Raw genomic sequence first — 57,671 nt, 5'->3', positions numbered from 1 at the left:
CCTTGCACAGGCCAACGGATTGACCCTCGTGGATTCGCAAGGCCAGGACGCACGGCTCTACCGGATTTCCAGTTGTGGATGACTGGGGCGTTCACCGGTGTGGCGTCAGCCGTGTCCCTTACTTGGAGCGCCGGACCATTAGGCTGGATAGGTGATTCCCGTTTCTCGACGAACTAAAATCAGTGCCGCGCTCCTGCTGTCCGCACTCCTGCCCCTGTCTGCATGCGCAACCATGCCTCCGGGGACCATCGAGGGTGCCCTGACCGGAATCGGAAGCAACGCCGGCCAGGGAGCAGTCAGTGCATGGGGCCTGTCGTGGGGAAGCTCGGTAAAGGGGACCTACGTCAGCTACTCCCCCGACGGATCCGCGGCCGGGCTGAAAGCGTTCCAGGACGGGCAGTCGCAGTTCGCTGTGGGATCCGCCCCGCTCACGGACAGCGAGGCTACCGCGGTCCGGGGCATGTGCACAACCAAAGGGGCCATGTCACTGGCTGCCGGCGTCCTGCCCGTGGGCGTTGCCATCAAGCTCAAGGGCGTAAACGACATGATCCTGGACGCCAAGACCCTTGCGGCGATCCTGCAGGGGGGCATCACCCGCTGGAACGATCCCAGAATCGCGGCCCTGAACCCGGAAAATGTTCTTCCTGACGTTGCCATCACTGTTCTCGTGCAGCAGGGGCCCGCGGACACTGCCCGTCCAGTTAATTCCTACCTCAAGGACGCGGGAACCGACTGGAATCCGGCTGCCCAGGACCGTTGGCCGGGCAGTGTAAAGGGGCAAACACCGTCTCCCCCATTGGATCTCGCGAACAAGTTGGATGACACCAACGGAGGCATCTCCATCCTTGACGGAAGCATCATCGGGAACAGGTTCGTCGCTGCCCAGCTTGTCTTTGACGGCAAGCCCCAGCGGCTGCAGGCATCCTCTGTCGTCGACGCCGTGTCCACGGGAAACGTAACCGCGTCATCGAACGCCGTCACCCAGGCACTCGACGGGCGCTCGGGTTATGGCCTGGGCACCGTTATCTACATATACATGTGCAGGGAGTACACCAATGACCGAATGGGCCGGCTGGCCCGCTCATTCGGTCAGAGCGTACTCAGCGAAGAAGCACAAAAGAACGCGAATGCATTCGCCTTCGTCATGTCGCCAAGCAAGAAGGCGGTGAACGAAGGGCGCGCCCTCGTCAATGCAATTGGAGACGGACAGTGAGTTTATTGCTAAGAAGTGTTCGCGGACGTTCCCTTCCCCGGCCCCTTCCCACCTTCGCGCTCCTGACGGCGATCTTCTTCCTGTTGTTTGGTCTCTGGGCCTTGGCAACACCCTTGATGGGCGTCCCCGACGAACCGGCGCACACGATCAAGGCGGCAGCCGTAGTCCGGGGCCAGGTCCTGGTTGAGGACGGCACCTCATTCGGCCACGGTGTGCACGTCCGCGTTCCCAACTACATCGCCAGTCTTCACGCCCAAAGCTGCTACAAGTTCAACAGGGCACAGGCGGCCGACTGCGCCGCGCCCATCTACGTCGACGACACCTTCACCAACATTGGTGTAACGTCCGCCGGCTCCTACAACCCGATGTACTACTGGATAGTAGGGCTGCCTACCCTGTTTATGTCCGGCGCCCCCGCAATCTACGGCATGCGCCTCGTCAGCGCACTCCTGTGCGCGCTGTTCTTCGCCGCCGGGTTCACAGCCTTGACAGAGCTGCGGCGACCAAAGTACGCCGTCCTCGTCGCAGCCCTTGCCATGACCCCCATGGTTCTGTTCCTCGGCGGGGGCATCAACCCCAACTCGTTGGAGATTGCCGCCACAATGGCTGCCTTCTCAGGTTTCGTCGTCGTCCTGGACAACCGAAGGGGTACCAAACGCGTGCTGCCCGCCCTGGCGACCGTCGCTGCCGCAACAGTGGTGCTCGCAAATGCCCGGCAAATATCGCTGGTGTGGTTGCTCTGTGCCCTCATCATCGGAGTTTGCTCATTCAAGCTGCGCAGGGTCGTGACCGTCTTCAGTGACCGAAGAGTACTGACGGCGGTGGCACTGGCAGTTCCGGGAGCCCTCCTGGGCCTGCTGTGGATGTACATCGCAGCGAACGGACCCGCAAACGTGGGGGTCGCTCCGGAAGGTATTGCCAGCCCACATCCCGACGCCCCCCTTTACAGGGGCTTCATAATCATGCTTGACCAGACTTACGACTTCTTCCCGCAATACATCGGCACGATGGGCTGGCTGGACACGCCGGTCCCCGAACTGGTTGCGCTCGTCTGGGGAGGCCTCATGATTGCAGGCCTTGTGGTCCCCTTCTGCGTCCGTCCTCTGCGCAACTGGACAGGTTACTGGGTGGCGCTGGCCATGCTGTACCTGGTCCCGGCGCTCCTGCAGACCGCATTGTGGCGCGGAATGGGATTCATTTGGCAGGGCCGCTACACGCTTCCCTTGGTGGTCGTTCTGTTCATCAGCGTGGGGCTTGGCCTGCGGAAGCTGCGGTTTCCCGGCGGCGCTCTGGCATTGCGAATTTCCCGGGTCGTCTTCTGGCTCATCGTGGCCTGCCACACGCTGGCCTTTGTCTACGTCCTGCGCCGCTATGTCGTCGGCATCAGCGAAATAGCCAACTGGCAAACCCTGTTTTCGTCACCGCACTGGCAGCCGCCCATGGGCTGGCTGCCCCTGACTGTCCTGTACCTGATAGTGACAGCGGCCGGAGCTTTGCTCCTGTTCCGTTATCTTCACCCCGGAGTTCCCCTGACGAAGGGAACCCTGTCCCGGAGCAACAGAATCCAGCCCAGTGCAGGGCCTGTGGCAGACAAGGCAGAAGAAACCATCGGTCGGGAGCCTGCTCCGTCAGGTGCTCCTTCTGCACCCGGCGCGCAATTGAGTGCCGGCGGAACCCTGCGGCACGAACACTAGGCTGACAGGAGTCATTCCCGCCGGTTCATGGCGCCTTGTCGTGACGCTTTCAAAGGTAATGGGCGCTGCCGTAGCACCAGAGAATCAAGGCGGAAAGCGCCGTGGGCCCCTGTGCCAAGCATGGGCGCGGCCAGGGAAACCAACCACCACTCGGAGTTGTCTCACCGCCGGCGAAGTTGCAAGCCCGCAGAGGGCCACACATGCTGCCTTACGAGCGGGCAGCTTCCGGTGTACGCCGGAAAATCCAGTGCCGGTAGAGGAAGTAATTCCACCCGGTCGTCAGGATGGTGGCAGCTGTCTTGCCAATGACGTACGTCCAGCCGACAGCGTCAAACCCCGTGACTATGAGGTCGCTGATCACGATGTTGACGATCACCAGCAGGATGTACTTCAGCGCGCTGATGCTGCCACTGTTGTTGGCGCGGAAAGTAAACAGGCGCTGCAAGAGGAAGTTGAAGACGAGGCTCACAACAAATGCGATAGGAGTGGCTATCCAGAGGGGGACGTCGAAGATCTCGTGAAGGATGGCAAGCAGCCCAAGATCCAAGGCGAAAGAAACGCCGCCAACAAGCAGGAATCTGACCACCGGATGCCGGTAGAGTCCCATGACGATCCCCGGAACAGCTGGAACAGCTTCAACGGGTGTTTCCGGCGGCGAAGGCATGCCTGGCGGGGGTGTTGGCACGGTTGGGCTATCCTCTCATGGTTGCGGAGTGTTCAGCCTCTGCACAGCCCGCCTCCACGCATCCTTAAAGCTATCACGCCTGGCCCGTTGACCCTTGCCCATGAAGGATGGCGGGCAAGCCCATTCGCGTGGGGACGCAGGGCGTCCAGTCCGTTGTCCAGGTCTTTGCGCCGGATGGCCAATTGACGGCAGTTGATTTGCACGGCCGAATTCTTGTGTACATATGAGGACCCGGCTGTTCCGACGGAACTCCTGGAATCTCCGTGGGATGCAACGACAGGACCGGGCAGCGGAAAATAATGGGATGAGTCCAGGATGGGAAGCTTTGGCCTTTCGCGGTCAGGTCCCGCCCCGCCGTCGTGCGCCAGACTCCGCCATGTGAAGTGGGAATGGGCTCATTCCTGGTAAAGCTCCACGTATGCTTTAAACCACCATGCGAACCTCCTTGCTCCTTCATAAACCAACATCCGCCGTCCGCAAATTCAGCGCCGTCCCGTCACAGCTTCACGTGCTTCTTATCGCGTGGCTTCTTATTGGCGCGGCCAGCACAGTCTGGTGCTTTGCATCCCCATTGATGTCGGCTCCCGACGAGGCAGCGCATACGATCAAGGCAGCAGCTGTTGCCCGTGGTCAGTACGGCGGGACGAGCTCTGGAGTACAAGGAGAGCTATTGACAGTAGAGGTTCCCAAGTACATCGCTGAAGTCCAAAACTTCAACTGTTACGCTACGCATCCTGAAATAACGGCCAACTGCTACCAGCCCACGGACGGTGCCGACCGCACGCCCGTCAAAGCAACGACTTCGGCCGGGAATTACAATCCCGTCTACTACGCAATTGTGGGGCTTGGTAGTCGGGGTATTGCAGGCGAACCTGCTCTTTACGCAATGCGTATTATCAGTGCGTGGGTCACCTCATTTTTCCTTGCTGCCTTCTTTTACGCGGCGAGCTGTATGCGTAAAAGCCGATATATGCTAATTGCCTCAGCGGTTTCCGTGACTCCCGCCGCCCTCTTCCTTTCCGGCGCAGTGAACCCCAACGGGTTGGAGATCGCAACGACGGGCGCTTTTTATATGGGCCTTTGCGTAATGCTTGAGAACGCGGGGAAGTCCAGGCCCAGCTGGTTGACAACCGCCATCGTTGTAATTTCGGGAATTCTTTTGGCCAACACCCGGCCGCTTTCACTGCTGTGGCTGGCACTTGCAGTTATGGCGGCCGTTATTGGTCATTCCCGGTTTGCGCTGCTTGCCTTACTGAAAGCTAAGAGGTTTCAACTCTCCGTCGTCTTAGTCAGCGTCTCATGCCTATTCGCCGTCTGGTGGACCCTAACTGCCCATAGCCTGGACAGCCTCTTCGCTGTGACACCTCCGCTGCCCGCCGACGAGGCCGCCATCCTTATGCTGGATCGGACAGTGGGTTACATGCGCGAATATGTAGGCGTCCTGGGTTCCCTTGACACCGCTCCCCCGGCAGCAGTCGTCTACACGTGGGTCCTTGGGTTTGGTTGGCTGCTCATGCTGGCCTTTACGGCCCGGCCAGTGAAACTCCGCTGGCCGGTGGCCCTGACAACTATTGCTGTTCTCGCTGTACCTCCCGTGCTTCAAGCGGGTTCCAGCGAGACAGTGGGGTGGATTTGGCAGGGCAGATATGCACTGGCTCTTGTAATTCTGCTGATTCTCGTTTCGGGGAGGGCCGTCCGGTTCCGGCCATTCAACCCATCGCCTTGGTCCGCCTCGCTAATCCGTTGGAGTCTCGTGCTGGGAGTCCTGGCCCACGCATACCTCCTTTTGCAGGGGTTGCGCCGATACACCGTTGGGTTACATGGGGACCACATCAACTGGACTGAAATGTTCGAACCCCAGTGGCAGCCTCCCATGTCATGGCAAGGGTTGGCCGTTGCCTACGTGATCGTCTTGTCCATTGCCGGGCTCTGTCTTTACCGACTCTTGATGACGCCGCAGCTTGCACCGCAAACACCGGGAAATATGTCCAAGGTGGCGAAATGAATAGTCGCCCCCAACAGATTTGGGGGCGACTTCCATTACGGCTGCTTCATCCCTTAATGGTGAAGATTGGTTTCCTGCTCCATGTCAAAGCTGACACGCCACGCCTCCATAGAGACCAGATCAGTAAGGGCTGAACGATAGTCCGCCGCCAAGCTGTCCCAGTTCCTGTAGAGCGCTGCGTGCTGGAGGGCAGACTCCTTAAGCATCTCTTTCAGTTTCCTGGGATCGCGCTTATACCAAGAGGCGGCGGTCCCCTCGGCGTTGGACACTACGACCGAATCGAACTGCGCCGTACGGAACCACCTGTTGTCCACATGGGCAAGGTAACCCTGGGGTCGTTCGAGCGAGTCCGCGGAGGGCTGCTTGAGCAACTGCCGGGCCACTGTCTTCAGGCCCCACTTGACCATGTCCTTCTTGGCGGGCATCTGGCTGTCGGCCTGCCCCGACGGTCCCGCTCCCAGGGGAGGTGCGGGGAAATCCTCTACATCTTCACGCAGCTGCGCATCAGGAAAGGAATCCCGCAGCTTGTTGATGCTTTCGAGCTTGGTGGCGAGGGACGGATGGAGGTGGGACGGACCAGTCATCAGGTCCGACCTCGCCGTCAGCCGGTTGCGGACAGTGAAGTACTGAAGCGAAACAAGGTGCTTCACGTCTTCCTGGAAAGATTCCCGCAACACGGAACCGCCCTTCGGCTGGGGGCTGTGGAGGAGGGCAGTTATCAGGCGGTTCCGGTTATGGAAATATGCCTGCCAGCCAACCAGGTCGTCCTTATCAATCCACGAGATGTGCCAGAGCGCCGCGCCGGGGAAAGAAACAGTCCGGTAGCCGGCAGCCCGGGCGCGGAGCCCATATTCCGAGTCGTCCCACTTAATGAACAAGGGCAGCGGAAGGCCGATGTCGCGTATAACCGAAGTGGGTACCAGGCACATCCACCAGCCGTTGTAGTCGACGTCGACCCGCCTGTGCAGCCACGGCGTCTGGCGGAGGTTGGACACGCTGAAATCGTGCCGCATCTGCATGTCCTGGTGAGGCTGGCTTGGTGAGAACCGCCGGGAGTCGATCGTCTCGCCCATTGAATACAGCGTGCTGCGGCTGTACAGATCGAACATGTGGCCGCCCACGATAGTGGGCTTCCGGCACCGGCCGGAGAAGGCCATCATGCGCAGGATACTTTCCGGCTCCATCACGACGTCGTCATCAAGGAGCAGAACGTAGTCGCTGCCGTTTTCCACGGCTTCATACATGCCGCGGGCGAACCCTCCGGAACCACCCAGGTTCGCCTGGTTGATGACCCTAAGCTTGGGACCGATGAGGCCTGCCACTTCGGCAAAGCCTGGTTGGTCGGCAACCTTATCCGTGCCCTGATCAACAATCAGCACTTCCTGTGCCAACTCGAGCGCTTCCGGGTGTTCTGCCAGGGCACGGACGTTGGCGAGGCAGAAGTCCGGCTTGTTCATGGTGGTGATCTGAATGGTCACCGTTTCGGCTGCTCGTTCTGCTGGCGTCCCCTCCCAGCGGGCCTCGCCCAAGATAAGGTCGCCGCGGCTTGAGGCCACGTCGAACCAATACCATCCGCCGTCACCAAAGGGTTTGATGGAAAGATTGAATTCGGTTCTTGCGTCACCGTCGACCCGCTTTCCATCGACACGTTGGATGTTTCCGCGGGCGTTTGATTTATATACGGTGATGGACCCGTGGCCGGAGGTTTCAACCACCAGACGAACTTCGCGCAGGTGGGTCCATCTGCGCCAGTAGCTGGCAGGAAAGGCATTGAAATACGTCCCCAGCGAGATTTGCTCTCCTGAACGCACGCGGAGGGAATAACGGGACAGAAGGTCGTCGAAATGCACCTCCCGTTGGCTGGAGCCAACAAGTTGCAGTTTTTCCTCTGCCCGTTTGGGATTCCGCGCCGACTCGTCACTTTCCCGGAAGCGTATTCCTGCTGCCGGGCCGGGGTCCGCATAGAGCGACATCGTGTCCACTCCGGACTCGGGCGGGAATATCACCCGCTGGAGTGTCGCCCAGTCCGGCGAACCGATCATGCGTCGACTCCCCCGCTTTCAAGCTGCACGCCGCTTTCGAAGTGCGGCCGGATCTTGTTATCGAACATGCTGAGCGCCGAACCGATGGCCATGTGCATGTCCAGGTATTTGTATGTGCCCAGACGGCCACCAAACAGGACGTCCTTTTCCGCCGCGGCCAGGTCGCGGTATTTGAGCAACCGCTCCCTGTCCGCAGAGGTGTTGACCGGGTAGTAGGGCTCGTCGCCCTTCTCAGCAAAACGCGAGAATTCGCGCATGATGATCGTCTTCTCGGTCTGGTAGTCACGCTCGGGGTGGAAGTGGCGCGGTTCGATAACGCGCGTGTAGGGGACGTCGTCATCGTTGTAGTTCACAACGGACGTGCCCTGGAAGTCACCCATGTCCAGGACTTCTTCCTCGAAGTCGATGGTGCGCCAGGAGAGGTCGCCCTCGGCGTAGTCGAAGTACCGGTCCACCGGACCCGTATAGACCACCGGGATGTTGCCCACGACTTTGTTCTTGCTGTACTCGTGCGACTCATCGAAGAAGTCGGTGTTGAGCCGGACCTCGATGTTGGGGTGCTCCGCCATCTTTTCGATCCAGGCGGTGTAGCCGTTGGTCGGCAGGCCCTCATACTTGTCGTTGAAGTAGCGGTTGTCGTAGTTGTAGCGAACGGGCAACCGGGAAATGATGCCTGCCGGCAGATCCTTGGGGTCGGTCTGCCACTGCTTGCCGGTGTAGTGCTTAATGAAGGCCTCATACAGCGGGCGGCCGATCAGTTGGATGCCCTTGTCATTCAGGTTTTGCGGATCGGTGCCTGCCAGTTCCCCGGCCTGTTCCTGGATCAGCTCACGGGCCTGTCCCGGGGTCAGGTTGGCGCGGAAAAACTGGTTGATCGTGGCCAGGTTGATCGGCAGGGAGTAGACCTCGCCCTTGTGTACGCCGTAGACCTTGTGGACGTAGTTGGTAAACGTCGTGAACCGGTTGACATACTCCCACACGCGCTCATTGGAGGTGTGGAAGAGGTGCGCCCCATAGCGGTGCACCTCGATTCCGGTCTGCTCTTCCTTTTCGCTGTAAGCGTTTCCGCCTATGTGGTGGCGCCGGTCGAGGACAACGACCTTCAGGCCCAGTTCGGTGGCGGCCTGCTCTGCGATTGTCAGGCCAAAAAAGCCGGACCCTACGATGACAAGGTCAGCGGTCACAAAATCTCCTGGTTCGAATGCGGGCAGCGCAATGGTGCGCATTGTCTGCTGCTCTAGCCTACCCGAGGGACTGTGCGGCCCGTCGAATCAGGCCTCGTGTGATGCTGCACACGAGCTTGCGGCTTTATCCACATACGGCGCGATGCGGCTGGGACGTGCTTCACCCCTTGGTTAGCGTGTGGGTACAAGTACGAAGGACCCCAACGCATGACGCTTAATTGCACCCTGGTCGCTGGCCCGGGATCCGGCCTGCAGCCATCACTGGAACTGTCCATCGATGTTCCCGGGGGCACACCCGGCCACGCGATACATGAACAGTTGGTGGGCAAGTTCGGCGCGGGCGCCGTCACAGTCGATGGCGAGGACCTGCGTTCCCTCGTCGTCGGCGTTCCTCCCCTTGTTGAGGCGGCGGTGCTCGTCGACAGCGGGTCCGCGCCTGCCAGCACACGGAGCCGGCGCCGGGTTGATGAAGTTGCCGCGACACTGGCCCTTACCGTGGACAGCGGAGCTGCAGCGGGAACGGTCATGCCGCTTCGCCGTGGCAGCTACAGCATTGGCCGCAGCGGTACGCGGATCGTCATTCCGGACCCTGAGCTCTCCCGTGAACATGCACGCGTCGTCGTCACGGACACGGACATCATCCTGATAGACCTGGACAGCGCCAACGGCACCTTTGTCGACGGCGAAAGGATCCGCAATGCCGTCATCACCACCGACTCCAGCATCAGGTGCGGGCAGTCCTGCTTGTCACTGGTGTTTGCCGACCTGCCGGGAAGGGTTCTTGAAGACGCGGGCAAGTCGGTCGCGCAACCTATCGTGGTCCGAGGCCGGGTCGACCCGGGCAACCGCCTGGTCCTGCTTCTGACGGCCTTGCTCCCGCTGGCCATTGGAATACTGCTGGCCGTGTTCACAGGTATGTGGATGTTCCTGGCATTCTCTGCTGCTTCGGTATTTTCCGTCCTGATACCGGCTGCCAGCGGACGCCGCCAGCGGCGGGAATTGTCGCTGGCGGTACGGGACGCTGTCCGGAAAGACAGGGACCGACGACGGCGGTCCGCACCTTCCCTTCCCCTGGTGGCACTTGCGGCCGCGGAAGCTGCAGGGACGGGCAGTTCCGACCCCGGCGACGGCGTCTGGTTGCGGCTTGGACTGGCAGAACAGGCGGCGAACGTGCGAATTGAAGCAGCAGGCGGCGATAAGCCCGTTCCCTCGGCCGGCATGGTGCCTGTCCTCCTCGACCCCGCACGTCCGTTAACCACTGTGGTCGGCCTGCGCGTTGCCGTTAATGGCAGCATCAGGTCACTGCTCATGCAGCTGGCGGGGTACCCGGCCGGGTGCAGGACGCATGTCCTGGTCCATGGGCTCCCGGAAGACCTGCCACTCGCCGCCCGGTTTCTTTCCGGGGTGACTCTGACCTCAGGAACTCTCGCGGGTGTGGACGCAGTTAAGGGCAAACTTCCCCAAGGCCGCGAGCGCGGAGTCCTTTTGCTGTTGGGAGAAGGCTCTACGGCGGCCGGGAACCCGGTCCGTGAAGCGGCCATTCAGCAGGGGTGGCGCGTTCTTCACTTCCTGCCTTCGGAGGGTGAGTGGCCTGAAGCCGACGTCCTGTTGTCGAACCGGAATTCGGTCCTGCGGCTGGATGGCCACCAAACCGGCTTCGTCGCTGACCTTGCGCCGGAGGATGTGTTCACCAATTTCTGCCGGTCGCTGGCAGGTAGCAGGCGCTGGAATGCGGAACAATCGAATTGTTTTCCCTCGTCCTGCAGCCTGGACGACATCCTGCCCCTGACGGCCGGCGCCACGGTCGAACGGTGGAACATCAGTGGGCGGGACGACAGACTGGCGGTACCTGTGGGCGTCAGCGCGGCCGGAACCAGAACGGTGGATCTCCAGTCCGATGGGCCGCACCTCCTGGTTGCGGGCACCACCGGTGCTGGAAAGTCCGAGCTCCTCCGGAGCTTCACGCTTGCACTGGCAGTGAGCTACCCGCCCGAGCGGGTCAACTTCTTCTTCATCGATTTCAAAGGAGGTTCGGGACTTGGCCCCCTCAGCGGGCTTGTCCACTGCGTTGGGCTGCAGACGGACCTTTCTGTTCCGGAACTGGAGCGGACACTGACGTCACTTCGAGCCGAAGTCCAACTGCGGGAGAGACGCCTTGCTGCGGCGGACGTTCCCGACATCTCCACGTACCGAAACACGCCGTGGGCACACGAACTTGTCCTGCCGCACTTGGTCATCGTTATTGATGAGTTCAGGATGCTCGTTGATGAAGCTCCGAAGGCCCTCCGTGAACTGATGCGCGTAGCATCCATTGGACGGTCGCTGGGCATCCACCTGGTCATGGCAACCCAGCGGCCACAAGGAGCCTTGACAGCCGACATCCGTGCGAACGTCACCTCCAGCATCGCCCTTCGGGTGCAGTCCGACATGGAATCGGTCGACATCATCAACTCCAGGGCGGCGGCCGCCATCAGTGTCGACACCCCCGGTCGGGCTTTCCTGGCCCGCGGGACGGAGCCGCCTGAGGAGTTCCAGGCGGCGTCCCTCGCTTCCGCGGGCGCGGGATCCCAACTGCCGGGAGTCGCCGTCCACCTGACAACGGAATACCTCACCCGGGGGCCGAACCACCCCGCCATTGCTGCACCCACTCCAGTGACTCCGGCACAGGCCGTGGAACCGCTGTCAGCAATGGTGAGGAGTCTTTGTGCTGCCCGGGACACGCCGGCTCCGAGGAGGCCTGTCGCTCCTCCCCTGCCGACGGAACTGGACGAAAGTGCTCCGGACGATCCGGCCGGTTCTGCAGTCCCTGGATGGCGGTGTCCCCCGCCCGTGGACTCGTGTGGCCAGGTAACGCTTGGCTTGATGGATTTACCTGCCGAACAACTGGTAAAACACTTGGGTTGGCAGCCTGGTGTCCATAGCCACGCGGCCTTCATTGGCAGCCCTGCTTCCGGCGCCGGAGGATCCTTGGAAATGACCATTGGACGGCTGATGGCGAGTCCCCGGGAAGCGCATTTCTACTTCCTCGACGGCACTGGAAGCTTCTCGGAGCTCGCCCGCGAAAGCCGGACAGGTGCGCATGCGGTAATCCACGATCTTCGGCGAGGGGTACGCGTGCTGGAGCGACTTGTCGAGGAACTGGGCCGGCGCCTGGCCCAGCCAGCGACTGTGCGCGTACCTCTCACCGTCGCCATTTCCGGTTGGGGCTCCTGGGTTGCCGCTTTCCGGTCCGGGCCGTTGGCCTGGGCGGAAGACCTGGTCCAGGACCTCGTCCGCGACGGCGCCATGGCTGGAATTACCCTGTTGCTGTCGGGAGAGCGGGAGCTGGTTACCGCCAGATTCTTCGCCGCCATTCCAAACCGCTTCTACTTCCCGGCTGGATCCACAGAGGAAAGCCGCGCACTGTGGCCCAGGATGCCTGCCACTGCGGGAGTCGAAGGCAGGGCTGTGGCCTTCGGCCCCATCGCTGGAGGTGGCCCCGCTGTCTGCCAGTTTTACCGACGTCCAGCCCGGGACGGCGGTGACGTGAACACTGCCAAACACCCGAGGGCCTCGTCGCCCCCGTTTCGGGTGGATCCCCTACCCGCCCTCATCACGACAGGACAGGTGGCAGCCTTGGCGGCATTGACGTTGGCACAGCCTTCAACGCCGCCGGACAAGGCGGTATCGCGACCTTTGGACGGGAAACCACGTCGCAGCGGTGGAAGCAGCGCGTCAGGCCAGGTCCCGGGAGACCGCAGGCATCATCAGGAGGTCATCCTGGGTGTGGCCGGGGACGAGGCGGGCGCAGTCTCCGTCCGGCTTCCGCGTGGGGGCGTCGTCGCGGTTCTTGGCAACCCCGGAAACGGCAAGAGCAACACCCTGCAGGCCTTGGTGGCGCTTAATCCTGAACAACCGTGGTGCATGCCTTCTGAATCTCCGGAGTCCACGCCAGACTGTTGGGGTGACCTGCTCCTGCAGGCTCAGGGAGGCGTGCTGCCACGGGACGCAGTGCTGCTCGTGGATGACGTCGACCTGCTTGGCCCGCCCGCGTGGAGGGCGCTGGAGCAGTTGAACGCCTTGGGCCATTCGCTCGTGGTTGCCGCCGCCTACAGCCCCGCACTTATCCAACGTGTTCCACTCATGATGGGCGCGAGGACTTCAGGGGTCGGACTGCTGCTTGGCCCTCGATCCTCTGCCGACGGGGACTTCTACGGGGTCCGCTTCGAAGTGGAGCCACACTCCCCGCCGGGAAGGGGTGTCCTCATTTCTTCCGGCACTTCCCAAGCGCTGCAGGTGGCCTGGGCAGGCGCGGAAGAAAAGGCTTCCGGGACCGGCTAAGGGCTCATACTTCCCGCCCGCGGAACAGCGCTCCGACTAGTCTTCCGGGCTGGTTGGAAACATCAACCGGCCACTGCGGCACCTCAGAGGGTGGGAGGTGCGCTACCTGTCCGGGAGGCGTGGTTGATCACCTTGTTGGAAAACAAAAAGACAATCGCGACGACCGCCGGAACCAGCATTGCCAGCCCGGCCAGGACCAGCCCGCTGGTCAGGGCCGGCACTCCAATGGTCAGGACGAACAATTGTGCCACCAACGCAGCGGCCCGGGTCCAGCGGTACCCACGGTAAAGAAAGACAGCCACAGCGAACAGCCAGGCCGAAAAGGCCAGCAGGAGGCCGAGGGTGAAGACAGCGCCCCAGAACGACAGGACAGGGCTTCCCGAGACCAATTCGTATGCATACCAGCCCGCAGCAGCGAGAAGTGCGGTGGCCTCAGCAGCCGCCACAAGGGACACCACCTTTGCCGCACCGGGGACAGCGGCCGGCCGGCCACCGTCCTGATGGTCCGGCCCGTCAGGGCTGTCGGGAGAAGATGCACTGCCTGCTGGTTCTGCGGGGGGTCTTGACACACTGGCACCCTACCGGACATAGTCTGACACTGGTGAGGGCAGGAGCCGGCACTGTGATGCATCGCTCAGGTTTCGAGGGATATCGTGCGTTCTTACCCCTTGTTTACACAGCGTTAACATGACAGGCTTGATGCAGATGACCAAGGGGGCCCCAGAGGGCCCTTTTCCTTTGTAGCCACTAGTGAATAATTTCACAAAGGCACTTCCCAGAAATGGAGCAACTGATCAGCATGGATTGGCGTAACCGCGCAGCGTGCCTCGACAAGGACCCGGAACTGTTCTTCCCCGTTGGAAACACAGGCCCTGCCCTCCTGCAGATCGAGGAAGCCAAGAGCGTCTGCCGCCGGTGCCCGGTTGTGGACACCTGCCTGCAGTGGGCCCTTGAATCCGGCCAGGACGCGGGCGTATGGGGCGGTATGAGTGAAGACGAGCGCCGCGCCCTCAAGCGCCGCGCTGCCCGTGCCCGCCGCGCCTCCTAGCACGGCCAGCCACACGTAAACCTCCCGGACATGGCCCAAAGCCAATCGGCCGGACATCGCAAAGACCCCGGGACATCCCACACTGGATTGTCCCGGGGTCTTTCGTTGGCTTAGCCGCTGGTAACTCGGCTGTGGTCTCCGGAATCAGGCAGAGGCCACGCCTGGCCGGTGCCTACTTGCCCGCCAGGCTGAGCCGGATCTTGACCTCGGTCCCGCCGCCGTCGCGGCGTTCCCACGTGATGGTGCCGCCCAGTTCGCTGGTTACCAACGTGCGCACAATCTGAAGCCCCAGCCCCTCGACGTGCGGAGTCTGCGGTAGTCCCACGCCGTCGTCGGCGATGGTCACTGTCAGTTCTTCACCGTCTTCCGCCTCAGACCGGTCAGCAACCAGCCACACTGTTCCTGCCCTGCCCTCAAGCCCGTGCTCAACCGCGTTGGTGACCAGTTCGTTGATGACCAACGCAAGCGGCGTGGCCAAATCGCTGGGAAGCTCACCGAACGTTCCCGAACGCTCGGTCCTGACCTGTTGCGACGGCGACGCCACCTCAGCCGACAGGCGGAACTGGCGCCCAATCAGCTCGTCAAAATCAACGCTCTGGGTCAGGCCCTGCGACAAGGTTTCGTGGACCAGGGCAATGGTCGCAACCCGGCGCATGGCCTGCTCCAGCCCCTGCTTCGCCTCATCGCTCACCATGCGCCTCGACTGCATCCGCAGGAGCGCAGCCACGGTCTGGAGATTGTTCTTGACCCGGTGGTGGATCTCCCGGATGGTGGCATCCTTGGTCACCAGCTCCATCTCACGCCGTCGCAGCTCAGAGACGTCCCGGCAGAGAACCAGCGCACCAAACCGCTGCTGTTCATCCCGGAGCGGAATCGCCCGCAGGGACAGGCTCACTCCACGGGACTCAATCTCGCTGCGCCACGGCATACGTCCGGTAACCACCAGCGGCAGGGTCTCATCAACCATGCGCCGGTCCTTCAGGAGGCCGGCGGTTACCTCCGCAAGCGAGCGTCCCTCCAGGGATTCGCCGTCACCCAGGCGCCGGAAGGCAGAGACGCCGTTGGGGCTCGCGTACTGCACCACGCCGTCGGCATCGAGCCGGATCAGCCCGTCCCCCACACGGGGCGCACCCCGCCGGGACCCGGTGGGCGAGGCAAAGTCAGGCCACAGCCCCAGCGTTCCCATCCGAAGCAGGTCGTAGGCGCACTGGCGGTAGGTCAGCTCCAGCCGGGACGGCATTCGCGAGCTGGACAGGTCCATGTGGGTGGTGACCACGGCAAGGGTACGGCCGTTCCGGACCATGGGGACGGCCTCCACCCGCAACGCCATTTCGCTGTTCCAGTTCGTTTCACTGGAGCGCTCGATGGACTTGCTGTGCCAGGCCTTGTCCACCAGGGGCTTCAGGTCGGAGCGGATCCCCTCCCCCACAAAGTCGCTATGGAAGGCGGTATGCGTGGTGGAGGGGCGCACGTGGGCCAGGGCAATATAGCCAAGCTCAGGGTGGGGGAACCACAGCGCCAGGTCCGCGAACGCAAGGTCAGCGACCATCTGCCAGTCCCCCACCAGGAGGTGCAGCCATTCGGCATCGCCCGGCCCGAAATCAGCATGTTCCCTGATAGGGTCCGTAAAGATTGCCACTGCACCTCCATTTGCGACGCCGCACCGCTAGCGCCGGACGATTGACCTCAAGAGCCTCAATGCTACCGACAGTGAAGCCATGTCGTCGGCCTCGAGCGCATTCACCTCATCGAACATGCTCTTCGCCCTGCCCAACTGCTCGGCATTCTGCCCTTCCCAATCCTTGAGCCGCGCCTCGGGCGCGTCCGTGGCGGAGGTGGCGTCCAGCACCGCCGTCGTTATGTCCGAGACGGTGGAGTACAGGTCATCCCGCAGGGCCGCGCGGGCCAGGGCCTGCCACCGGTCCTGCCGGGGCAGGCTGCTGATCCGTTCGAGCAGGGAATCCGCGTGGAACCGGTTAAAGACGGTGTAGTAGACGGCAGCGATGTCCTCGACGCGGTCCTTCCGTGTCCGGGCAATCTTGGCGACATCCAACAGCACGAAGCTTTCGAACAGCTCCGCCCAGCGCAGCGCGAGGTTCTCGGGAAGGTTCCATTCGCGTCCCTTCTCCAACCATTCGGCCACCCGCTGCCGGTCATCGCCACGCAGGTAGTCCAGGAGGCGGGCGCGCATCGGATCCATCAGCGGCTTGAACTCGCCCACCACGTCCGCGATGGGGCGCGACACGCTTTCCTGGCTCAACAGCCACCGCACTGCCCGGTCGAGAAGCCGGCGGATGTCCAGGTGGACCGTGCTCCAGTGCTCGGTGGGGAACGAAGCAGGCAGGCTGTTCAGTTCGGCCACCATCGCATCGAGCTCATAGACCTCCCGCAGCGCCACGAAAGCCTTCGCGACAGCCACTTCGCTGGCCGATGTCTCCTCCATGACGCGGAAGGCGAACGTGATTCCACCCAGATTGATCATGTCGTTGGCCACCACGGTGGCAATGATTTCCCGGCGCAGCGGGTGGGTATCCAGCTCCGCGTCAAAACGTTCACGCAGCTGGTGCGGGAAGTAGGAACGCAACGTGTCCCGGAACCAGGGGTCATCCGCGAGGTCGCTGTCCCGGAGCGCCGAGGCAAGCTCGATCTTGGCATAGGCGGCCAGCACCGACAGCTCGGGAGAGGTGAGGCCCTGCCCTTGCTGCAGCCGTTCGCGCAGGACTTCTGTGGTAGGCAGCGCCTCCAGGTCCCGCTTCAGGTCTGCGCTCTTCTCCAGCCAGTCCATGAGCCGTTCATAGCTGGGGCTCCATTCCGCCACCCGGGTCCGGTCGTTCAGGAGCAGGATGTTCTGGTCGATGTTGTCTTCGAGGACCAGCCGGCCGACCTCGTCTGTCATGGATGCAAGGAAGTCTGCGCGTTCGGCCTCAGGCAGCTTGCCCGCGGCGACCATCCGGTCCACGAAGATCTTGATGTTCACTTCGTGGTCGGAGCAGTCGACGCCGGCCGAGTTGTCGATCGCGTCGGTGTTCAGGATGACCCCCTGCAGGGCAGCTTCAATGCGTCCGCGCTGGGTCATGCCCAGGTTGCCGCCTTCACCGACCACTTTGACCCGCAGGTCCCGGCCGTCGACACGGATCGCATCATTTGCCTTGTCGCCCACAGACGCGTTGGTCTCCGAGCCCGCCTTGACGTACGTCCCGATTCCGCCGTTGTAGAGAAGGTCTGCCGGTGCCAGCAGGATGGCCCGCAAGAGCTCGGGCGGACTCAGTTCGGAAGTCTCCGCGGACAGCCCCAGCGCGCTCCGCACCTGCGGGGATAGCGGAATGGACTTGGCTTGCCGGGCAAAGACCCCGCCGCCTTCACTGATCAGCGACTTGTCGTAGTCGTCCCACGAGGACCTGGGCAGCTCGAACAGCCGCTGCCGCTCCACAAAGGAAGATTCCTCGTCCGGGTTGGGGTCCAGGAAGATATGGCGGTGGTCGAACGCGGCCAGGAGGCGGATGTGCCGGGAGAGCAGCATGCCGTTGCCGAAAACGTCCCCTGACATGTCTCCCACACCCACCACGGTGAAGGGTTGCGTCTGCGTGTCCAGATCCAGCTCACTGAAATGCCGCTTGACCGATTCCCAGGCACCCCGGGCGGTGATGCCCATTGCCTTGTGGTCGTACCCCACCGAGCCGCCGGAAGCGAAGGCGTCGCCCAGCCAGAACCCGTACTCCGCGGACAGGCCGTTTGCGATGTCCGAGAACGTCGCGGTTCCCTTGTCCGCCGCGACCACAAGGTAGGAGTCGTCGTCGTCATGCCTCACAACGTTCGACGGCGGGACGAGCCGCTCGCCGCCGGCTTCGGTAACGAGGTTGTCAGTCAGGTCCAGCAGCCCGCGGATGAAGGTCTTGTAGCTTTCAACCCCTTCAGCCATCCAGGCTGCCCGGTCGACTGACGGGTCCGGAAGCTGCTTGGCGAAGAAGCCACCCTTCGCCCCGGTGGGGACGATGACGGCATTCTTGACGGTCTGCGCCTTCACCAGGCCCAGGACCTCGGTGCGGAAATCCTCGCGCCGATCGGACCAGCGGAGGCCGCCGCGGGCGACCTTGCCGAACCGCAGATGGGCACCCTCCACCCTCGGGGAGTAGACCCAGATTTCGAACATGGGCCGCGGGAATGGCAGCCCTTCAATCTGTGCCGGATCCAGCTTGAAGCTCAGGTGTGGCTTGTCCTGGTAGAAGTTGGTGCGGAGGGTGGCCTCGATGAGGTTGACGAAGGTGCGCAGGACGCGGTCGGCGTCGAGGGTGGCAACTTTCTCGATGGACACTGCCAGTTCCTGCCGGACGGTCGTCTGGGCTTCCCCGCGGCCGCCTTCGCCGATGGCGGGATCAAAGCGGGCGGCAAAGAGTGCCGTCAGGCCCCGGGTCACATCCGGGTTGGCCAGGAGGGTGTCCGCCATGAAGCCGAAGGAGCTGCTGTTGCCCATCTGGCGCATGTACCTGGCGTAGGCCCGAAGCACCGTGATCTGGCGCCAGTGCAGGCCTTCGCGCAGAACCAGGCGGTCAAAGCTGTCAGATTCGGCAGCACCGGTGACCGCCGCACCGAATGACTCGGCAAGGAGCTCACCCGTGGACACCGGATCCACCCCGGCCGGGTACTTCAGCCCCAGGTCATAGAGGAAGAAGTCCCGGTGGTCGGCTGTTTCGATTTCGAAGGGGCGTTCATCAAGGACTTCAAGTCCCAGGTTGTGGAAGTACGGCAGGATCTGGCTCAGGCTCTTGGGCTCCAGCATGTAGAGCTTGACCCTGGCGTCTTCCTCCAGCGTGGCGCCGGCCCCCTCAGGAAGGTACACATGGACGCCGGGCCGGTCCTGACGGGCGCCGGTGTTCCTCTCGGCGGCCGCACCGTACTTCTCGAAGCGGGAGATGTCTTCCAGCGCGTCTTCGACTTCGTAGTCCACCCGGTAGCTCGCGGGAAACGCCTCGGCCCAGATGGCGGCGAGCTGCTTGGCTTCGGCCGGGTCCCGCCCCTCACGCAGTACTTCCGCGATGCCTTCGCTCCAGGACCGTGCCGCGCGGACCAGCCGCTTTTCCAGTTCGTCGCTGTTGACGTGGCTGACGTCGGCGTCCTTGGGCAGCCGGATGCGGAAGAACAACCGTGCGAGGGCTGATTCGGTCATGCGTGCCTCGTAGTCGATCGACACCGCCTGGAACGTCTCGCGGAGTTCCTGCTCGATACGGAGCCTAACGTTTGTGGTGTACCGGTCGCGGGGCAGGTAGACCACAGCGGACATGAACCGTCCGTAAATGTCAGGCCTCAGGAACAGCCTGGTGCGCCGCCGTTCCTGCAGCTTCTGAATACCGAGCGCCGTTGCCGCCAGATCGGGAATTTCGATCTGGAACAACTCATCACGGGGGTAGGTCTCCAGGATTCCCAGGAGGTCCTTGCCGGAGTGCGAGTCCGGTGGGAAGCCTGCGCTCTGCAGCACGGCGTCGACCTTTTCCCGGACGATGGGAATGTCGCGGACGGATCCGGCGTAGGCGCTGGTGGCGAAGAGTCCGATGAAGCGCCGCTCGCCGTTGACGTTGCCTGCGGCGTCGAAACTTTTGACGCCAATGTAGTCCAGATAGGCCGAACGGTGAACCGTGGAACGGGAATTGGCTTTGGTGATCACAAGGGCGCGCTTTTCCCGCGCCTTCTTGCGGCCGGTGTCGGTAAGGTGCTGGATGTGCGGGGAGTCGGCGGCCGCCCGCAGCAGCCCCAGGCCGCTGTCCTCACGCAGTTCCAGGACGTCCTCGCCGTCGACGTTGAGCAGGTCGTATTCCCGGTAGCCGAGGAATGTGAAGTTCCCGTCGTCCAGCCAGCGGAGCAGGTCCTTGGCCTGCCGCAGCTCTACAATCTGCGCCGAATTTGCCACCTGGTCCAGGCTTTCGGAGATCTCCAGTGCCTTTTGGCGCATCTTGGACCAGTCCTCGACGGCCGCCCGGACATCCTTCAGCACGCGGGTAAGGCCTGCGAGGAGCGATTGCTTGGCGTCGTCGGACACGCGGGAGATTTCGACGGCGATCCAGGACTCCATGTGCGAGGCGTCTTCACCCTGCGCGATCAGGTGGGAAAGGTTGGGCATGGCTGCCGTATCCCCGCTGGAGATTCCCAAGTGCGCGGGAACCCGGTTGACCTTGACCAGTTCACCGGTTTCGCGGTTCCGGGTAGCGACGAAAAGCGGGTGGACCACCAGCTTGATGGCGGCGTGCTGGCGCACGAGCTCGGCGTTGACAGAGTCGACGAGGAACGGCATATCGTCTGTGACGACAAAGATGACGCTGCTGTCCTCTTCGTCGTTAATCGAGATCTTCGCCTGTCCGGGCTGCCGGACAGCCGCCGCGGCCCGGTGCTGGCTGGCCCGCGCCTCAAGGACATCGCGGGGGTAGCTTCGGGCATCCTCCTCAGCCAGGTGCTGGTAGTAGTCCCCCATGAAGCCTTCAAGGCCTTCAATGGAGAGGGGCTGGTCCTCCACGCTGGATCCAGACGACATCGACAACGCCTCCATATGAGATATTCGCCGCACCTTTGCAGCTCTTATGGCGAGCCTAGTCGTTTGCCCTTCACCGTGGTGTGGAAGAAAATACAGAGGATTTCGCTTTTCGCTGGCCGGATGCACAAACCAAGGCTCGGATCGCACTTCTCAGCGGAGACTCCGGGCAGGCTTCGAGAAGGAGCGAGCCAGCCAGGAGGGCTGCATCCGCGGCTGCGGGATCGTGGGGAATGAAGGCGGAAAGCCCGGTGGCCGGTCCGTATCGTTCCCATGCGTCCCGCAACTGCCGCTCCGGGCCCCGGCCCACGGCGGAGGCCCGCACCTTGTTCATGACGACAGTCGGTGACGCCTGGGGAACTGCCGCCTCCAGCTCAGCGAGACCGCGAACCATGCGGGGAACACCCACGGGGTCCGCGGCACCAACAGCGTAGACCGTGTCCGCCAGTTCCAGGGGGCGCAGTGTGGCAGCATTCCTCCGAGGCGCCATCGTGTCGAAACTCAGTTCCTCATCCGCCTCCAGGCAGAACCCGGTGTCGACCACGACCACGTCGGCCACCTGCCGGGCTCGTTCCAGGACCAGCGACAAGGCGGCGGCCCGGAGTTCCGTCCAGCGGTCTGCCCGGGTTATGCCCGTTAACACCCGGAATGTGCCGGAGGACGTGGCGACTCTGGTTGCCACCTTGCGGAGGCCATCGGCGTCCAGCAGACCCTGGTCGGCAAGCCTGCACGCCTGGGCCAGGCCGGCTGACTCATCCAGTAATCCAAGCACGGCCGCGACGCTGGCGCCGTAAGTGTCGGCGTCGATCAGCAGAACGTCCTGCCCCTCCGCCGCCAACTCGCCGGCGATGTTCACCGCGATCGTGGTTCTTCCCGGGGACCCCGCCGGACCCCAGACGGCCACGACCTTTCCGCTTCCGGAACTCTCCGTGCCAGGATCCGGCTCCACGGGTTTCGTAACCAGGGCAGCGCCGGTGTCAGAACCTGCACTTAGGCCTGTTGGGCGGATGGCTCCGGTCAGCTGCGCCACAGCCTCAGCGATCCTGTCCGACAGCTGGGCGGACTCAACCCCAGTCACAGCGGAGGCAACACCGATCTTCCGGAGCCGGGCTGCCTCCTCTGCGCTGTCAGTCAACGCAACCACCGCAACGCCAACAGCCCCAAGGCGGTCCACCAGGGAGGCGGTCAGTCCCTCGGACCCCTCAGCCACCACTGCGGCCCTGGCCAGGCCACTTTGGCAGGCCGCGAGCAGCTCGGGAAGTTCCGCGCACCTTCGCACCACCGTGACCGGACCATGCAGCCTCTCGAGTCCGCCCACCAGATCCTCGCGGCTTTGCCCCACGGTGACGACGGGGATGCTCACTTGGCTCCACCCGGGTTCCACACAACGGAGATCTTCGCCTCATTGGCCTGGGCACCCAGCAGGGCAGGCATCTGCTTGTCATCCACCAGGACCATCAACACCGTGCTCTTTGAGGACCCAAGGGCAGTGGACCCGCTGGCAACCTCAGCGATTTCGGCCCCCGGGAGAATGAGTTTGGGTTCACTGAACCCGTTTTTTGCATCCGGCTGGGCGACCCAGACATCGACGCGGGCTCCCGCGACGGCCTGCGACGGCAGCGTCTGCTCAATATTGAGGGCGACAGGTTTCCGGTCCAGCTCGTCGACCTCACCGAGGCTTGCCCGTGGAACCAACTGGTCCTTGGCGATCCTTTGCATGGCCACGACGCCCTGCGGCAGGCCCGACTCGACGGTGATGTAGTGCTGTTCGGTATCGCCAAGCCGCACTTTAGCCCGGACGACGTTCTCCTGCGTCAGCCGTTCTCCGACCCCGATTCCCTCCCGCGCCGCATAAACCTCCGTGGTGCGGTCTGCGCTGCCAACGAGGTAGATGACACCAGCGACGGACACCAGGACCAGGAGAACGCCCACCAACAGCCGGGGATCCCTCCACGAGGGCCGTTTAAGCCGTGCTGCAGTGGCATTTGCATCTGGAACCATACCGTTCTCCCCCTAGGCATCCCGGACCTCCACCCAGTGGCCCGGTTTCCTCATTGTTGCCGCAAGGCCCCCTGAACAAAAGTCATTTTCTTAAATGCCGCCAAACTGTGGATAACAGCCCCAAAATGCGTCATTTGGTGGCAAAATAGGTGCATGCCAAGGTTCCTCACCCTCGCGGATGTCGCGGAGCAGCTCCAGATCAACTCGCCTGCCGCTTACGCCCTGGTCCGCAGCGGCGAGCTCAAGGCCATCCAGGTGGGCGGCCGCGGCCAATGGCGCGTCGAAGAGAAGATGCTGGAGCAGTACATCGAGGAACGCTATGCCGAGGCCAGCCGCATGATCCGGGAATCGCGCTCCAAGTCGGTCTAGCCCGCCGCTGTGGCGCCCGATTTGTTCGATCTGACCATCGCCACCACGGCGAACGGGATGGCTGATACCTGGCCCACACTGCTATTTCTTCGCGCCTCGCCCGGTATCACGGCGGCCAGGTCCAGGTGATCGCTCCCGACCCGGTCGATGACGCCCGCCAGCCGCGTGGTTCCGGCTCCGCCACCGATCGTCACCACCAGCTCTGCGCGGTCCCGCGCCAGGCCCCGCAGCGAGTGGGCAAGTCCGAGTGACCGGCGGACACGCGACTTCTCTGCCCGCACATGCCTGCCCAGCCCTGTATAGCGCGCTGCGGCCCAGTAGGGAATGAGCACTTGGTGCTGGCCTTCGTCCAGCACCAGCGCGTCCGCACCCGCATGCACCAGCTCCCCCTGCACCGAATCACCGCAGAGCAGGTGGACGCCGATCCTGCAACCGATCGTTGCCCGGAGCCGGTCTTCAAGCGGCAGGCCGACCATCTCGGCCCGTGCCCGCTCATTGACCTCCGTCTCGAGGGCCAGGCGATCGATCTCCGCCAGCTGGCTTTCCATGTCGTTGAAGAGTGCATCCCAGCGCATCCCGTCAGCGTAGGGTCCCCTTGTCCGACCGTCAACGCCCGCAATTTTTCTCTACAACGTCTGGACAAACATCCGACGCTGCGCTCAGACTGTTCAAACAGCAGCAAACTGCATCAAAATGCATCGAAAGAGGAAAAATGGCAGGTTTCGTTGGCGGAAGATGGTTCGATGCAGCCATGGCCCTGGCAGTGCTGGCACTGGGCATTCTGCTTTGCCTCCTCGGGGCGGGCCTTCTCACACATTGGAAGGTATCCGCGGCACATCACCACGAGGCGTCAACCGATGTCCTCCTGGCAGCAGCATCAGCGGCCGCAGGCCTTGCCCTGCTGCTGTGGTGGACCATCTCGATCCTGGGCGCCGGAGCAGCAGTCCTGCTGGAACATCTGGGGGAGCACGGCGCTGCCGCGGCCGCACGCAAGCTCTCCCCCGCCTTCATGCAGCGGGCCGTGGTTGCCGTCCTGTCGCTCCAACTCGTCACGGGTGTTGCGGCACATGCGGCACCGGTTCCACCGACGCCCGAATGGACGCCCACCCAGGCACGGTCATCCTCGCCGTCAATCCCTGCGGAAAGCCCGGATGGAGCCGGGTACGGCGGACGCGGCATGTCCGCGGGCAGCAATGGCCAGCCACAGTTCGTCCCGGAGTGGAAACCATCAGCAAGCTGGGAAGAACCGGACCCGGAACCGGCAGGAACAGGCGCCGGCCCACAACAGGCCTCCACGCTTGACCCTGGATGGCAGCCTGCTGTCCAGGTGGTTGAGCCCGGTCTGCTGGTCGCACCCCAAACCAGGACCCTCCCGGATACCGGCGTTGCCGGCCCGGGCGGCAGCTCAGGGGAAGTCGCAGTTCTCGCCGGCGACACGCTGTGGGACATCGTGGCGAACTACCTGGGCCCCGAAGCGTCGGATGTGGACATCGCTCTCGAATGGCCCCGATGGTACGCCGCCAACCGTGCGCAGATCGGCGGAAGTCCCGATGTCCTGTTGCCCGGCCAGGTCCTCCAGGCACCCACAGCTCCCTACCGCTAAGAACTCCGGCACGTCCACCCACAGCCGGCCGAACCAACCAGACGAAAACGCCAGCCAGCTCAACACAGCCAATCAACCAAGGGGAACACCATGACCGCAGTGACACCTGCACGGGCCGGCCGGGGGCTGGCCGCCGACACCAGGGATGGCGGGAGGAGCATCGGAAGCAAGGCAACTGCGTCCACAGCACCGAAGCCGCCAGATCAGTCGGCCGGGACCGTGCTGGCGCCGCTGCGGCCCGTCAGCGAGGCCGCTGAAGTCCGCGCCATCACGCGCGGCACGGTTCAGGCCTCCATGGAGGTCCTGGCCGGAATCCGTCCTGTCCACCAGTTGGCGCGCCGGCTGGACCCGCGCTGCCTGGCAGCGCTGCAGCACCGGGCGGCACTGATCAGGCGCGAACTTACCAGGACCGGCAATCCTGCCCTGGCCCGGCTCCACCGGAATTCAACAGTCCGGTGCGTACGGGTCTGCGAGGTGGCTGACGGAATCTACGAAGCCAGTGCCGTGGTGGTGGATGATGTCCGTGCCCGCGCCGTCGCTGTCCGGCTTGAGCGCAGCAAGCAAGTCTGGCGGATCGTTGAACTCGTCATTGGCTGAGCCACCGGTGGTGTGCACGGCTGCAGAGGGAAGCAGGCAGGGCAGGGACGATACCGTCCCTGCCCTGCCTGCTGTTGCCGGTAACTTACCGGCGTCCTGCTAGCGCTTCTTTTTCTTGCCGGTCCGCTTCGCTGCGTCCTGTGCAGCTGCCTTGGCGGGGTTTCCTGAACGGCCGGCCCCCTGGCGGGTTTCCACCCGGGTCTGGGTTCCACCGCTCTCACTGGGGGCGGTGTACTGCAGCTGGGCCGGCTTCTCCGGCGCTTCCAGACCGGCGGCGTGAACCTGCGGATCGACATGCTCGGTGTGGCCACCGGAAGCGTCCTGGACGACGACGTCCTGGGCAGGAGTTACTTCCACTTCAAGGTTGAAGAGGAACCCAACACTCTCCTCGCGGATGGCCTCCATCATGCTCTGGAACATGGCGAAGCCTTCACGCTGGTACTCCACCAGCGGATCGCGCTGCGCCATGGCGCGCAGGCCGATGCCTTCCTTGAGGTAGTCCATCTCGTAGAGGTGTTCCTGCCATTTGCGGCCGATAACCGAAAGCACCACACGGCGTTCGAGTTCGCGCATACTTTCGGAGCCAATGGTTTCCTCACGGGCCTGGTACACCAGGCGGGCATCCGAGAGGATCTCCTCCTTGAGCATCTCGACCGTCACCCGGGACTTCCCGCCGGCTTCCTCGATGATCTCTTCGGCTGTCAGGCTGACCGGGTAGAGAGTCTTCAAATTCGCCCACAGCTGGTGGAAGTCCCAGTCGTCGCCGTTGCCTTCTGCGGTTGCGGCGTCGATGAGGGCGGTGATGGTGTCCTCCACGAAGAACTGGACCTTCTCGTGCAGGTCATCGCCCTCGAGGATGCGGCGGCGGTCGCTGTAAATCGCTTCGCGCTGGCGGTTGAGGACGTCGTCGTATTTCAGGACGTTCTTGCGCTGCTCTGCGTTGCGGCCTTCCACCTGTCCCTGGGCGGAGGCGATGGCACGCGACACGAGCTTGGACTCGAGCGCGACGTCGTCCGGGACGGAACTGTTCATCAGCCGTTCGGCAGCCCCGGAATTGAAGAGCCGCATGAGGTCATCGGTGAGGGAGAGGTAGAACCGCGATTCGCCGGGGTCGCCCTGGCGGCCGGAACGGCCACGAAGCTGGTTGTCGATACGCCGGGATTCGTGGCGCTCGGTGCCCAGCACGTAGAGGCCTCCGAGGTCCAGGACTTCCTCGTGTTCGTCCTTCACGGCCTGCTTGGCTGCTTCGAACGCGGCTGGCCAGGCGGCTTCGTACTCTTCGGAGTTCTCCTCCGGGTCAAGCCCGCGCGTGGCGAGTTCTGCCACTGCTGTGAACTCGGCATTGCCGCCCAGCATGATGTCGGTGCCGCGCCCAGCCATGTTAGTGGCTACGGTGACCGCGCCCTTCCGGCCCGCCTGGGCAACGATGGCAGCTTCACGGGCATGGTTCTTGGCGTTCAGGACCTCGTGGCGGACGCCTTCCTTTGCGAGGAGCTTGGAGAGGTACTCACTCTTCTCGACGCTGGTGGTGCCCACGAGGACGGGCTGGCCCTTTTCGTGCCGTTCGGCGATGTCCCGCACGACGGCGTCGAACTTCACGACCTCGTTCTTGAACACGAGGTCCGGCTGGTCGATGCGCTGCATGTCGCGGTTCGTGGGGATGGCCACAACCCCAAGCTTGTACGTGCTCATGAACTCGGCCGCCTCAGTCTCGGCGGTGCCCGTCATGCCGGAAAGCTTGCTGTACATGCGGAAGTAGTTCTGCAGTGTGACGGTGGCCAGGGTCTGGTTCTCCGCTTTGATCTCGACGCCTTCCTTGGCCTCGATCGCCTGGTGCATGCCCTCGTTGTAGCGCCGGCCTGCCAGGATGCGGCCGGTGTGCTCATCGACGATCAGCACTTCACCGTCCAGGATGACGTAGTCCTTGTCCCGCTTGAACAGTTCCTTGGCCTTGATGGCATTGTTCAGGAACCCAATCAGGGGGGTGTTGGCGGACTCATAAAGGTTGGAGATGCCCAGGTAGTCCTCGACCTTTTCGATGCCGGTCTCCAGGACGCCGACGGTGCGCTTCTTCTCGTCGACTTCGTAATCCTTGCCGGATTCCAGCCGCAGGACTACCTTGGCGAACTCGCTGTACCAGCGGTTGGTGTCCCCTTGCGCCGGGCCCGAGATAATCAGCGGCGTCCGGGCTTCATCGATGAGGATGGAGTCCACTTCGTCGACGATGGCGAAGTTGTGGCCGCGCTGGACCAGTTCAGTCCTGTCCCAGGCCATGTTGTCGCGCAGGTAGTCGAACCCGAATTCGTTGTTGGTTCCGTAGGTGATGTCGGCAGCATACTGCTGGCGGCGGACGGCCGGATCCTGGTTGGCGAGGATGACGCCGCTGGTAAGGCCAAGGAAGCGGTAGACCCGGCCCATAAGTTCGGACTGGTATTCGGCGAGGTAGTCGTTGACCGTGACAACGTGGACACCTTTGCCGGTCAGGGCATTGAGGTAGGCGGGAGCAGTCGCCACCAGGGTCTTGCCCTCACCGGTTTTCATTTCAGCGATATTGCCAAGGTGCAGGGCAGCGCCGCCCATCAGCTGGACGTCGAAGTGGCGCAGCCCCAACGTACGGGACGACGCTTCCCGGACGGCGGCAAACGCCTCGGGAAGCAGGTCGTCCAGCTTCTCACCGTCCCGGTGGCGTTCCCGGAGGCGGTCCGTCTCCTCACGGAGCTCAGCGTCGGTAAAGGTCTTAAATGAGTCTTCAAGGGCATTGATGGAATCGGCATAGTTCCGCAGTTGCCGGAGTGTCTTCTTGTCACCCGTACGGAGGATTTTTTCGATAAGTGATGCCACGTGAAGTTGCTCCCAGTTTGATGCCGCCGAATTCTGGCGTGTTCAGTCTACGGGAGAGACACCTTGGCGGTGCCCCTTTTCCCTGAGAGCGATACGCCCTAGAGGCGCAGGAGTTCCTTCGCCAGCCCCGCGGACAAGTCCCCTGCGGGCCCTACCTGCACGTCGGGCAGGCCAAGCCATTGCGCCATCAGGGCCAGCTCTGCAGCGAGTTCGACGGCGGTGTCCGCCGGCGCGTCCGGCTCAGCAAAGGCGGATCTGACCAGCAGCCGGCTGCCAGTCCGGTCCGCTTTGAGGTCCACCCTGGCCACGATGCGGTCACGCAGCAGGAAAGGCAGGACGTAGTAGCCGTAGCGCCGCTTGGCCTCAGGCGTGTAGATCTCGATGCGGTAATGGAAGCCGAACAGTTCCAACAGCCGCCGGCGCTCAAAGACCAGGGAATCGAAGGGGCTCAGGAGTGCACGGCCGGTGGCCTGCCGCGGCAGCGCTGACTCGACATGCCGGAAGACGGGCCGCCCCCAGCCCGCCACGTTGACCGGTTCCAGCCTGCCTTGCTCCACCAGGTGCTCGACAGCTTGTGTGGTTGCTTTGACGGGCGCGCGGAAATAGTCGGCGAAGCAGCGGATGGTGCCGATTCCGTGGGCCTGGGCCGCAGCGTCGGTCAGTCGCCGGAGCGCAGCTGCCGGGTCCACGTCCGCTGTCGGGACAAGCGCGGGCGGGAGGACTTTGGCGGTCAGTGTGTACCTGCGTTCGAACTGCCCGGTCCGTGAAGCCGCCGATACGAGGCCCGCTTCGAAGAGGTGCTCCAGAACCCGCTTGACAGCGTTCCAGTTCCACCCCCAGTTGTCAGTCTGCCTTTCCTCGACGTGCCCGATGCGGTTGGTCAGCTCAGAGGCGGTCATGGGCCTGGACCGGGCAAGGACCTCCAGGATTTTGCCCTCCACCTCGCTGCGCAGCACGGGGTCCAGCCGGGACGCACCCACCCAGGACCGCTTCTGCCATAACAGGAGGTCCTGGTAATGCTCCGGCCGGATGTAGCTTGCTTCGTGCGCCCAGTATTCGAGCATGCGGCGTGGGTGGCTGCCCGCCATGCGCTGCAGGATGTCCCGGTCGTAGTTTCCAAGGCGTGAATAGAAGGGCAGGAAGTGGCTGCGGACCAGGACATTCACGGAGTCGATCTGGACGAGCTGCAGACGGGCAAAAGTCCGGCCCACCGCCCGTGCTGTCACGGGGCCGGTGGGCCGTCCTTTGTGAAGTCCCTGCGCTGCCAGCGCGATCCGCCGTGCCTGGTCAAGGCTCAGCGTTGCCGACAATTCAGTCCTCTCTGGCGGTGGTGAAGTCCACCCTAAGCGTTGGCGGCGGCGTCGTCCGAGCGGTAGGCAAGGACCTTCTCCTCAATGACGGTGTCACCGGGCTCGCATTCGTGGTCGAGGGTGATCACTCCATAGGTCCAGCCGCGCCGGCGGTACACGACGGAGGGCGTGTTGGTCGCTTTGTCCACGAAGAGGTAGAAGTCGTGGCCGACGAGCTCCATGTTGTCCACGGCGTCGTCGAGGGAAAGTGAGGCCGCAGGAAAGACCTTGCGCCGGATAAGGACCGGGGAGTTACCGGCGGGAATGTCGTTTTCGACGTCGTAAGGGGATGTGTCTTTGGGGGCCTGCGCAGTTTCGTCCCGGTGGTTCGCTTCAAGGTACAGCGGTTCGTGGGCGCTGGCGGGCTCAAGCGACGCTGTTGCTTCGCGGACGGCCTTGGGGGTGTGGCGGCCGTGGTGGACCTTCTTGCGGTCCTTGGCCCGGCGGAGCCGCTCAAGCAGTTTGTTGTAGGCGAGGTCAAAGGCGGCAAATTTGTCTGCGGCACTGGCTTCGGCACGAATCACGGGCCCACGGCCCAGTACTGTCACTTCGACGGTCAGCTGGTCGCCGGTTTGCCGGGCATTGGTCTCCTTGGAAACTTTCGCGTCGACCCTCTGGACCTTGTCGCCCAGCGATTCGATCTTTGCGATTTTTTCCCCGGCATATTCGCGGAACCGGTCTGAAACAGTCAGATTTCGTCCGCTGATCATAAACTCCATGGTGCCCTCCAAATGACTTCGGTGACACGACGGCGGCGCTTCCTTGGGCCGGGCTGGCTTGACAGTCGAGCCCCTCTCCGAGCCGCCATCGAAAGGTACATTCTGTTCTTGGTACCCACCACCGACGTTAGTTCATAGCCACCCGTTATTCATCCTTTCCCGGTTTATTTTTTTCTAAGTCATGCGCTGTTCTCTGCGGCCTGGCGGGCGCTGGTGCCTGGTCCTGTGCGTCCGGCGGGCGTGTCGCAGCAAGCACGACGGCGCCCCTCACCCGGGCCCCCGCATGATGGAGTGCGCGGGCTGCTTCGGCGAGGGTGGAACCTGTGGTGAGGACGTCGTCGACGATGAGGCAGGGCCGTCCTACGGCCTTTGACCGGGCGCCTCGCCTGATGCGCATGGACCCCCGGACGCGCTGGGCGCGGGCTCCCCTCCCCAGGCCTTTTTGCCCCGCCGGCGCCCGCTGCCGGGCCTGACCGGTGTTCCCGCCGGCGAACAGGCGGTACCGCCCCGGCGCCTTGCCCAGGACATCAGCTACGTGGAGGCCAGGATGCTGCCGTGCCGCTTCCCTGAGGAGCAGATGGACGGGACTGAACCCCCGCTTGAGATACCCGCCGGTGCTGGTGGGCACCGGGACCAGCAGCAGTTCCTCGTCGCACGGGGCGGCGGCCCTGAGGGCTCCGGCCAGTGCCTTGCCAAGGCATCTGCCGAGCTGGTACTGGCCGTGCCGTTTGAAGGACAGCAGGGCCTGGGCAAGCTCGTCCCGGTACACGCCGGCGGCAACCACGGGCAGCAGAGGCGTACCGGCGATGTCCATCAAGGCAGGGGCGCCGCCCTCAGCGCGGAACGGCCGGCCGGTCAAGTCACGTACCCTGCCGGCGCAGGACGGGCACAAAGTCCGGTCTTCCGCGCCGCAGCACACACAGTCCACGGGAACCGCCAATGCCAGGAGATCTCCTGCTGCACCCGTGAGCCAATCGACGAGTCGAAGGATGGCAGCATCGTGTTCACCCCGGTGCAGTGCTGCCCACGGCGGGGGCGGCTGCAGGTCCGGGTCCAGACCCCGGGTTCGCGGGGGCGTCCCCAGAGGTTTCCGCGGATGTGTTCCGTGGAGTGCACTGTTCATAGTCCCACTGTGCCCGCCGGGGTCCGGCATTCCAGAGTCACGGCGTCCCTATGTGGAAAAGCCGCGTCAACACGCCCCCTGGGTCATGCACCGCCGCTGGGCGCGCCTGACCTTGGTGTCAGCCGGGGAATGCAGGGTCCACGGGACCCTTGATTTGGGGGGACCAGCCGTTGCCGAGCCGCTGGAAGATCCCTTCCCCGGACTGGACGTAGATGTCATCGGCACCATTGCCGGCGCTGATGGACACCAGGCCCGGCCACGGAGCCAGTTGTTGGGGCTGTCCGGAGGTGAGGGACAGCAGTTCGGGCGTGACATTCGAACCGGGTGCCCCCTTCATGGCGGCGACGGTGGTGCCGTTCACCCAGACGCCCTGGTCCGGATCGCCGTCGGCCACCAGGGTGATGGGTGCGGTCAGTTCGCGGGGCGTGCCGTCGCCGGCACGGATAACGCCGCTCACCTGCACCTTGGTTTTTCCGTTCTGCTCGGAAATGACCAGGGCACGAACGCCGTCGCGTGAGATCCGCAGTTCCTTGACGGCGCGGCCGGCAAGCCACGGGGGCGCCAGGGTTACCGACGGGACCGTTGCTCCTTCCGCCACCCCTGTCGGGCGGAACGCCACGACTTCGGTAGCCCCGGTGGCACCCGGCCCGGCCGTCCACACCCAGTCGTTAACGCTGAAGGATGGCCGGCTGAGGGTGCTTCGCGTGGTCAGGGCGCGGGCAGGCTGCCCCGGAGTGATGCTGTACAAGGTGGTGCGGCCGTCGTTGAGGAAGGCCGCTGTCTGCGAGACCGGCGACTCCGCCGGGTAGCGCGGATTGAGCGCGGATACCGGCTGCATGTCCGGCAAGGGCGAGACCCGGTTGTTTTCGTAGCGCACCAATTCGTTGCCGCTGACGGCGATCTGGCGCGAAGGGACCGTCTTGTCGAGCACCGGTGGCAGGACGGAGCCGTTGTCCTCCACCCGGACCAGGTCCTGGTTGGCGCGCAACTCGACATTGACCACGTCGGGCTGGCTCCGGAACGTCAGAGTCAGCTGCATCTGCATCCGAAGGCGGTCCTCTGCCGACGTTTCGGTCAGTTCCTTGGCCGACAGATCCACCTGTGCGGCGCCGGACACTACGGGCACGGACTCGCGGGCCAGCTTGATCCCTGAGGGGAAGGCGCTGGCGACGGCGCCGCGCAGGTAGGGCGCAGGTCCGGCCAGCAGGGCGCTGGTCATTGCTTTGACGGTCTTGTTCTTCAGGAACCAGCGCACGTCCGGGATGGCGTAGGTAAAGGTGGGGTCGTAGAAGTAGATCGGGTAGGCCCCGTAAATCACCTTGAACGTTTCCTCGGCGATGGCCGTTCCGTCAGGGATTCCGGAGATCCGCCACTCGCCGTCCACCTGGGTCACCGTCACGGGAATGCGTTCCACGGTGCCCGGCGGCGACTGCGTGGCGATGCCGTCTGCGTCCACCGTGTAGGAAACATCAAGCTCATAGTTGAAGACGTTTTCGTCGCCGGTGGGCACAACCCGCGCTTCCCGGTACACCAGTGCCCGTTTATCGGGTTTCCAGGAGACGGCCGAAGCCTGGGTCAAGTACTGGCGGGCCACCGCGTAATCGTCCTCGTAGCCGCTGCCTGCCCGGTAGAAGTAGTCGATAATGGTCTCGGGCGACGCACCCGGCTGTGGTGCTGCCGGAAGGAACACAGGCGCACTGACGTTACCGGCGCTGCTCTCGCTGCTCTTTCCCACCGGCCCGGACGTGGGAATCCGGGCACAGCCTGCCAGGAAAACGATCAGCAGGGCAAGCAGCGCCGCGGGATACTGTGCCCGCCGGTTTGCAGGCCTCATGATGTCTCCTCGGGGGCACGTGGCGGGACGGGCCTGGCCCCACCCGTCTGCAGCACCAGCATGTTCTTGTAGTCCTGTTCCCCCGGGACGCTTCCCGGTGCGCCTGGGTTGGTGACGTCCTTGGGTTCGAGCTGAACGGGTGACTCCGTGATCACCGCGTCCTGGCGCAGGGGAAGTGTCAGGCGGAAGTTGGCACCGTCGCCCTTCCTCCCCCAGGCCTGGAGCCAGCCGTGATGCAGCTTGGTGTCCTCCATGGCGATGGAGAGTCCCAGGCCGCTGCCTCCCGTAGTGCGCGCACGGGCGGGGTCGGCGCGCCAGAACCGGTCGAAGACCCGGGCAGCCTGGGCCGGGTCCATTCCGATGCCATGGTCCCGCACGGCGACAGCCACGGCGGTTTCGTTGGCTGCAACCGACACGGTCACGGGCTTGCCCTCACCGTGCTCCACGGCGTTCAGGATAAGGTTCCGCAGGATCCGGTCGATCCGCCGCGCGTCCATTTCCACCACCAGGGCGCCCTGGGGAGGCGTGAAAATGATCTCTGAGCCGTATTCGGCGGCTACCGGCGCAGCGCCTTCGATGACGTGGGCGATTACCTGGAGCAGGTCCTCTGGTTCGGCGTCGAGCACGGCCACGCCGGCATCGAAGCGGCTGATTTCGAGCAGGTCAGACAGGAGGGACTGGAAGCGCTCCACCTGGTTGTACAGCAGTTCAGCTGATCTCTTGTTGATGGGGTCGAAGTCATCGCGGGCGTCATAGAGGACCTCGGCCGCCATGCGCACGGTGGTGAGGGGCGTCCGCAGTTCGTGGGAGACGTCGGAGACAAAGCGCTGCTGCATCTGGGAGAGGGTGGCCAGCTGGGTGATCTGCTCCTGCAGGCTGGCGGCCATGTGGTTGAAGGATGCTCCGAGCCGGGCAACCTCGTCCTCTCCCTTGACCACCATCCTTTCCTGCAGCTGCCCGGCAGCCAGTTTCTCCGAGACCATCGCCGCGTGGCTGACCGGGCTGACCACGTTGCGGGTGACATACCAGGCCACGGCGCCGATCAGGAGGACCAGGACGGCGCCGCCCGCCCAAAGCACGCTTTGGATTTCGTTGAGCGTCTGCTGCGCGGTGTTGAGGTCGTAGATCAGATAGAGCTCATAGACCGTGCCGTTGAAGGTCACCTTGTTGCCCACGGCGATTCCGGGCCGGTCCTCGGTGCCCACAGGTATCACGGTGGACGCCCAGTACTGGTCCTTGCCCGACTCCTGCACGGCCTTCCGCAGGTCAGGTGGGATGACGCTGACGGTCAGCTGGTCGGAGGCACGTGACTCGACCCAGCGGTTGCGGGGCTTTGTCTGGTTGGGCATGGCCTCAAAGACATAGCGCCTCTGGATCACGGAGCCACGGCCTTCCACGGCGCTGAGTGTGTCCGAGACCAGGGTGATGACGCTGGACTGGTCGGTGACCTGGGCGCCGTCGAACGTGTCCTGCACCTGCTTGACGTTGTACCGGGTCTCCGACTCCGCCTGTGTCAGCCGCTCCTGGAACAGGTTGTTGGCGATCTGGTTGGACAGGTATGCGCCCACCACGGCAAACGAGGTCACGGCCAACAACAGGGTGGTGAGGACGGTCCGGAACTGAAGGGATCGCCGCCAGCGCTTTTGCAGGGCACGGCCGAGGTATTTCAGTCCGGGGAGAAAACGGCTGACGCCGGTCCGGACCAGCCTGGCGACGCGCAGTGCAACGATCAGGCCGCGCCGCTGCCAGATGCGTGCCCGGAAAGCCACGTAGCGGAGGCCGGGAGCGGGAACGGTCTCCGGTCCGGCTCCGTTGTCTCCGGAGCCGTTGCTGACGCTTCCGTCCTGCTTAGCTCCGGCGTCCGCGGGCAGGAGGGGCGTGGTGCCGCGCTGGTCCGGTTCCCCGTCCTGCGCGGCGGGGTCAGACCCCTGCTTTATAGCCGACACCACGCACCGTCAATACAACTTCCGGGGCTTCCGGGTCCTGCTCGATCTTGGACCGCAGTCGCTGGACATGGACGTTGACCAGCCGGGTGTCAGCGGCGTGCCGGTAGCCCCAGACCTGTTCCAGGAGCAGTTCACGCGTGAAGACCTGCCATGGTTTCCGGGCCAGCGCCACCAGGAGGTCGAATTCCAGCGGCGTCAGGGAAATCCGCTCATTGCCCCTGCTGACCGTATGGCCGGCGACGTCGATGGTGATGTCAGCGATCCGGAGGGTTTCGGGGGCCTTCTGGTCACCGGGACGAAGCCGGGCCCGGACGCGGGCCACGAGTTCGGCAGGCTTGAAGGGTTTCGGCACGTAGTCGTCGGCGCCGGATTCCAGGCCGCGGACGACGTCGGAGGTGTCCGATTTGGCGGTCAGCATGACAATGGGAACGTCGGATTCGCCGCGGATCTGGCGGCATACTTCGATGCCGTCCATCCCTGGAAGCATGAGGTCGAGCAGGACAAGGTCCGGCCGTGATGACCGGAAAACGTCGAGGGCCTGGGCGCCGTCGGCGCAGAAGACCGGCTCGAAGCCGTCATTACGGAGGACAATCCCAATCATCTCGGCCAGCGCTTCATCATCATCTACCACCAGAATGCGTGCCTTCATAGCTATATATTCCCTTATCGGGATGCGTTTGTCCTGTTGAACGGCCTCCGGCATGGCGGGGCACTAGGCCGTCCGGCGACGGAACTATAGTCTTGGGCTCATGCGCTGCTCTGCCGCTGCCCGCCTTTTTACGGGCGCCCCGGGGCAGGCGGACTGCTATGGGGGGGAGGAATCAGTGTCAGCACAGGAGCCGGGGCCCGGTGAGCCCTTGCAGGGGCGGCCGGGCAACGGGCAGGACGACGGCGGCCCGGCCGATGGGGGTACGCACGGCCAGGTGCCATCACCGGAGCAGCCGTGGGCTTCGCCGTCAGGAGCGCCTTCCGATTCCTGGCCACAGGGACCCACTTGGCAACAGCAAACTTCCTGGGACCAGGCGGCCTCGTGGGAACGGCGGCCGCCGCAGGCATCACAGTGGCAGCAGATGCCCGGGCAGGGTGGAAACGGGAACCCTGGAGATCCCGGCGCACAATACCCCGGACCCCAATACCCGGGACCCCAGTACCCTGGCAGCCAGTCCCCCGGAGCCCCATACCCCGGTCCATTTACTTTTGCCGGCCCGGCCTTCGGCGGCCAGGCGTACGGCGAACAAGGGTTCCGGGGCCCGGGACAATTTGGGAACCCCCGCTACGCAGCGCCTCCCAAGCCGGGCATCATCCCCTTGCGGCCCCTGATGTTCGGCGAGGTCCTGGACGGCTCGTTCCAGGCAATCAGGCGCAACGCCAAGGCCATGCTCGGCGCCGGCCTCCTGGCCCAGTCCCTGTCGGCGATTCTCGCAGCAGTGTTTGCAGGAATGACAGCAACGTCGGCCGGCTCCATCGAAGCCTGGGCGGCACGGGCCAGCCGCGCCGACATCGCGGCCGCGGGGATGGGTCTGACGGCAGTGGCCGTCGTGGTATCCATCCTCTCCGTCTTTGTTTCTGCTGTCCTCCAAGGCGCCATGGTGGTACCCGTTGCCCGCTCGGTCCTGAACCGTCCCACCGGCTTCCGGCGGATGCTGTCGCTGGTACGCCCAAGGATCGGTGCGCTGCTCAGGCTGGCGGCACTGTTGGTGGCGGCTGCCCTGGCCGCGGTGGTGCTCTTCGTCGCGTTGGTCGTGCTCCTGTTCTCCAGCGTCCGCGGGACAGCCGCCCTGCTGTCCATCCCCCTGATGCTGGGCTTCGGCGCCGGATTCGCCTGGGTGGCGGTCAAGTTCATGGTGGCACCTGCCGCCGTCGTCATCGAAGAACTCGGAGCCCTCGCCGGGCTGAGGCGCTCGTGGGAGCTGACCCGGGCCAACTGGTGGCGGATCCTCGGCATCGCCCTGGTGGTGGGGATCCTGGTGGCCGTCGCTACCCAAGTGGTGCTGATCCCGGCGGGCATGCTGCCCGCCGTCCTGTCAGGCGTTATCTCTCCCCACGGCGGCAGTGGACAACAGGCTTCCCTCGCCGTGGCTACCGGCATCATCAAAGCGGTGCTCGGGGCATTGGTGGGCGCGGTGGGCTACGCCTTCCAGACCTCCGTTATGGCACTGCTCTACATGGACCTCAGGATGCGCCAGGACGGACTGGATATCGCGCTGCTGCGACAGCTCGAAACCGGTTCCGACCCTGATGGCATCCCGGGCCGCGGCCTCCGCCCGGGCGGTACGCTGCCCTACCCTGGATACGGACCCGGCCCGGGGGCATCGCCCTATGGCCGCTGAGCCTCCGCTGCTTCCCGGCGCCGGGGAAGCCCGGCGCTGGGCGGCGGAGGAGCTTGCCAAACCCGAATACCGCGAGAATGCCCCCTCCTGGCTTGCCACCCTCTGGCGTAACTTCCTGGACTGGCTGCAATCCTTGGATGGCCCCAGCGGCGACGCCGCACCTGTGCCCAGCCCGGTCATCGCCCTCGTGATTGCGGTGATCATCGCCGCCGCAGTCATCCTCGCCCGACCCCGGCTGAACGCCCGCCGCCGCCAGGCCCGGGAGGTCTTCGAGCACGAGCCCACCCTCGGCGCCGCCGACTACCGCAGCCGCGCGGAAGCGGCGGCTGCGGCCGGAAAGTGGGGGCACGCCGTCGTCGAACGTTTCCGTGCCATTGTCCGCAGCGCAGAGGACCGCGCCATCCTTGATCCCCAGCCGGGCCGGACGGCGGACGAAGCGGCCAAGGCATTGTCCCTGCACTTCAGCGCCCAGGCTCCGCGCCTGGCAGGCGCAGCGGCCACCTTTGATGCCATCCGCTACGGGAACAAGGCAGCAGGCAGCGCCGGCTACCGGGAAATGGTGGACCTTGATACGGCGCTGGAGGAGGCAAAGCCCGCCCCTGCCGACAGCGCGGTGCTGCTCCCATGACGGCCGGCGGGCGCGCAGTCGCTGAACATCACGGAGCCACCGGGGTTGGACGAGCGCCGGGCCCCGGCAGAACGCTGGCCGCAGCCATCCTGGGCTGGTTGAACCTGCACCGCGGCGCGGCCGCAGCGGCAGTGGTGGTGGCCGCCGCGCTGGCACTGGTCATCGGTACCCAACTTGCTCCCAAGGGCGACACCGTTCCCCTCTCAATCCACAATGCCGGACCGGAAGGAGCCAGGGCACTGGCCGAAATCCTGGGCCGGCATGGGGTTTCCGTCCAGGCGCCGGAACGCTTCGACGCGGCATTGGATGACCTTCGCTCCAGTGACTCCCCCACCCTCCTCCTCTACGACCGGAACGGCATCCTGGCTGAACCGCAGTTGGCAAGCCTGCTGGCAGCGGCCGAACGCGTTGTGGTGGTCTCCCCCAGGATGGAGACCCTCGCAGCACTTGACGGCGGCATCCGCCAGGCGGGCGTGGTTCCCGATGCGCATCCCGTCCTGGAAGCCGGATGCGCCCTGCCGGATGCGGAAGCCGCCGGCCAAGTCAGCGGAGAAGGAGCGTTCGTGTACGACGGCGGCACCACCTGCTTCCGGGCGGCAGGGACCGCCGGGATGCTTGCCGTCAGCAACGGCGGTCGTTTGGCGGTGCTGGGCAGCACGACGATCCTCAGCAACGGCGGGCTGGACGAACTGGGCAACGCAGCCCTCGCAACCAGGATGCTGGGAACCTCGAAGGACCTCGTTTGGTACCTCCCCTCGCTTCAGGACGTCACGGTCAATGGGCCCGGGAAAACCCTTGACGACCTCGCCCCCGCCTGGGCCCGCTTCCTGGGGCCCTGGCTGTTGGTGGTGGCGCTGGCGGCAGTCGTGTGGCGCGGCCGCCGTCACGGGCCGCTGGTTTTCGAGCCGTTGCCGGTGGTGGTCAAGGCGGTGGAAACCGCGGAAGGACGCGCCCGGCTCTACCAGGACTCCCGGGCCATCAGCCAGGCAAGGGACAATCTGCGGGCCGGCCTGCTGGTGCGGCTCGCCGGCAAACTCCGGCTCGGCACCGGCGCCAGCTCGGAGGACACCATTACCGCGGCCGCCCGGTTGCTGGGCAGGGACCCCAGGGAGGTCCGGGTGATTATCAACGAACATCCCACGTCAGAAGCAGCGTTGGTGGCCTGGTCCCAGGCCATCGACAAACTGGAGAAAGAGGTCATGACCCGATGAGTGAACAAGGCAGGGGCCCGGGGGTCCTGAATTCGGTAGACCCCAAGGGCCCTCTCGACGACGGCGCGCGGCAGGCGCTCCTTGCTGTCCGGCGGGAAGTGGCCAAGGCAGTGGTGGGACAGGACGCCACCGTCACCGGCCTCCTGATTGCCCTGCTCTCGCAGGGGCACGTCCTGCTCGAGGGAGTGCCCGGCGTAGCCAAGACCCTGCTGGTCCGCGCACTGTCCGCGGCGTTGAGCCTGGAAACCAAACGGGTGCAGTTCACGCCCGACCTCATGCCGGGCGACGTCACCGGTTCGCTGGTGTACGACTCGCGCACCTCCGAATTCAGCTTCCGGGAGGGGCCTGTCTTCACCAACCTGCTGTTGGCCGATGAGATCAACCGGACCCCGCCAAAGACGCAGGCATCGCTCCTCGAGGCCATGGAGGAGCGCCAGGTGTCCGTTGATGGCGTGTCCCGGCGGCTGCCCGCGCCCTTCCTGGTGGCAGCCACCCAGAATCCGGTGGAGTATGAGGGGACCTATCCCCTGCCCGAAGCGCAGCTGGACCGCTTCCTGCTCAAGCTCACCATGCCGCTGCCGGCACGCGGGGAAGAAATAGAAGTCATCCGCCGCCACGCCGCCGGGTTCGATCCCCGCGACCTGTCGGCAGCGGGTGTCCGGGCAGTGGCCGGGTCGCAGGACCTGGAACGGGCACGTGATGCTGTGACCCGTGTGGCAGTGGAACCGGAAATCATCGGCTACATTGTTGACCTGGTGCGCGCCACCCGGGCGGCCCCTTCCTTCCAGCTCGGCGTCTCGCCCCGCGGCGCCACCGCCCTGCTCAACACGTCACGGGCCTGGGCGTGGCTCTCCGACCGTCCATTCGTGACCCCCGACGACGTCAAGGCGCTGGCGCTGCCCTGCCTGCGGCACCGGGTGGCGTTGCAGCCCGAAGCGCAAATGGATGGAGTCCGGGTGGACGACGTCCTGGGCAGCATCCTCGCCTCCGTCCCCGTTCCGCGCTGATGGCCATCTCGGGGCGCTTCGTGGCCCTGGTGCTGCTGGGCCTGGTGCCCGTGCTGCTGTTCCCGGGATGGCTGACCATGCTGGCCACGGCCGCCCTGCTCACTGCGCTGCTGGTCGCCGAGCTGGTGTTCGCCGCGTCCCTTCGACAGGTCGGTGTGGTGCGGGCGGAGCCCGAGAACGTAACGCTCAACAATGCGGCGGATGCCGTGCTGACCATCCGCAACGGCGGACGCAGGATGCTGCGGGGGTCTTTCCGTGACGGCTGGCAGCCCTCTGCCGGCGCACAGGATCCCGTTCAGGACATCACCGTCCCCGCCGGCGAAGGCAGGCGGTTTACGGTGCGGCTCCGGCCCACCCGCCGCGGCGACCTCAAAACACCGCACGTGACCCTTCGCTCCTTCGGCCCGCTGGGCCTGGCGGCCCGCCAGCGGACCATCCCGTGCCAAGGCTCGGTGCGGGTGCTTCCGCCGTTCCGGTCGCGGCGGCATTTGCCCTCGAAACTGCGGAAGCTGCGTGAACTCGACGGGAAGGCGGCAGTGCAGATCCGCGGTGCCGGCACAGAGTTCGACTCGCTGCGGGACTATGTCCGCGGCGACGACGTCCGCTCCATCGACTGGCGCGCCACAGCCCGTCGTTCCGCCGTGGTGGTCCGGACCTGGCGCCCTGAACGGGACCGGCGGGTGGTGATGGTCCTTGATACGTCCCGAACGTCCGCTGCAAGGATCGGCGACGAAACGCGCCTTGACACCGGGATCGAGGCCGCACTTCTCCTGGGTGTCCTGGCCGAGCGCGGCGGCGACCGGGTGGACTTCCTGGCCTTCGACCGAAGGACCAGGGCGCGGGCCCGCTCCGCCGGCCAGGGCAACATCCTGGGCCGGCTGGTCCAGGCCATGGCGCCCCTTGACGCCGAACTGATCGAGATGGACTGGCCCGCGGTCCCGGGGCAGGTCCGCGCCGTATCCGCCCACCGGTCCCTCGTAGTGCTGTTGACATCGCTGGACAGCGGCGCACCGGAGGAAGGGCTGCTTCCGGTTGCCGAGCGGCTTGCTACCGGGCACGTGGTGGTGGTGGCCGCCGTCCGTGACCCCCAGCTGGGTGCAATGCTGCGGGAACGCAATGATGCCACCGGGGTGTACCGTGCCGCCGCAGCCGAACGCGCCCTCCTGCAGCGCGCAGCGGTTACCGCCGAGCTGCGCCGCTATGGAGTGGAAGTGGTGGACGCCGAGCCACGTGAGCTGCCTCCACGGCTGGCGGACATGTACATCCGACTCAAGGCTGCCGGTAGATTGTGAATCCGGAGGCAAGCAGCGCCGCCCGCAGGCAACAGGAGGCCCATTCCAATGAACGTCCCGATCTACCAGCAGGCCCTGGGCAGTGCGTACTCCCGGCTGCAGCCCGGGCTCCAGGAGTACTTCTCGCTGGTGCCGGGCTCCGGACAGTACGGCGTGGGGGAAGGCACGTTCGACGTCGTGGGGTGCCGCCAGCGGTGGCTGCGCCCGCTGCTGAGGCTCGCCGGAGGCGAGGAGGCTTTCTTCCCTGAGTATGGCGAAAACATCCCGTTCCGGATCGAGAACCACGCGCACCAGGATCCTTTCGGCCGTTCCAGCCTGACCGCCCGGCGGGAAATCCGGTTTCCCGGGCGTACCCGGCTCTTCCAGGACACCACCAGCGTCACGGCGCGGAAGGGGGCGCCGCAGTTGGTTGACTACGTCGGCAGGTACCGGCGTCTGGTGACAGACCTCAATCTGGGCGTGACGGCGGAGGGACGGCTCCGCGGAGTATCGGAGGCGTCCCGGCTCTTCCTGGGCCCCCTTCGGATACCGCTGCCGGCCGCACTGGACGCCAAGGCCTACGCCGAACAGTGGTGGGATCCGGCTGAGGGCAGCAACGGCCGGCACCGTATTCAGGTGAAGGTCATCCAGCCGCAGATTGGCCTGGTGCTGGTCTACGCCGGAGCCTTCGATTACCGATTGCGCCCATACACCGGCGGCAGTTCCGCCCAGAGCTACCTGCCCCGCTACGCCCAGCCGGAGCGCTGGGAGAACAGGGTGTGACGCCTAGCCCAGCGCCAGCTGGTTCAGGCCGTCCGCCACCTGCGTGAGCCTGCCCAGGACGGCGGTGGCCTGCGCCGGCGTGCGCCCGGCGAGTCCGCCTGAGGGCGTCAGCCGGATGGCGCCGAGCAGCGACGCCGGCAGGCCCAGCTGGTGCCAGGGGCGCCACACGGTTTCCACGCAGTCAGCCACCTTCGGCAACGGAGTTCCGGACGAAACGTCCAGGGCGCCGGCCCAGAACTGCTTTCCTGCCTCGACGGCCCCTGCCAGCTGCTCCCATTGCCGGTTCGTCAGTGCCTTCAGCGGCAGCGCAACGCCGTCGGCGCCGGCGGCCAGTGCCAGCTCGATCGGGGCCTCGATCTCGGGGAAAGTGAGCACAACCTCGGCGGCACCGGCTGCGCGCAGGGCCTCGAGGACCAACCGCCACGACTCGCGGGCTTCCGAAGTGGCCACGGCGCGAAGAGTGCGGTATCCGCTGGCGGTGGGAATGGTTCCGGCCAACACGGCTGCAACGTCAGGCTCGTCCACCTGCACCACGAGGCGGGTGCCCGGAACGGCGGCCGCCACCCGGCGGAGATAGCCACCCACGCCGGCGGCGAGCGAGGCGGCCAGGTCCCGGCGCGCGCCGTGGTCCAGCAGGGCCCGTTCACCATTGTGCAGGTGCATCCCGGCGGCCAGGCTGAGCGGGCCCACCAACTGCACTTTCAGGTCCGTGGCGGAGACATCTTCGGCACCCGCCACGTCGGCGAGAACATTCAGGTCGGTGGACAACGCCGACGCTGCACGGCGCATGTCCTTGCCTGGCCGGTCGACGAGCCGCCATCCGTAGGGCTGGACGTCTACCGCCAGTTCCTCGAGGAGCACAGCGGTACGTCCAAGAGCATCGGAGCCGACGCCCCGGTCCGGCAGTTCGGCGAGGAACGGCAGGTGCGGACTGCCAAGTTCACCGCGGATGATGCGGGCGGCCTCCAGCGGGTCTTCACCCGGCCAAGGACCCAGCCCGGTTGCGGTGACCTCCTGGGCTGAGGCTGCCGTGGAAGGGCCTGCTTCGGCGGCAGACGAAGCGGCCGGATCCGTCCCTGGACCCCGGTGGTACTGTTCCCGGCTCACGCCAGCGCGGAGGTCTGCGGCTGCTGCCCCGAGGATGCCTGGTGGTCCTCCGCGATGGCCTCGTGGTGGCGGATCACCTCGCCGATGATGAAGTTGAGGAACTTCTCAGCGAAGGCGGGGTCGAGATGGGCGTCCTCGGCGAGCCGGCGCAGCCGCGCGATCTGGGCTGCCTCACGGCCGGGGTCGCCGGCGGGAAGGCGGTGCGTTGCCTTCAGGAAACCCACTTTCTGCGTGGCCTTGAAACGTTCGGCAAGGAGGTACACCAGGGTGGCATCGATGTTGTCAATGCTGGAGCGGATGGACAGCAGTTCAGCCATCACCGAATCGTCCACGTGGCCTGCCAGGGAGCTGGCGGAGGGGTCGAAATCGTCGGAGCCAGGAGAGCTGGGGTTGTGCTGCGTCATGGCTCCAGTCTATGGGAGCCGGAGGAATGACCGCGGGTGTGAAGCGCCGGTGCCGGNCACCGGCGCTCCATACCCGGAAAGATCCGCCTGGATCAGATGCCCAGCAGGGCCCTGTGCTCTTCCCGCCGTTTGGCCTGTTCAGCCGGGTCGGGCACGGGCAGGGAGGCGATCAGCCGGCGCGTGTAGTCATGCTGGGGATTGCCCATGACCTGGCTGCCGATCCCCTGCTCCACCAGCCTGCCTTTATACAGCACGCCTACCCACGATGAGAGGATGTCCACCACCGCGAGGTCGTGGCTGATGAACAGGCAGCCAAAGCCGAACTCCTCCTGGATGTCCCGGAACAGTTCAAGAACCTTGGCCTGCACCGAAACGTCCAACGCCGAGGTTGGCTCGTCCGCGATGAGCAGGCGCGGGTTCAGGCTCAGTGCCCGCGCCAGCGAAGCCCGCTGCCGCTGGCCGCCGGAGAGCTCGTGCGGGTAACGTCCCGCGTACGACGCCGGCAGCTGGACTGATTCGAGGAGCTCACCGACGCGCTGGCGCGCCTGGGCAGCGCTGGGCCGGGTATGGATCAGCATGGGCTCGGCGATGCACTCGCCAATCGTCAGCTGCGGGTTGAAGGACGCGGCCGGGTCCTGGAAGACAAAGCCGATGTCCTTGCGCAGCGGTTTAAAGGTGCGTTCGCGCAGGTTCAGCATCTCGTACCCCAGCACCTTGAGGCTGCCGCCGGTGGTCCGGTTGAGGCCCGCGATGGCCCGGCCAATGGTCGTCTTCCCGGAACCCGACTCGCCCACCAGGCCGAACACCTCGCCCCTGGACAGCGTGAAGCTGACCCCGTCCACGGCTTTGAAGGCCGGGGTGCCGAGCCGTCCCGGATACTCGATAACCAGGTTGTCGGCAGCGACCAGCACCTCCTCATCCTGGTAGCGCCGTTCCGTCAGCCCGGTCGACGCCGAATTCCGGCCCAGGTGCGGGACTGCGGCGAGGAGGTTGCGGGTGTAGTCCTGCCGTGGTTCTGCGAACAGCTTCTTCGCGGAAGCCTCCTCCACGATGTCGCCCTGGTACATCACCACTACCCGGTCGGCCAGGTCTGCCACGACGCCCATATTGTGCGTGATGAGCACGATGGACGTGCCGTACTTGTCCCGCAGGTCGCGGAGGAGTTCCAGGATTTCCGCCTGGACGGTGACGTCCAGCGCCGTGGTGGGTTCGTCGGCCACGATCAGGCCGGGATTCAGTGCCAACGCCGCTGCAATGACCACACGCTGCTTCTGACCGCCGGAAAACTGGTGCGGGTAGTAGTTCACGCGGTGCTCGGGGTCGGGAATGCCCACCTTTCGGAGCGCTTCGACAGCCCGCTCCTTGGCGTCCTTCCTGGAGACGCGCCTGCCGCCTTCGCTTACCGCATGGGCGCGGATGCCCTCGGCGATTTGCCATCCCACCGTGAAGACGGGGTTGAGGGCGGTGGAAGGCTCCTGGAAGACCATGGCGACATCCCGTCCGCGGATCTGGCGCAGTTTGCCCGGACTGAGGCTGATGACGTTGGCGCCGTTTATCACTACAGCGCCCGAGCTTACTGCGGTCTCGGGGAGCAGGCCCAGGATCGTTTTGGCCGTCACCGTCTTGCCCGAGCCGGACTCCCCCACGATGGCCAGCACTTCGCCTTTCCAGACTTCGAGGCTGACGTCCTTTACTGCCTGGACGTCGCCGGCGTCGCTGGCGAAAGTGACCTGAAGGTGGTCGATGTCGAGAACCGGTTTGCCTGTCTGGCCGGTGGGTTCCGGCGACGGGTCGATGTTGACGCTCATGGGGTCCTCGCTTCTGCGGTGATGGCCGCGGTGTCGACGGGTGCCGGGGAACTGCCGCCGCCCGCGCGTTTCCGGCCGCGGAGCCGTGGATCGTTCAGGTCATTGATGCTTTCGCCCACCAACGTGAGCCCGAGGACCGTCCACACAATGGCGAGACCGGGGAACAGGCCGGTCCACCAGATGCCCGACGTGGTGTCGGCCAGTGCCTTGTTCAGGTCAAAACCCCACTCGGCCGCCGAGCTCGGCTCAATGCCGAAGCCCAGGAAGCCCAGACCTGCCAGGGTCAGGATTGCTTCGGAGGCGTTGAGGGTAAAGATCAGGGGCAGGGTCCGGGTGGCGTTGCGGTAGATGTGCCGGGTCATGATGCGGACGTTGGACGCCCCGACCACCTTGGCCGACTCAACGAAGGGCTCTGCTTTGAGCCTGATTGTCTCGGCGCGGATCACCCTGAAGTACTGCGGGATGAACACCACCGTGATGGAGATGGCGGCCGCCAGGATGCCGCCCAGCAGGCTGGACTGGCCGCCGCTGATGACGATGGCCATCACGATGGCCACCAGCAGTGACGGGAACGCATAGACAGCGTCGGCTACGACAACGAGGACGCGGTCCAGCCACCCGCCAATGTATCCGCTCACCAGGCCGAGGATCACACCGGCGAAAATGGAGAGGAGCACGGCCACAATGATGACCAGCAGCGCTGTCTGGGTACCCCAGATCATGCGGGACAGGACGTCATAACCGCCCACGGTGGTGCCCAGGAGGTGCTTGCCGCCCGGCGCCTGCTGCGTGGGGAAGCTGCCGTCGGCGTCTGAAAGTTGGGCAAAACCGTAGGGCGCCAACAGCGGTGCGGTCAACGCCGTGAGCAGGAAGATGCCGGTGAGGACAAGTCCCACCACCAGCATGAAGCGCTGCAGGCCGACGCTCTTGTTGAAATGCGAAACAACCGGAAGGCGCCGGAACAGGGGCGCCCGCGGGTTGGCGACGGGTTCGATCGTGTTGGCAGTCATGTCAGTACCTCACGCGGGGGTCGATCAGCGCGGCGATGATGTCCACGATGAAGTTGGTGACGGCGACGATGACGGCCAGCAGGACCACGATGCCCTGGACGGCCACGAAGTCGCGCGCAGTGAGGTAGTTGGCCAGCTGGAAGCCAAGGCCTTTCCACTCAAAGGTGGTCTCCGTCAGCACGGCGCCGCCGAGCAGCACCGCGATCTGCAGGCCCATCACCGTGATGATGGGGATCAGCGCCGGCTTGTAGGCGTGCTTGGTGACCAGCCTGAACTCGCTGACACCACGCGAGCGGCCGGCTTCCACGTAGTCCTTCCCGAGCGTGCCAATGACGTTGGTCCGGACCAGGCGGAGGAAGATCCCCGCCGTCAGCAGTCCCAGCGCGAGCGCCGGAAGGACAGCGTGCGACATCACGTCGCTGAGGGCGGCCATGTTCCCGCTGCGCAGGGCGTCCAGCCAGTAGATGCCAGTGGGGGCCTGGAGTGCCGTGAGCGAAAGCTCTGTCCTGGTTCCTGCGCGGCCGGCGACCGGAAGCCACCCCAGCCATACCGAAAAGACGAGCTTGAGCAGCATGCCGGCGAAGAACACCGGCGTGGCGTAGAACAGGATGGCCAGGATCCGAAGCACTGCGTCCGGCAGGTGGTCGCGGCGGTGGGCAGCCACCATGCCGAGCGGGATGCCCACCAGCAGCGCAACGATGAGCGCATTGATGGCCAGCTCCAGTGTGGCGGAGCCGTAGGTGGTAAGCATCTCGGTGACCTTGCGGTTATCCGACAGGGTGGTGCCGAAGTTGCCCGTGGCCAGCTGGCCCAGGTATTCGAAGTACTGCAGAATCAGTGGCCGGTCGTAGCCGGCAGCATGGATGCGTTCCTGCAGCTGCTCGGGGGGCAGCCGTCCACCCATGGCGGCCGTGATGGGGTCACCGGTGATGCGCATGAGGAAGAACACCATGGTGACGAGGATAAGGATGGTGGGGAAGATCAGCAGGAAGCGGACCAGGATGTACTGGCCCAGCCCTCCGCCTGCCTGCTTTTTCTTGGGCGGAAGGAGTCCGTCCGCGTCACTGGGTGGCGCGTCAATTAAAGTTGTCATCGGTACCTGTATTCGTGGTGACCGGGAGCCAGCATTCCCCTCGGTGCTGGCTGATGACCGGCAAAAGGCGGGACACCGTTGGGGTGTCCCGCCTCCGGCCTGTCAGAGCCCGATGGGGGTGGAGTGCTTACTTGGACAGGACGCCAAGGCGTGTTTTGAAGGAGGGGTCAAGGGTTTTTTCAACACCCTTGACGTCCGCGCCGGCCACCAGGAGCTGCGCCCCTTGCAGGAGCGGCAGCGTGGAAAGGTCCTTGGCCACTGCCGTCTGGGCATCGCCAATCAGTTTCTCGCGCTCGGTCTTGTCCGGCGTCACAAGCTCCTTCTTGATCAGATCCGTGACGGCCGGATTCTCGTAGTGGTTCTTTAGGAAGTTGCCCGGGATGAAGAACGGCGTGAGGTAGTTGTCAGCATCCGAGTAGTCCGGGAACCAGCCCAGCTGGTACACGGGGTAGGCGTCGGCGGTCCGGGCCTTGGAGTAGGTCACCCATTCGGTGGACTGCAGGTCCACGGTAAACAGGCCCGACTTCTCGAGCTGTTCCTTGACCATGGCGTATTCGTCGCCGGAGGACTTGCCGTAGTGATCCGGGTTGTACTGCAGCTTCACGTTGACGGGGCCGGTGACGCCGGCGTCGGCCAGGACCTTCTTGGCCTTGTCCACGCTGGGCTTGCCGCTGCCGTCGCCGTACATCTCCTTTAGTGGCTGGATAGCGCCGGGCAAGCTGTCAGGAACCACCGAATACGCCGGAACGTACGTGCCCTTATACACCTGGTCGGAGATGGCCTGGCGGTCCACGATGTCAGCCATGGCCTGCCGCACCGCGAGGGCCTTGGCCGGGTTGGCTTCCGGTGTCTTGGCGCCGAAGGGCATGGTGTCGAAGTTGAAGACGATATACCGGAGCTCGCCGCCCGGGCCCTTGTAGACCTTGACCTTGGAGTCCTTGCCCAGGTCCGCGGCGTCGGTGGCCGTGAGGCTGCGGCCGGCAACGTCGATGTTGCCGCCCTGGACGTCCAGCTTCAGGTTGTTGGAATCGGCGTAGTACTTGATGACCGCACTGTCATTGGCCGGCTTGCCCAGCAGACCGTTGTAGTCCGCGTTGGCCTTGAGGCTGACAAGTTCGTTCTTTTTGTAGGAATCGATGGTGTAGGGGCCCGCGAAGGGCTTCGCGGCAACGATGTCCTCGTCGCTCATCACCTTGTCGGCCGGGAAGACTTCCTCGTCGACGATGGGGCCGGTGTTGGTGCCCAGGACGCTCGCGAAGACCTGGTCGTTGCCCGCCTTGAGGTTGAAGACCACGGTGGTGTCGTCTTTGGCGTCAACAGATTTGAGGTTGGAGAGCAGCGACGCCGGGCCGTTGGGGTCGTTGATCTTGAGGACCCGGTCGTAGGAGAACTTCACGTCCGAGGCGGTCAGTGCGTGGCCGTTGGCAAACTTCAGGTTGGGTTTCAGCTTCACGGTGAACTCGGTGGGTGCGGTGAAGGAGGCGGACTCCGCGATGTCCGGGCTGACCTCGGCGGAACCGGGCTTTGAGTTCATCAGGAAGGGGTAGACCTGGTTCATCACCAGGAAGGAGCCTGCATCGTAGGAGCCGGCGGGGTCGAGGGTGACGACTTTGTCGGTGGTCCCGAAGGTAATGGCACCGCCACCGGCGCTGCCGCCGGTGGACGTTCCACCGCCGCCACCCGATGGCCCGGTGCAGGCTGTCAGGGCCAGGGCGGAGATGCCTGCCAGCGCGATGGCGCGGTGCAGGGCAGTTGTGCTCTTGATCATCTGTGAACTTTCTGTCCGATGAGTACGAGCGCGCCGACATTAGGGGTGCATGTGCCCTTGCCTCCGGCGCGCAGTGCTGATCCCTAGATTCAATCAGAGAGTCTGCCCTCAGGACGGCCAATTCTGTGAGTTGAAACACAAAATTTATCTCGTTGGCGCTCCTGCCTCAGCGGGCGTGCCGCGGAGGACGGCATCTTCCGGGCACGGCAAGGCGCCGCCCCGGCGACGGCCGGAACGGTGCGGGGCTGGGAGCTTAGAGGGCGGCGCGCTGAAGCGAGCGGGCGGCGTCGATGGTGGCCTGGCCCAGCACGCGGGTCCCCTGGTACAACACCACAGTCTGTCCGGGGGCCACACCGCGCAGCGGCGTCGCCAGCCGGACCACCAGCTGGCTTCCGGCGTTATCGGGGGCATGCTCCATCCCGGCAGTGGCAGGGACCGGATCCCCGTGTGCCCGGACCTGTGCGTAGCACTCGAATTCCGCGCCGGTTTCCACCTCCGCGATGGGAAGGCCTGCCCAGGAAACCTTGATGCCGCGGATCTCATCGATTGCCAGCAGGGCCTGCGGTCCCACCACAACCTTGTTTTCCTTGGGCCGGATTTCCAGGACGAAACGGGGCTTGCCGTCGGCGGCCGGGGTTCCGAGCTTGAGCCCGCGGCGCTGGCCGACAGTGAACGCGTTGGCGCCGGGGTGCTCCCCTACCTTTGCGCCCGTTTGGTCCACGATGTCACCGGTAGTCATCTCGATCTTTTCGGCGAGCCAGCCCGCGGTGTCGCCGTCGGGAATGAAGCAGATGTCGTGGCTGTCCGGCTTGTTGGCGACGGAGAGCCCACGCCGCTCCGCTTCGGCGCGCACCTCTGCCTTGGAGGGGGTGTCTGCCAGCGGGAACATGGAGTGCTTGAGCTGTTCGTGGGTGAGGACGCCCAGGACGTAGCTCTGGTCCTTGGCCCAGTCGGCGGCGCGGTGCAGTTCGCGGTTGCCGTCGGCATCTTCGATCACCTTGGCGTAATGGCCCGTGCACACGGCGTCGAACCCCAGGGCCATGGCCTTCTCCAGCAGCGCCGCGAACTTGATGCGTTCGTTGCAGCGCATGCAGGGATTGGGGGTCCTGCCCGCCGCGTATTCGTCGATGAAGTCCTGGACGACGTCTTCCTTGAACCGCTCGGAGAAGTCCCACACGTAGTAGGGGATCCCCAGCACGTCACAGGCGCGCCAGGCGTCCCGGGAGTCTTCGATGGTGCAGCAGCCGCGGCTGCCGGTGCGCAGGGTGCCGGGCATGCGCGAAAGGGCCAGGTGGACGCCGACGACGTCGTGCCCGGCCTCCACCGCGCGGGCGGCGGCAACAGCGGAATCGACTCCGCCGCTCATGGCTGCTAGTACTCGCATGCTGGCTTTCTGTTGGGGGGACGGTGTTTTCCGGGGCCGGGCTGGACCCGCCGGCGGCGGAAACGATCTTCGCCTATCCATTCTACGGTGGCAGGCAAATCAGCCCGCCTGGCACATGAACCGCTACAGGCCCCCGCGCCCCTGCCGGGCCACAGTCCCCGCCGTCTGGATTGAGGACTCGTGTCCCGCCATGCCTGCCTGGCGGGCACGGGCATAAGCCTCGGGCAGCGCCTTGAGCAGGGCATCGACATCAGCGTCGGTGGAAGCGTGGCCCAGGCTGAACCGCTGGGCTCCGCGGGCGGTTTCCTCATCCAGGCCCATCGCCAGGAGCACGTGGGAGGGCCGCGGCACACCCGCCGTGCAGGCAGATCCCGTGGACGATTCGACGCCGGCGAGGTCGAGGAGGAACAGCAGCGAATCGCCTTCACAGCCGGGAAAGGTGAAATGGGCATTGCCCGGGAGCCGACCCCCGCCGGGGGCGCCGCGCAGGACGGCGTCGGGAATAAGTTCACGGACGCCGTCGATCAGGCGGTCACGAAGGGCGGCAATCCGCGCCGCTTCCGCCGGCAGTGCGGCCGTGACAGCCTCCGCCGCGGCGGCGAAGGCGGCGATGGAGGCCGTGTCCAGCGTCCCGGACCGGACATCACGCTCCTGCCCGCCACCATGCTGTACCGGTGTCAGTTTGACCGCGCGGCCGAGAAGCAGGGCACCCACCCCCACGGGGCCGCCGATCTTATGGCCCGAAATGGACATGGCATCCAGGCCGGATTCCCTGAAGTGCACGGGAACCGAGCCGAAGGCCTGGACAGCGTCCGAGTGCACAGGAACGCCTGCTGCATGGGCCAACTCGACGATGCGGCCGACCGGCTGGATGGTGCCGACCTCGTTGTTGGCCCACATGATGGTCACCAGCGCCACGGTGCCGGGGTCGCGGGAAAGTTCAGCTTCCAGGACGGCGAGGTCCAGTACGCCCTCGGAGTCCACCGGCAGCCAGGTAACGTCGGCGCCCTCGTGGCGTTCGAGCCATTCGACTGTGTCCAGGACTGCGTGATGTTCGACGGCGGAGCAGAGGATGCGGCGCCGCTTTGGGTCGTCTGCAACACGGGACCAGTACAGGCCCTTGACGGCGAGGTTGTCCGCCTCGGTGCCGCCGGAGGTGAAGATTACCTCCGAGGGATGGGCTCCCGCGGCGGTGGCAATGGCCTCCCGCGCGTCTTCGACCGCCCGGCGGGCCCGGCGTCCCGATCCATGCAGCGAGGAGGGGTTTCCCGTCCGCGCCAACTCGCGTGTCAGGGCGGCGAGCGCCGCATCTGAAAGCGGCGTGGTGGCGGCATGGTCGAGGTAGGCGGGCATCCCCCAATTCTATCGCGGCCCGGAGCGGCGGACCGGGCAGGACCTAGCCCCTGCCCGTGATCCTCGCGCAGCAATGGCCGGGTCCGGAGACGGCGGCAACACGCCCTTCATCGTTTCCGCACCCGGCTGCCGCCCCCCGGAGGAAGGCGCCGTTCATGTCGCAGACCACCGCCGCGTGGGACCGTGAGAGCCGGTGGAAGGGACAGTTCGTGAGCAGGAAGCCACCGTCACCATCAGGCTGGGGCTGGTAACCGGCTTCTGCCAGGAACTCCTCCAGCCCGCTGGCATGTTCTGCCAGCTCCCGGCCCTTGCTGAAGGCGGCGGCGCGGAGGGACTCCCCCACCGGAGCTCCCTCCACCTGCGACGCTTCGATGGCGGCTGCCATCAATTCGCCGGCGAGGTCGTAATTCCGGTCGGGCACGGACGCTCCGACTTCGCTCCCTATAGTCCGGTACATCTTCGCCGGGCGCCCGGAACCGGGGCCTGCCCTGCCGGCGGGCTTGTGGAACTCGACGGCAAGCAGGCCATCCTGGACCAGCCTGTCCAGGTGGAAGGAAACCGTGCTCCGCGCCATACCTGCAGCCTCAGCCACCTCGTCGCGGCCCAGGGGCCGTGGCGAGGCTGCCACGAGCTCGAACAGCTGGAGCCTCTTCGCGTCGGTCAGTGAAGCGACGGCAGCGATCCTGTCCGCCCAGGGAAGTCGGGACATGGGGGCCTCCAAATCCAAAGTTTAGATCTCTTGATTATAGAACAGGCTCTTTCTAAAATTACGTTACCTACTTTTAGAAGGAGCCCACCATGGCATCAGCATCAGCATCCGCAGTGCCCGCTCAGCGTTCATCCTCGACCATGGCCGCGGACCGGCAGGCCTTTCTCCTGCTGCGCACTGTCTTCACCGTTGCACCCATCCTTTTCGGCCTGGACAAATTCACCAACATCCTCACCCACTGGACCGTTTACCTCGCGCCCCAGGCCACCTCTGTCGTCCCGTTGACGCCGCAGACCTTCATGTATGTCGTGGGCGTCGTGGAGATCATTGCGGGCCTCATTGTTGCGGTGCGTCCCAAGTACGGCTCGCTGGTGGTAGCCGTCTGGCTGGCCGGGATCATCATCAACCTGCTGCTGCTGGGAAGCTTTTACGACGTAGCCCTTCGTGACTTCGGGCTGCTGGTAGGCGCCCTGGCCCTCAACCGGCTGTCCGTCGGGACTGCCCGAACCACCGCATGACGCTTTGACCGCGCCATATGGGCGTTACGGACAACAAGACCCGCCGGCAGCTGAGCCCTCCAGCCGCCGGCGGTTTTGCCTTGAGAAGCGCAGGGCGCAGAAACTTGAGGGCTCAGGCAGACGGGGGCAGCAGCGGCAGGTACCGGCGAACGTCAGCGCGCGCTGAGGCAAGGGTAGGCGCATCCGGGCAGGACACCGATATGTAGGCCGAGGAGCCGGCCGTGCCAAACATCCTTGCCAGCACGGCAGTGGACCTCCCGCCGGGAGCGGCCTGCTCCAGCACCAGCACCTCCACGCTCTTTCCGGGATTCTCCGGAGTGCCGCCCCAGTGCAGGGTTTCCGGCTTCAGGTAGGAGGGCTGGATGGTGGCGTCCAGGTATTGGAAGAGGGCAACAGTCGACTCCCTGTCCCCTTCGCGGACCAGCGGGCCCTGGCCGGTACTGACCCTTGCAGCAACTATGCACCCATCCGCTTTCGCATACTGGCTGGCGCCGGCGACGTTGTCTTTTTCGAGCTTCCAGCCCGGTGCGCCCCTAAGCTCATCGGAAACTCCAACGGGCACTCCGGGGGCAAGGGTGCCCCCTGCGCCAAAGGGCATGTCCTGCGCGGCGACGGCGGCAGCGTCGTGTCCTGGCGTGATGGTGGGTGTGGAAAGGACCGCAGTACCGGCCGGGGCGGTGGGCACGGAGGGGTCCCGGACGTCCACGCTGCACCCGCCGATAATCAATGCCACGGCGCCGGCCGTGGTGAGCTGCAATCCCCTGTTCCTTGCCCTGCCGGCCCGGCCCGCCGTCGTCGGCATTTGCATATCCCCTCCGTCGCATCCCCTGCAGGACTGTGTTCAGCCGCGCACGCACGAGTCTAGACTCCGGCGTCGCGGGGAACCGCCAGGCCCGGGACGATCGTTGTCAGAGCAGGTGCAGCGTCCACGACGGCGGGCCCGTGCTGGCTAGACTGGGCGGCACGTTGCTTTCCCCGCCGGAACCAGGAAGCCGCGCAACAAGAGAAGGAAGATTGCTTGACCGACGGCAGAAGCTCCCACTACCAGGTCCTTCGCGTGCCCGTAACGGCCACCGAAAAGGAAATCAAGGCGGCGTACCGCCGCGCCGCCCGGACGGCCCACCCGGACCAGGGCGGTGATGCCGCAACATTCCGCCGCGTGACAACTGCCTACGAGACGCTGGTCGACCCCGCACGCCGGCGCGCATACGACCGCAGCTACGGTGCCGGCGGGGCCAGGGACGCTGCGTCCGACGGCGGGGCGCACTTTGACGCGCCGGCCGCCGGAAGCCGGGCGTCCGCCACTGTCCGCCGGCCAGGCAACAGCCGGAATACGGCAGGCGACCCCCCGGTCTACATTCCGCCATACGGCGGGAGCGGCACAGAGGTCCCGCTCATTCCCTTCGCCCAGGCCCGGCAGCAGGTGCACGGGATGCCCCGTAAGCGTGGAATCTTTGGCGCCGAGGCCCGCATCCAACGCGAGATGCGCACCGTACAGCTGCTGACGCGCCAGGTGCTGCCGGCCATCCCGGCGGCGCGGCTCATCAACGGGCTGCAGTCGCCGGCAGACAACAGCCACATTGACCACGCGGTCCTGGCCGGTTACCGGCTGGCCCTGGTGAACTCCATGCTCCTGCCGAAAGGCGCCTACGCCTGGGACGGCCGGACCCTCAACCACGGAGGCCGCTCGGTGGCGCCTCCGCAGCTTGCCAGGGTGGTGTGGGCCATGCAGGAAATCTTCCCGGAGCTCAACGTCACCGGGTGGACCGTGGTGCACAGCCCGGACGGCAACCTCCACGAACCCGTGATCGACCACCACCGCAGGCCTGCAGGTTCGCTGGAAACGGTGCAGATCGTCAACGCCGCAGGGATGGTGCGCGGGCTGAAGGAATTTCTGGCATCGGGCCCCGCCCCCAACACCGTGAACGTCCCCATCCTTGCCCGGCTGCTGCGCGGCATGCACTGACTGCGGTGGCTAGGATGGGGTGGTGTTCCGCATCCTTTTCCATGCCCCAGAAATCCCCGGCAATACCGGCAACGCCATTCGGCTAGCCGCCATCACCGGCGCTGAACTGCACCTCGTGGAACCCCTTGGCTTTGACTTCTCGGACGCAAAGCTGCGCCGGGCAGGGCTCGACTACCACGACCTCGCCGTCGTCACGGTTCATAAAACCATCGACGATGCCTGGGACCACCTCCAGCCGGAGCGCGTCTATGCCTTCACCTCCGACGGCACCACCAGCTACACCGACATCGCCTACCGGCCCGGCGACGTCCTGATGTTCGGCCGCGAATCGGTGGGGCTGCCGGCGGAGCTGAAAGACGACCCGCACGTCACCTCCACCGTGCGCCTGCCCATGCTCCCCGCCCTCCGTTCCCTGAACCTCGCGAACGCGGCTTCCATCGCCGTGTACGAGGCGTGGCGCCAGCAGGGATTCGCGGGAGCCAAACTCTAAGGCCGCGTGGAACTACCTGTCTGCGGCGGCTTTCCCGGCCGTCCCTGGCAAACAAATTTGCCGGCTTCCCATCCGTCGGGCGTCCGGCCCCGAATGCCTTTTGAGGACATTCGAGCGGAGCAAGGAGCTGCAGGTGACACTACTGGAGGCAGGATCCAGGCAGGACAGCCGCAGCCGGCAGGGTACTGCTGAGGATTCACCGCACAGAGACTTATGCTTGGACGTAATGGAAACTCCCAACGCGCCCAATTCAGAAGGCTCGGCCGCGGTGACTGACCCACCTGCAGACCTCAGCCAGCGCCTCTCGGTCCTGCTGGCGGGCATTGCCCGCGGGGACCAGGCGGCCTTTGCCGAGTTCTACCAGCTGACATCCCGCAGGGTCTTCGGCATGGCGCGGCGGGTCCTGATCGATCCCGAGCTCAGCGAAGACACCACCCAGGAAGTCTTCCTGCAGGTCTGGCAAAACGCGGCCAAGTTCGATCCGCAGGCGGGCAGCCCGCTCTCCTGGCTGATGACCATCGCTCACCGTCGTGCGGTGGACAAGGTCCGCTCCTCGCAGTCCTCCACCGACAGGGAGGCAAGGTACGGGGCGAGTACGCAGGACATCGATCATGACAGCGTGTCCGATGAAGTGGGCAGCCGGCTTGAGGCGGAGGCGGTGGTCCGCTGCCTGGGCACGCTGACCGAAACGCAGCAGGAATCGGTACGCCTGGCCTACTACGGCGGCCTCACCTACCGGGAAGTCGCAGAACGCCTGAATGCAGCAGTGCCCACTATCAAGTCCCGCATCCGCGATGGACTGATCCGATTGAAGACCTGTTTGGGGGTGAGTTGAGATGAGCGGGATGGACCACGGACACAACGGACGTTCCAGCGCCTTCGGCGATACCGTCGCCATGGACCTCGCGTCAGGACGCGCCGTCGACCTCGCGGAACTCTACGCCCTTGACGCGGTAACGGACCAGGAACGCGACGCCATCGACCATTACATCTCCACGGCTCCCGAAGCTGAACGGCAGGCCTTCCTGGAACGGGTGCGGCAGTCCCGGGAGGCTCTCAGCCGCACCTTCCGTGCCGAGGCCGAGCCGCCGTCGGACCTGTTCGACCGCATCGTCGCCCAGCTTCCCGCCCAACTCCCGGCACAACCGGGACAGGATGGTGGCGCTGCCGCAGCAGCAGCGGGAAGCACTGCACCGGGCTTCCAGCCGGGCATACCCAGCGGAGGCGGCCCGCTCGACGAGCTGGCGCAGGCCCGGAAACGCCGGGAGGAACGGCGTGGACCTTCGGGTGCCCGGCGTTGGCTGGTGGGGGTGGCGGCGGCCGCAGCCATAGCACTCGGTGGTGTCGGTGTTGGCGCTTACCTGGCCGACCAGAACGATCCCGTCAACCAGGTAGCCCGTGCCTCGGACCTGCGGGAGGCGTCCGTGAACGTGGCCGGCGGCGGCAAGGCCACAGTTCTGATTTCAGAGTCCAAAGACTCGGTGGTGGTGAAGATGAGCGGTGTACCCGCTCCGCCGGCGGGCAAGGTGTACCAGATGTGGCTGATTCCCAAGGACGGCTCCGCGCCGGTATCGCAGGGGCTGATGGACGAGCAGGCGCTGTCCAAGCCGGCAGTGGTCCAGGGCATCCACTCAGCTGCATCGCTCGGGATCACCGTTGAGCCGGCAGGCGGTTCCACGTCGCCCACACTGCCCACGGTCGCCGCAGCTCCGCTTGGCGCCTAACGCTGCATATAAAGGCG

46 protein-coding genes (1 of these 46 cut by a window edge) are annotated in these 57,671 nt (G+C 65.0%); 20 read left to right on the top strand and 26 right to left on the bottom strand.

The window, feature by feature from the left end; genetic code table 11:
• The 3 genes from ACTJK0_RS08820 to ACTJK0_RS08810 all read left to right on the top strand — a co-directional run.
• Positions 1 to 82, top strand: partial view of a DUF6541 family protein gene (locus ACTJK0_RS08820; RefSeq protein WP_440744126.1) — the 3' end only. The gene continues 1,892 nt to the left of window position 1, outside the view; the window shows 82 of its 1,974 coding nt (coding positions 1,893–1,974); the start codon falls outside the window, past its left edge; its stop codon occupies positions 80 to 82.
• 69 nt (positions 83 to 151) lie between these two features.
• Positions 152 to 1,213 carry a substrate-binding domain-containing protein gene (locus ACTJK0_RS08815; RefSeq protein WP_440744127.1) on the top strand — a complete coding sequence of 354 codons (1,062 nt, stop codon included), beginning with the start codon at positions 152 to 154 and terminating at the stop codon, positions 1,211 to 1,213.
• Positions 1,210 to 2,907: a DUF2142 domain-containing protein gene (locus ACTJK0_RS08810; protein ID WP_146228542.1), complete on the top strand. Its 1,698-nt coding sequence runs from the start codon at positions 1,210 to 1,212 to the stop codon at positions 2,905 to 2,907. Before ACTJK0_RS08815 ends, ACTJK0_RS08810 begins: the two co-directional genes overlap by 4 nt.
• A 208-nt stretch (positions 2,908 to 3,115) precedes the next feature.
• On the opposite strand, the gene ACTJK0_RS08805 is transcribed toward ACTJK0_RS08810, so the two are convergent.
• Entirely contained in the window at positions 3,116 to 3,592 is a 477-nt protein-coding gene (locus tag ACTJK0_RS08805; RefSeq protein ID WP_440744128.1) for a GtrA family protein, read from the bottom strand.
• Positions 3,593 to 4,025: 433 nt separating this feature from the next.
• Between ACTJK0_RS08805 and ACTJK0_RS08800 the strand changes: the two genes are divergently transcribed.
• The gene (locus tag ACTJK0_RS08800; protein WP_440744129.1) at positions 4,026 to 5,597 is read left to right on the top strand and encodes a DUF2142 domain-containing protein; all 1,572 of its coding nucleotides are present in this window, start codon (positions 4,026 to 4,028) and stop codon (positions 5,595 to 5,597) included.
• Between the two features lie 53 nt (positions 5,598 to 5,650).
• Here ACTJK0_RS08800 and ACTJK0_RS08795 read toward each other — a convergent pair whose 3' ends face one another.
• Complete coding sequence (locus ACTJK0_RS08795; protein WP_440744130.1) at positions 5,651 to 7,639, bottom strand: glycosyltransferase; 1,989 nt, start codon at positions 7,637 to 7,639, stop codon at positions 5,651 to 5,653.
• A complete protein-coding gene (glf, locus tag ACTJK0_RS08790) occupies positions 7,636 to 8,823 on the bottom strand; it encodes a UDP-galactopyranose mutase (RefSeq protein ID WP_440744131.1) in 1,188 nt (395 codons plus the stop codon). The genes ACTJK0_RS08795 and glf overlap by 4 nt, the downstream gene beginning before the upstream one ends.
• Positions 8,824 to 9,030: 207 nt before the next feature.
• Between glf and ACTJK0_RS08785 the strand changes: the two genes are divergently transcribed.
• Positions 9,031 to 13,143 carry an FtsK/SpoIIIE domain-containing protein gene (locus tag ACTJK0_RS08785; RefSeq protein ID WP_440744132.1) on the top strand — a complete coding sequence of 1,371 codons (4,113 nt, stop codon included), beginning with the start codon at positions 9,031 to 9,033 and terminating at the stop codon, positions 13,141 to 13,143.
• Positions 13,144 to 13,226: 83 nt separating this feature from the next.
• Here the strand turns inward: ACTJK0_RS08785 and ACTJK0_RS08780 are convergent, their stop codons facing one another.
• Positions 13,227 to 13,712, bottom strand: coding sequence for a hypothetical protein (locus tag ACTJK0_RS08780; protein ID WP_110541118.1), 486 nt, complete (start codon positions 13,710 to 13,712; stop codon positions 13,227 to 13,229).
• Positions 13,713 to 13,942: 230 nt separating this feature from the next.
• Between ACTJK0_RS08780 and ACTJK0_RS08775 the strand changes: the two genes are divergently transcribed.
• Positions 13,943 to 14,191 carry a WhiB family transcriptional regulator gene (locus tag ACTJK0_RS08775; RefSeq protein ID WP_003804966.1) on the top strand — a complete coding sequence of 83 codons (249 nt, stop codon included), beginning with the start codon at positions 13,943 to 13,945 and terminating at the stop codon, positions 14,189 to 14,191.
• A gap of 172 nt (positions 14,192 to 14,363) precedes the next feature.
• On the opposite strand, the gene ACTJK0_RS08770 is transcribed toward ACTJK0_RS08775, so the two are convergent.
• The 4 genes from ACTJK0_RS08770 to ACTJK0_RS08755 all read right to left on the bottom strand — a co-directional run bounded on the left by ACTJK0_RS08770 (position 14,364) and on the right by ACTJK0_RS08755 (position 22,709).
• Entirely contained in the window at positions 14,364 to 15,830 is a 1,467-nt protein-coding gene (locus tag ACTJK0_RS08770) for a PAS domain-containing sensor histidine kinase (protein ID WP_110541119.1), read from the bottom strand.
• A gap of 27 nt (positions 15,831 to 15,857) precedes the next feature.
• Positions 15,858 to 20,711, bottom strand: coding sequence for an NAD-glutamate dehydrogenase (locus tag ACTJK0_RS08765; RefSeq protein WP_440744133.1), 4,854 nt, complete (start codon positions 20,709 to 20,711; stop codon positions 15,858 to 15,860).
• A gap of 70 nt (positions 20,712 to 20,781) precedes the next feature.
• Complete coding sequence (locus tag ACTJK0_RS08760; RefSeq protein WP_440744134.1) at positions 20,782 to 22,071, bottom strand: AAA family ATPase; 1,290 nt, start codon at positions 22,069 to 22,071, stop codon at positions 20,782 to 20,784.
• Complete coding sequence (locus ACTJK0_RS08755; protein WP_110541122.1) at positions 22,068 to 22,709, bottom strand: hypothetical protein; 642 nt, start codon at positions 22,707 to 22,709, stop codon at positions 22,068 to 22,070. Before ACTJK0_RS08755 ends, ACTJK0_RS08760 begins: the two co-directional genes overlap by 4 nt.
• Positions 22,710 to 22,862: 153 nt before the next feature.
• Here ACTJK0_RS08755 and ACTJK0_RS08750 point away from each other — a divergent pair, with 153 nt between their 5' ends.
• Positions 22,863 to 23,078: a helix-turn-helix domain-containing protein gene (locus ACTJK0_RS08750; protein WP_110541123.1), complete on the top strand. Its 216-nt coding sequence runs from the start codon at positions 22,863 to 22,865 to the stop codon at positions 23,076 to 23,078.
• Here ACTJK0_RS08750 and ACTJK0_RS08745 read toward each other — a convergent pair.
• Entirely contained in the window at positions 23,075 to 23,653 is a 579-nt protein-coding gene (locus tag ACTJK0_RS08745) for a hypothetical protein (protein WP_110541124.1), read from the bottom strand. The two genes, ACTJK0_RS08750 and ACTJK0_RS08745, sit on opposite strands and share 4 nt — an antisense overlap.
• Before the next feature lie 137 nt (positions 23,654 to 23,790).
• Here ACTJK0_RS08745 and ACTJK0_RS08740 point away from each other — a divergent pair, with 137 nt between their 5' ends.
• Both ACTJK0_RS08740 and ACTJK0_RS08735 read left to right on the top strand, forming a co-directional pair.
• Entirely contained in the window at positions 23,791 to 24,681 is an 891-nt protein-coding gene (locus tag ACTJK0_RS08740) for a LysM peptidoglycan-binding domain-containing protein (RefSeq protein WP_440744135.1), read from the top strand.
• A 90-nt stretch (positions 24,682 to 24,771) separates the two neighbouring features.
• Positions 24,772 to 25,278, top strand: coding sequence for an Rv3235 family protein (locus ACTJK0_RS08735; protein ID WP_440744136.1), 507 nt, complete (start codon positions 24,772 to 24,774; stop codon positions 25,276 to 25,278).
• A 99-nt stretch (positions 25,279 to 25,377) separates the two neighbouring features.
• On the opposite strand, the gene secA is transcribed toward ACTJK0_RS08735, so the two are convergent.
• From secA to mtrA, 7 genes are all read right to left on the bottom strand, one after another.
• Positions 25,378 to 28,119 carry a preprotein translocase subunit SecA gene (gene secA / locus ACTJK0_RS08730; RefSeq protein WP_440744137.1) on the bottom strand — a complete coding sequence of 914 codons (2,742 nt, stop codon included), beginning with the start codon at positions 28,117 to 28,119 and terminating at the stop codon, positions 25,378 to 25,380.
• A gap of 98 nt (positions 28,120 to 28,217) precedes the next feature.
• Positions 28,218 to 29,429, bottom strand: coding sequence for a winged helix-turn-helix domain-containing protein (locus tag ACTJK0_RS08725; RefSeq protein WP_440744138.1), 1,212 nt, complete (start codon positions 29,427 to 29,429; stop codon positions 28,218 to 28,220).
• A 32-nt stretch (positions 29,430 to 29,461) separates the two neighbouring features.
• On the bottom strand, positions 29,462 to 30,187 hold the full coding sequence (gene hpf / locus ACTJK0_RS08720) for a ribosome hibernation-promoting factor, HPF/YfiA family (RefSeq protein WP_110541128.1): 726 nt from the start codon (positions 30,185 to 30,187) through the stop codon (positions 29,462 to 29,464).
• A gap of 145 nt (positions 30,188 to 30,332) precedes the next feature.
• The gene (locus tag ACTJK0_RS08715) at positions 30,333 to 31,310 is read right to left on the bottom strand and encodes a ComF family protein (RefSeq protein WP_440744139.1); all 978 of its coding nucleotides are present in this window, start codon (positions 31,308 to 31,310) and stop codon (positions 30,333 to 30,335) included.
• A 118-nt stretch (positions 31,311 to 31,428) separates the two neighbouring features.
• Positions 31,429 to 33,144 (bottom strand): LpqB family beta-propeller domain-containing protein, encoded by a 1,716-nt coding sequence (locus ACTJK0_RS08710; RefSeq protein WP_110541130.1) that lies wholly within the window; start codon positions 33,142 to 33,144, stop codon positions 31,429 to 31,431.
• Complete coding sequence (mtrB, locus tag ACTJK0_RS08705) at positions 33,141 to 34,913, bottom strand: MtrAB system histidine kinase MtrB (RefSeq protein ID WP_440744148.1); 1,773 nt, start codon at positions 34,911 to 34,913, stop codon at positions 33,141 to 33,143. Before mtrB ends, ACTJK0_RS08710 begins: the two co-directional genes overlap by 4 nt.
• A gap of 151 nt (positions 34,914 to 35,064) precedes the next feature.
• On the bottom strand, positions 35,065 to 35,739 hold the full coding sequence (gene mtrA, locus ACTJK0_RS08700) for an MtrAB system response regulator MtrA (protein ID WP_018768515.1): 675 nt from the start codon (positions 35,737 to 35,739) through the stop codon (positions 35,065 to 35,067).
• 658 nt (positions 35,740 to 36,397) lie between these two features.
• Between mtrA and ACTJK0_RS08695 the strand changes: the two genes are divergently transcribed.
• The 6 genes from ACTJK0_RS08695 to ACTJK0_RS08670 are packed head-to-tail and all read left to right on the top strand — an operon-like array spanning position 36,398 to position 42,320.
• Positions 36,398 to 37,420 (top strand): DUF7847 domain-containing protein, encoded by a 1,023-nt coding sequence (locus tag ACTJK0_RS08695; protein WP_440744140.1) that lies wholly within the window; start codon positions 36,398 to 36,400, stop codon positions 37,418 to 37,420.
• Positions 37,410 to 38,048, top strand: a complete 639-nt coding sequence (locus ACTJK0_RS08690; protein WP_440744141.1) for a DUF4129 domain-containing protein — start codon at positions 37,410 to 37,412, stop codon at positions 38,046 to 38,048. Before ACTJK0_RS08695 ends, ACTJK0_RS08690 begins: the two co-directional genes overlap by 11 nt.
• Entirely contained in the window at positions 38,045 to 39,259 is a 1,215-nt protein-coding gene (locus ACTJK0_RS08685; RefSeq protein ID WP_440744142.1) for a DUF4350 domain-containing protein, read from the top strand. The genes ACTJK0_RS08690 and ACTJK0_RS08685 overlap by 4 nt, the downstream gene beginning before the upstream one ends.
• Positions 39,256 to 40,266, top strand: coding sequence for an AAA family ATPase (locus ACTJK0_RS08680; RefSeq protein WP_440744143.1), 1,011 nt, complete (start codon positions 39,256 to 39,258; stop codon positions 40,264 to 40,266). The genes ACTJK0_RS08685 and ACTJK0_RS08680 overlap by 4 nt, the downstream gene beginning before the upstream one ends.
• Positions 40,266 to 41,558, top strand: a complete 1,293-nt coding sequence (locus tag ACTJK0_RS08675; protein WP_440744144.1) for a DUF58 domain-containing protein — start codon at positions 40,266 to 40,268, stop codon at positions 41,556 to 41,558. The genes ACTJK0_RS08680 and ACTJK0_RS08675 overlap by 1 nt, the downstream gene beginning before the upstream one ends.
• A 48-nt stretch (positions 41,559 to 41,606) precedes the next feature.
• On the top strand, positions 41,607 to 42,320 hold the full coding sequence (locus ACTJK0_RS08670; RefSeq protein ID WP_440744145.1) for a DUF4166 domain-containing protein: 714 nt from the start codon (positions 41,607 to 41,609) through the stop codon (positions 42,318 to 42,320).
• A gap of 3 nt (positions 42,321 to 42,323) precedes the next feature.
• Here ACTJK0_RS08670 and ACTJK0_RS08665 read toward each other — a convergent pair whose 3' ends face one another.
• From ACTJK0_RS08665 to ACTJK0_RS08625, 9 genes are all read right to left on the bottom strand, one after another.
• Complete coding sequence (locus tag ACTJK0_RS08665) at positions 42,324 to 43,316, bottom strand: hypothetical protein (protein ID WP_440744149.1); 993 nt, start codon at positions 43,314 to 43,316, stop codon at positions 42,324 to 42,326.
• A 107-nt stretch (positions 43,317 to 43,423) separates the two neighbouring features.
• Complete coding sequence (locus ACTJK0_RS08660; RefSeq protein ID WP_043450675.1) at positions 43,424 to 43,831, bottom strand: chorismate mutase; 408 nt, start codon at positions 43,829 to 43,831, stop codon at positions 43,424 to 43,426.
• Between the two features lie 92 nt (positions 43,832 to 43,923).
• Entirely contained in the window at positions 43,924 to 45,639 is a 1,716-nt protein-coding gene (locus tag ACTJK0_RS08655) for an ABC transporter ATP-binding protein (protein WP_440744909.1), read from the bottom strand.
• Positions 45,636 to 46,649 (bottom strand): ABC transporter permease, encoded by a 1,014-nt coding sequence (locus tag ACTJK0_RS08650; RefSeq protein ID WP_440744908.1) that lies wholly within the window; start codon positions 46,647 to 46,649, stop codon positions 45,636 to 45,638. Before ACTJK0_RS08650 ends, ACTJK0_RS08655 begins: the two co-directional genes overlap by 4 nt.
• A gap of 1 nt (position 46,650) precedes the next feature.
• A complete protein-coding gene (locus tag ACTJK0_RS08645) occupies positions 46,651 to 47,742 on the bottom strand; it encodes an ABC transporter permease (protein ID WP_440744907.1) in 1,092 nt (363 codons plus the stop codon).
• Between the two features lie 127 nt (positions 47,743 to 47,869).
• Positions 47,870 to 49,510, bottom strand: coding sequence for an ABC transporter substrate-binding protein (locus ACTJK0_RS08640; RefSeq protein WP_440744906.1), 1,641 nt, complete (start codon positions 49,508 to 49,510; stop codon positions 47,870 to 47,872).
• A 253-nt stretch (positions 49,511 to 49,763) separates the two neighbouring features.
• The gene (gene mnmA, locus ACTJK0_RS08635; RefSeq protein ID WP_440744905.1) at positions 49,764 to 50,894 is read right to left on the bottom strand and encodes a tRNA 2-thiouridine(34) synthase MnmA; all 1,131 of its coding nucleotides are present in this window, start codon (positions 50,892 to 50,894) and stop codon (positions 49,764 to 49,766) included.
• Between the two features lie 123 nt (positions 50,895 to 51,017).
• Entirely contained in the window at positions 51,018 to 52,247 is a 1,230-nt protein-coding gene (locus ACTJK0_RS08630) for a cysteine desulfurase family protein (protein WP_440744904.1), read from the bottom strand.
• A gap of 43 nt (positions 52,248 to 52,290) precedes the next feature.
• Entirely contained in the window at positions 52,291 to 52,956 is a 666-nt protein-coding gene (locus ACTJK0_RS08625) for a helix-turn-helix transcriptional regulator (RefSeq protein ID WP_440744903.1), read from the bottom strand.
• Positions 52,957 to 53,045: 89 nt separating this feature from the next.
• Here ACTJK0_RS08625 and ACTJK0_RS08620 point away from each other — a divergent pair, with 89 nt between their 5' ends.
• Entirely contained in the window at positions 53,046 to 53,474 is a 429-nt protein-coding gene (locus tag ACTJK0_RS08620; protein WP_440744902.1) for a hypothetical protein, read from the top strand.
• Positions 53,475 to 53,586: 112 nt separating this feature from the next.
• Here ACTJK0_RS08620 and ACTJK0_RS08615 read toward each other — a convergent pair whose 3' ends face one another.
• Positions 53,587 to 54,231 carry a hypothetical protein gene (locus tag ACTJK0_RS08615; protein ID WP_440744901.1) on the bottom strand — a complete coding sequence of 215 codons (645 nt, stop codon included), beginning with the start codon at positions 54,229 to 54,231 and terminating at the stop codon, positions 53,587 to 53,589.
• Between the two features lie 261 nt (positions 54,232 to 54,492).
• On the opposite strand from ACTJK0_RS08615, the gene ACTJK0_RS08610 reads away from it, so the two are divergent.
• The 4 genes from ACTJK0_RS08610 to ACTJK0_RS08595 all read left to right on the top strand — a co-directional run bounded on the left by ACTJK0_RS08610 (position 54,493) and on the right by ACTJK0_RS08595 (position 57,654).
• The gene (locus ACTJK0_RS08610) at positions 54,493 to 55,440 is read left to right on the top strand and encodes a J domain-containing protein (RefSeq protein ID WP_440744900.1); all 948 of its coding nucleotides are present in this window, start codon (positions 54,493 to 54,495) and stop codon (positions 55,438 to 55,440) included.
• Between the two features lie 22 nt (positions 55,441 to 55,462).
• Positions 55,463 to 55,930: a tRNA (cytidine(34)-2'-O)-methyltransferase gene (locus tag ACTJK0_RS08605; protein WP_110541147.1), complete on the top strand. Its 468-nt coding sequence runs from the start codon at positions 55,463 to 55,465 to the stop codon at positions 55,928 to 55,930.
• Positions 55,931 to 56,156: 226 nt separating this feature from the next.
• Positions 56,157 to 56,765, top strand: a complete 609-nt coding sequence (locus tag ACTJK0_RS08600; protein ID WP_440744899.1) for a sigma-70 family RNA polymerase sigma factor — start codon at positions 56,157 to 56,159, stop codon at positions 56,763 to 56,765.
• Positions 56,766 to 56,775: 10 nt separating this feature from the next.
• On the top strand, positions 56,776 to 57,654 hold the full coding sequence (locus ACTJK0_RS08595) for an anti-sigma factor (protein WP_440744914.1): 879 nt from the start codon (positions 56,776 to 56,778) through the stop codon (positions 57,652 to 57,654).
• Positions 57,655 to 57,671 lie beyond the last annotated feature (17 nt).

Source organism: Paenarthrobacter sp. 22069, assembly GCF_052046035.1.
GTDB lineage: Bacteria > Actinomycetota > Actinomycetes > Actinomycetales > Micrococcaceae > Arthrobacter.
This window is presented reverse-complemented; position numbering and strand designations above follow the sequence as displayed.

Coding starts and splice junctions, on each gene's coding strand:
- ACTJK0_RS08715 (WP_440744139.1), bottom strand. CDS start 31,310: ATGAACAGTGCACTCCACGGAACACATCCGCGGAAACCTCTGGGGACG.
- ACTJK0_RS08735 (WP_440744136.1), top strand. CDS start 24,772: ATGACCGCAGTGACACCTGCACGGGCCGGCCGGGGGCTGGCCGCCGAC.
- ACTJK0_RS08800 (WP_440744129.1), top strand. CDS start 4,026: ATGCGAACCTCCTTGCTCCTTCATAAACCAACATCCGCCGTCCGCAAA.
- ACTJK0_RS08775 (WP_003804966.1), top strand. CDS start 13,943: ATGGATTGGCGTAACCGCGCAGCGTGCCTCGACAAGGACCCGGAACTG.
- ACTJK0_RS08785 (WP_440744132.1), top strand. CDS start 9,031: ATGACGCTTAATTGCACCCTGGTCGCTGGCCCGGGATCCGGCCTGCAG.
- ACTJK0_RS08670 (WP_440744145.1), top strand. CDS start 41,607: ATGAACGTCCCGATCTACCAGCAGGCCCTGGGCAGTGCGTACTCCCGG.
- ACTJK0_RS08740 (WP_440744135.1), top strand. CDS start 23,791: ATGGCAGGTTTCGTTGGCGGAAGATGGTTCGATGCAGCCATGGCCCTG.
- ACTJK0_RS08675 (WP_440744144.1), top strand. CDS start 40,266: ATGGCCATCTCGGGGCGCTTCGTGGCCCTGGTGCTGCTGGGCCTGGTG.
- ACTJK0_RS08660 (WP_043450675.1), bottom strand. CDS start 43,831: ATGACGCAGCACAACCCCAGCTCTCCTGGCTCCGACGATTTCGACCCC.
- ACTJK0_RS08680 (WP_440744143.1), top strand. CDS start 39,256: ATGAGTGAACAAGGCAGGGGCCCGGGGGTCCTGAATTCGGTAGACCCC.
- ACTJK0_RS08755 (WP_110541122.1), bottom strand. CDS start 22,709: ATGGTTCCAGATGCAAATGCCACTGCAGCACGGCTTAAACGGCCCTCG.
- hpf (WP_110541128.1), bottom strand. CDS start 30,187: ATGGAGTTTATGATCAGCGGACGAAATCTGACTGTTTCAGACCGGTTC.
- ACTJK0_RS08745 (WP_110541124.1), bottom strand. CDS start 23,653: ATGCGCTGGGATGCACTCTTCAACGACATGGAAAGCCAGCTGGCGGAG.
- ACTJK0_RS08655 (WP_440744909.1), bottom strand. CDS start 45,639: ATGAGCGTCAACATCGACCCGTCGCCGGAACCCACCGGCCAGACAGGC.
- ACTJK0_RS08690 (WP_440744141.1), top strand. CDS start 37,410: ATGGCCGCTGAGCCTCCGCTGCTTCCCGGCGCCGGGGAAGCCCGGCGC.
- ACTJK0_RS08595 (WP_440744914.1), top strand. CDS start 56,776: ATGGACCACGGACACAACGGACGTTCCAGCGCCTTCGGCGATACCGTC.
- ACTJK0_RS08765 (WP_440744133.1), bottom strand. CDS start 20,711: ATGTCGTCTGGATCCAGCGTGGAGGACCAGCCCCTCTCCATTGAAGGC.
- ACTJK0_RS08600 (WP_440744899.1), top strand. CDS start 56,157: ATGGAAACTCCCAACGCGCCCAATTCAGAAGGCTCGGCCGCGGTGACT.
- mnmA (WP_440744905.1), bottom strand. CDS start 50,894: ATGCGAGTACTAGCAGCCATGAGCGGCGGAGTCGATTCCGCTGTTGCC.
- ACTJK0_RS08650 (WP_440744908.1), bottom strand. CDS start 46,649: ATGACTGCCAACACGATCGAACCCGTCGCCAACCCGCGGGCGCCCCTG.
- ACTJK0_RS08750 (WP_110541123.1), top strand. CDS start 22,863: ATGCCAAGGTTCCTCACCCTCGCGGATGTCGCGGAGCAGCTCCAGATC.
- ACTJK0_RS08620 (WP_440744902.1), top strand. CDS start 53,046: ATGGCATCAGCATCAGCATCCGCAGTGCCCGCTCAGCGTTCATCCTCG.
- ACTJK0_RS08795 (WP_440744130.1), bottom strand. CDS start 7,639: ATGATCGGTTCGCCGGACTGGGCGACACTCCAGCGGGTGATATTCCCG.
- mtrA (WP_018768515.1), bottom strand. CDS start 35,739: ATGAAGGCACGCATTCTGGTGGTAGATGATGATGAAGCGCTGGCCGAG.
- ACTJK0_RS08630 (WP_440744904.1), bottom strand. CDS start 52,247: ATGCCCGCCTACCTCGACCATGCCGCCACCACGCCGCTTTCAGATGCG.
- ACTJK0_RS08685 (WP_440744142.1), top strand. CDS start 38,045: ATGACGGCCGGCGGGCGCGCAGTCGCTGAACATCACGGAGCCACCGGG.
- ACTJK0_RS08645 (WP_440744907.1), bottom strand. CDS start 47,742: ATGACAACTTTAATTGACGCGCCACCCAGTGACGCGGACGGACTCCTT.
- ACTJK0_RS08640 (WP_440744906.1), bottom strand. CDS start 49,510: ATGATCAAGAGCACAACTGCCCTGCACCGCGCCATCGCGCTGGCAGGC.
- ACTJK0_RS08625 (WP_440744903.1), bottom strand. CDS start 52,956: ATGTCCCGACTTCCCTGGGCGGACAGGATCGCTGCCGTCGCTTCACTG.
- ACTJK0_RS08710 (WP_110541130.1), bottom strand. CDS start 33,144: ATGAGGCCTGCAAACCGGCGGGCACAGTATCCCGCGGCGCTGCTTGCC.